The following is a 55,279-nucleotide window of genomic DNA, read 5'->3' on the forward strand; positions in this document are numbered from 1 at the left end:
TAGCGCGATCAGAACGCCGCCATTTAGCGCGAGCGTTTACAGGAGATGCCGAGAATCTCGGCGGTTTCGGCTTCCGATTTCTCATCGATCGTCCGCAAGACGAGCGTGTCCTTGAGCGATGCGGGCAGGGCGGCGATCGCTTTCATGGCCTCTGCCAGCTGCTGCTCGGCGCCGATCGCCTGGTCGGGTAGTGGCGCCTCGTCGACGACATGTTCGGCTTCCCCCAGCGCCAGCGCGTGGGAGAAGAAGTTGCGGACCGCGCGGCGGCGGCGCCAGTCATGGCATTTGTTGATGACGATCCGCGACATCGAGACCGGAAAAGGTCGCGCAGCGTCATAGCGGTTGAGTGCGGCGAAGGCGGCGACGAAGCTCGCCTGGGTCACGTCGAGCGCTTCGTCGCGGTTCCCGACATGGCTGCGCACGAGGCGGTGCACCCAGCCCTGATGCCGGCGGACCAGCTCGCCATAGGCCGCTTGCCGGCCTCCAAGCGCCAGAGCCGCGAGCTCCCCGTCCGAGCAGTCGGGGAGGCACGCGGTCATTTGGACTTGGCCGTCAGCGCTTTCACCACGGCGTCGTCGAACTTGTCCGTCTGATCCGGGCGCAGCACGGCCCGCATCGCGAAGATATGCTCGAGTGTTTCCTTCTGCAGCGCGCCCATCGCCTGGTGCGAGCGATCCACCGCCCCTGCAACCCGAGGACCATAGCCATGCTCCGCCTCGATCGCCTCGGCGAGCCGCGCGTTATCGGCGCGCAGTTCGGCCTCCAGTGCCTGACGCCGGATCGCATAGTTCTTCTCGATCGTCTCGAGACGGCTATGTTGCGCGGTGTCCAGCTTCAGATCGCGATGGAGCAGGTCGTGCAACTCATTTTCGACCGGGCGCACCGGAACCACATAGACGCGGCCGATGACCACACCGGCGATCGCCGCGGCAAAGGTCAGCAGGACGAGGAGCAGGAGCCGGCGGTCGCGCATCATTGTGAACTCAGCAGCGTCGAAGGAGCGAGCGCGAGCCGCGCGTCAAAGGGCGATATCGGCCCGGCTTCGGTCGACCGCACAGGCACGGCCGAGCCGGCAATTCCCAGGAACAAGGCTGCTGCCGCGGCGATACCGAATGTCGTGGCGCTCAGGCGGGGCATGGCCTGGAGCCGGGCGATCTCGGCCATGACGCGGCTGTCCAGCCCGGCAAGCCGGGGATCGAGCGGCGCTTCCCGCAACCGGCTGAGCATGTCGTCGAGGTGGTCCATGATGTTTCTCCGTCTTCACTTCTCAATAAGCAGGATGGTCCGGCAACCCTTGTCCGGGAACAAAAAGAAAAGTGCGAGGGGTGCAGGTCGCGGCTGCGTATTCTCTCATGTCACTGACAGGAGAATGTCCAAATGCGCTTCTTTTCGCCGCTCGCAGCCATCGCCGCCGTCGGCCTGAGTGTTTCGGCTCCGGCCTACGCCCATCCCAAGCTCGTGTCCTCGACGCCCGCCGCCAACGCCAGCGTCCCGGCGCCGTCGCGTATAACGCTCACCTTCAGTGAAGGTCTGATGCCGAAGCTGTCGGGCGCCGAGATCGTGATGACCGGCATGCCCGGCATGCCCAACCACCGCATGGCGGTAACCGGCTTCAAGACGTCCGTCGAAGGCGACAAGACGCTCGTGCTGACGCTCGCCAAGCCGCTCATGGCGGGCAGCTATCAGGTCGCCTGGCACGTCGTCTCGACCGACACGCACCGCATCCAGGGCAATCTCGCCTTTACCGTCAAGTGACGCCATGAACGACGTGGCACTCGTCGCCGTCCGCTGGGCGCTCTACGTCGATCTCGGCCTGTTGTTCGGCCTGCCGCTGTTCGCGCTCTATGCGCCCGGCGGCGGCCGGATGGTACAGCGGCATCTGCCGATGGTAGCAATGGTGGCCGGTCTCGCCTGTCTCGCCCTCCTGCTGTCGGCGCTGGGGTTCGCGTTGCAGGCAGCGGCCATGACCGGGCTGCCGCTCACCCAGCCTGATCTTTCCATGGTCGCAGAGCTGTTCAACGGCACGTCCATGGGAACGGCGCTGAAGGCGCGCCTCGTCGCGCTCCTCGTTCTTCTGCTCTCCATCCCCTTCTATCGCCGGCAATCCCGTCCTGCCTTCATCGCCTCCACTCTGGCAGGCGCGGTCGCACTCGCGACCCTCGCCTGGAGTGGGCATGGCGCGGCTGGCGAAGGCGAGGCGGGCTGGCTGCAACTGGGGGCCGATCTCATCCATCTGCTCGCCGCCGGCGCCTGGGTCGGCGCGCTTGCCGCATTCCTCGCGCTGGTACTTCCCAGGCTCGCAACCGACGATCTCGCCGCTCAAGACATGGACCGGGTCACGCTCGCCGAGGAAGCGTTGCGGGGCTTCTCCCTCGTCGGCACGATCATCGTCGCCCTGCTGATCCTGACCGGGACGGTGAACGGCTGGTTCCTCGTCGGTCCGGGCAACATCGCCTCGCTCGGGCAGTCGACCTACGGCCTGCTGCTCATCGCCAAGCTGCTGCTGTTCGCCGGCATGCTGGGCCTGGCCGCGCTCAACCGTTATCGCCTGACCCCGGCACTTGCGCAGGCGATCGAGGAAGAGGACGCGCCACGGGCGCAGGCGCTGCTGCGCGCGAGCCTCGTCGTCGAAGGCGGTCTTGCGATCGTCATTCTCGGGCTCGTCGCCTGGCTGGGGACACTATCGCCGCCCATGTCGATGTAGCTTATCGTTTCGGACGCCTCGCGTTGGGAGAAGCCAATGCAATCCTACACCCCGCCGCTCGGGACCGGATCGACGAAAGACTATGATCGCGCGATCCGCCTGTGGACGCGGGAGAAGCGGTGGCGTGCCGCCATGCTCGCCGCCCTGGCGCCCAAAGCCGGTGAGACGGTCGTCGACGTCGGCTGTGGCACCGGCAGCTTCGCGCTGATGCTCAAGCAAGCCGAGCCCAGGACGCAGGTGATCGGTCTCGATCCCGATGCCGAGGCGCTCGACATCGCGCGGCACAAGGCCGCTGTGCGGCGGGCCGATATCGACTGGCGTCAGGGATTTGCCAGGGACGTGGCCCCGGGTACCGCCGACGCTGTCGTGTCGAGTCTCGTGCTGCATCAGATGCCGGTCAGGGAGAAGGCGGCAACCCTGCGCGCCATGTTCGCCATGCTGCGCCCGGGTGGGCGCCTGGTGATCGCCGATTATGGCCGCCAGCAGGGTTTCATGCGGCTTGCCTTCCGCCTGACCGTGCAGCGGCTCGATGGCATCGATGATACCCGGCCCAATGCCGACGGCGTGCTCCCCGGCCTGATCGCGGCGGCCGGCTTCAGGCATGTGGCCGAGACGTTTCGGCTTTTGACCATCACCGGCGCGATCGACTTGTTTACGGCGCATCGACCGGCGCAGGACCACGGCCTTACGGTTGCCAATGACCTTGGCTGATGGCGGCCAGGCGAACGGGCCCGCCGATTTGTCCGCTTAGGCGATTACGTATTGACCCTGACACGGTGTCAGACCCTAGATCGTCAGGCGTCGAAAGGAGCAAGGCGATGAACGAGACACATGGAGCGGCGCATGGCGGCGGTTGCTGCGGCGGCCACAGCGCCGCGAAAGCGGCGACCGGCGTCAAGGACCCGGTCTGCGGCATGACCGTCGACCCGGCGACCACGGCGCATCAAGCCGAGCATGGCGGTGAACGCTATCATTTCTGTAGCGCGGGCTGCCGGACCAAATTCATCGCCGATCCCGAGCGCTATCTCGGCCCGCCAGCGCCGCCGGTCGCGGCGCCCGAAGGCACGATCTGGACCTGCCCGATGCATCCAGAGATCCGGCAGGACCATCCCGGATCCTGTCCGATCTGCGGCATGGCGCTCGAGCCCGCGACCGTGACTGCCGACAGCGGCCCCAGCCATGAGCTGGTCGATTTCACACGGCGCTTCCGGGTCGGCCTGATGCTGGCCCTCCCGGTGCTGATCCTCGAGATGGGCGCGCATCTCTTTCCCGCGATCCATCGCCTCGTGCCGATGTCGATCTCGGTATGGATCCAGTTCGTGCTGGCGACACCCGTCGTGCTCTGGGCGGGCTGGCCCTTCTTCGAGCGTGGCTGGGCCTCGCTCAAGACCCGCAACCTCAACATGTTCACCCTGATCGCGATGGGGACCGGGGTCGCCTGGATCTACAGCGTCGTCGCGACGCTCGCGCCCCAGCTGTTCCCGCCCGCCTTCCGCGGAGAGGACGGCATGGTTGCCGTCTATTTCGAGGCGGCCGCGGTGATCACTGTCCTCGTGCTGCTCGGCCAGATGCTCGAACTGCGCGCGCGCGAGCGGACCTCGGGCGCGATCAAGGCGCTGCTTAACCTTGCGCCAAAGACCGCGCGCCGGATCGGCTCCGATGGCAGTGAAGAGGAAATCAGCCTCGATCTCGTTGTGGTCGGCGACCGCCTGCGTGTGCGTCCCGGCGAGAAGGTGCCGGTCGATGGCGTGGTCGAGGACGGCCGTTCCTCGCTCGACGAGTCGATGGTCACCGGTGAGTCCATGCCCGTCACCAAGGCCAAGGCCGACACGGTGATCGGCGGCACGCTCAACCAGACCGGCGCGCTCGTTATCGTCGCCGACAAGGTTGGCCGAGACACCATGCTGGCGCGCATCGTCCAGATGGTCGCCGAGGCGCAGCGCTCGCGCGCGCCGATCCAGCGCATGGCCGATCAGGTGTCGGGCTGGTTCGTGCCCGTGGTCATCGCGGTCGCGGTGGTCGCGTTCATCGCCTGGGGCATCTGGGGCCCCGAGCCGCGCTTCGCCTACGGGCTGGTTGCGGCGGTCGCCGTGCTGATCATCGCCTGTCCCTGCGCACTGGGTCTCGCCACGCCGATGTCGATCATGGTCGGGGTTGGCCGCGGCGCCGGGCTCGGCGTCCTCATCAAGAATGCCGAAGCGCTCGAGCATATGGAAAAAGTCGACACGCTCGTCGTCGACAAGACCGGCACGCTGACCGAAGGCCGGCCTGCCGTCACCCAGATCGTGCCGGCGCCCGGCTTCGACGAAGCCGAACTGCTGCGGCTTGCCGCCTCGGTCGAGCGGGCCTCCGAGCATCCGCTCGCGCTGGCGATCGTCGAGGCCGCCAAGGATCGCGGCATCCCCACGAGCGACGTCACCGACTTCGATTCCCCCACCGGACGCGGCGCGCTCGGCACCGTCGACGGCCGCCGGATCGTGCTCGGTAATGCGCGGTTCCTCTCGGAAGAGGGCATAGCAACCGACGCGCTGGCGGAGCAGGCCGACGCCCTGCGCCGGGATGGCGCCACCGCGATCTTCATCGGCGTCGACGGCACCGTCGGCGGCGCCTTTGCAATCGCCGATCCCGTGAAGCAGACGACGCCGGAGGCCCTGGCCGCACTCAAGGCCGAAGGCATTCGCGTGGTGATGTTGACCGGCGACAACCGCACCACAGCAGAGGCGGTGGCAAGGCGGCTCGGCATTGACGATGTCGAAGCCGAGGTACTGCCCGACCAGAAGAGTGCCGTCGTCGCGCGGTTGAAAAGCGAGGGGCGCGTGGTGGCGATGGCCGGCGACGGGGTCAACGACGCCCCCGCACTGGCTGCCGCCGATGTCGGTATTGCCATGGGCTCGGGCACCGACGTCGCGATCGAGAGCGCGGGCGTGACGCTGCTCAAGGGCGATCTCATGGGCATCGTGCGGGCACGGCGGCTGAGCCAGGCGACCATGTCCAACATCCGCCAGAACCTGGTCTTCGCCTTCATCTACAATGTCGCCGGGGTGCCGGTGGCGGCGGGCGCGCTCTATCCGCTGTTCGGCATCCTGCTCTCGCCGATCATCGCGGCCGCCGCCATGGCGCTCTCCTCGGTCAGCGTGGTCACCAACGCGCTGCGCCTCAACCGGAAAGCGCTGTGAACATCGGGGAGGCGTCGAAGCAAAGCGGGGTCTCGGAGCGGATGATCCGCCATTATGAGAAGATCGGCCTCATCCCGGCGCCGCCGCGCCGGGGAGCGGGTTATCGCGACTATGGCGAGAGTGACCTCCATCGCCTGCGGTTCATCGCCAATGCCCGCGATCTCGGTTTTCCGATCGAGGAGATCCGGACCCTGCTCGGCCTGTGGGCCGACACGGGCCGCAGCAGCGCCGATGTAAAGCGGGTCGCGTTGGCGCGGGCGGAGGAATTGCAGCGCAAGGCCGAAGCGCTGACGACCCTGCGCGAGACCCTCGTCGATCTCGCCGAGCGCTGTCATGGCGACGAGCGGCCAGATTGTCCCATCATCGCCGAACTGAGTCTCGACAGAAAATGTTAGCGCCGGCCGCCTCTCGGACCAGACCCGCTCTGGCGGCCGGGGTGCTGATCGCACTTGGCATTCTCACGACGGGCCTCGCGATATATTTCCTCGCAGTCCGCCCGCCACTGCTGGCGGAGGATCTTCGCCATATCGGCGGCAACCCGCAGACCCTTTCGCCGGTATTGCGGGACTGGTTCGGCGGGATAGCTGGCTCGCCCGTGCGACCGCACTGAGCCTCCTGATCGTATTTGGCCGCTTTTCATACAGCAATGTCGTGCTGAGCTCTGACTTCTGGGGCTGGCATATGCGAGGCAATCCCTCCGTAGGACTACGGAGTGCGCAGAGGCTTCCTGCGCTTCAGGGCTTGTTGCACCGCAGCAGGAGCGAAAATGTGCAGAGTCGAAGCAATATCCCTGACCCGTTGGACGGTCTGGCCACGACGCTGGATCGGTCGAGCTTCGCCGCCATCGCGCAGCTGACTTCAGGCCAGTCGCCCGCCACTTTGGCGCAGTCTTTTTCCGACTGGTGGACGCACATTCTCTGCTCGCCAGGCAGGCAGCTGCAGCTCGCCGCCAAGGGCGGGCGCAAGCTGATGCGGCTCGCCGACTATGCCATGCGCAGCGCATCCGGCAGCGATCACGAGCCGGCGATCGATCCGCTGCCCCAGGATCGGCGCTTCGCCGACGCAGCCTGGAAGCGCCATCCGTTCGACCTGATCGAGCAGGCCTTCCTGCTCCAGCAGCAATGGTGGCATGCCGCGACGACCGGCGTGAGCGGCGTCACCGGGCACCACGAAGCGATCGTCGAGTTCGCGACCCGCCAGATGCTCGACATGGTGTCCCCGACCAATTTCATCCCGACCAACCCCGTGCTCCAGCAGCGCATCCTCGAAACCGGAGGACAATGCCTTGTCGAGGGTGCGCGATTTTTTTGCGACGACCTGGAACGCCTGGTACGCGGGGAGCCCGCAGCGGGCACGGAGGCCTATCGGGTCGGCGAGAAGGTCGCAGCCACGGCTGGCAAGGTCGTGTTTCGCAACAGGGTCATGGAACTGATCCAATATGCGCCCGCAACCGAGACGGTGCGTCCGGAGCCGATACTGATCGTGCCGGCATGGATCATGAAATATTACATCCTCGACCTCTCCCCGGAAAATTCGCTCATCCGCTGGCTGGTAGGGCAGGGCTACACCGTGTTCTGCATCTCCTGGCACAATCCCGACAGCGCCGACCGCGATCTCGACATGGAGGATTATCGCCTGCTTGGGCCGATGGCCGCCGTGGATGTCATCCAGGCGATTACCGGCACCGAGAAGATCCACGCGGCCGGCTATTGTATCGGCGGCACGCTGCTCGCCATCACCGCGGCCGCGATGGCGCGCGATGAAGATAAGCGTCTGGCGAGCGTCACGCTGTTCGCCGCCCAGACCGAGTTTAGCGAGCCGGGCGAACTTGGCCTGTTCATCGACGAGGCGGAAATCAACCTGATCGATGCGATGATGTGGGCGCGCGGCTTTCTCGACAGCAGTCAGATGGGCGGCGCCTTCCAGATGCTGCGATCCAACGATCTGGTCTGGTCGCGCATCCTCTCGACTTATCTCATGGGCGAGCGCGAGCCGATGACCGACCTCATTGCATGGAATGCCGACGGCACCCGCATGCCCTATGCCATGCACGCGCAATATCTGCGGCGCTTGTTCCTCGACAATGACTTGGCCGAAGGGCGCTACGAGGCCGGCGGCCACCCGGTCTCGCTCTCGGGGCTGCGCATGCCGATCTTCATGGTGGGCACGGAAACCGACCACGTCGCGCCGTGGCGCTCGACCCACAAGCTCCACATGCTGACGGGCGCGGAGATCCGCTTCGTGCTGACGAGCGGTGGCCACAATGCCGGGATCGTCTCCGAGCCCGGGCATCCTCATCGCCACTTTCGCGTCGCGACACGGATGCAGGATGGCCCGGCGCCAGGTCCCGATACCTGGCTGGAGCGGGCCGAGCTGCGCGAAGGGTCGTGGTGGCCGGAATGGAGTTCATGGCTTGGATCGCACTCGGGCAAGGCGGCCGCCCCACCGTCGATGGGCGCGCCCGAACGGAACTATCCGCCGCTCGGTGATGCCCCCGGGCGCTACGTGCTGGAGCGCTGAGCCATGGCCACCGCCAACCTCATCGAGAACCGCACGTTCGACGAGATCGCCGTCGGCGACACGGCCAGCCTCACCCGCACGCTGACCGCCGACGACATCCAGCTCTTCGCGGCGGTGTCAGGCGACGTGAATCCGGCGCATCTCGACCCTGTCTATGCCGAAACGGACATGTTCCACAGGGTCATCGCTCATGGCATGTGGGGCGCGGGGCTCATCTCGGCGATCCTGGGAACCGAGCTGCCAGGGCCCGGTGCGATCTATCTCGGCCAATCGCTTCGCTTCACCCGCCCGGTGGGCGTCGGCGACACCATCACGGCCTGCGTCACCGTCGCGCAGAAGCGCGCCGAGCATCATGTCATCGTTCTCGACTGCGCCTGCGTGAACCAAAAGGGCGAGACCGCCATCAGCGGCCAGGCCGAGGTCAAGGCGCCCACCGAGAAAGTCAGCCGGCCCCGCATGCCGCTTCCCGACGTGCGGATCGCCAGCCACGACCGCTTCCGCCAGTTGATGGAGCGCGCCAAGGACGGATCCGCGTGCGTCACGGCCGTGGTCCATCCGTGCAGCGCCGACGCCATGCGCGCGGTGGCTGAGGCCGCCGACGCCGGCATCGTCGTTCCAATTCTCATCGGACCTGCGGCGCGTATGACGAATGCGGCGAAGGACGCCGGTGTCGATATTGCCGCCTTCCGGGTGATCGGGGTCCCGCACAGCCACGCCGCCGCCGCCGAAGCCGTCGCGCGCGTACGGGCCGGCGAAGCCGCGCTGCTGATGAAGGGTTCGCTTCATACCGACGAGCTCATGGGCGCGGTCGTATCGTCCGACATGGGCCTTCGGACCGAACGCAGGATCAGCCACGCCTATGTGATGGATGTGCCCGGCTATCCGCGCCCGCTCATCATCACCGACGCCGCGATTAACATCGAGCCGACGCTTGAGGACAAGGCCGACATCGCGCGCAACGCGATCGACCTTGCCCATGTGATCGGGATCGAACAACCCAGGGTCGCGATCCTCGCCGCCGTCGAGACGGTCAATCCAAGGATGCGCACCACATTGGATGCCGCGGCGCTCTGCAAGATGGCGGACCGGGGCCAGATCGAAGGCGCGCTGCTCGATGGACCGCTCGCCCTCGATAATGCGATCAGCGAGGCGGCCGTGCGCGACAAAAGTATCGTCTCGCCGGTCGCCGGCCGGGCGGACATCCTGCTGGTGCCCAATCTGGAGGCCGGCAACATGCTCGCAAAGCAGCTGACCTTCCTGGGCGGCGCCGATGCCGCAGGCGTGGTGCTCGGCGGGCGCGTTCCGATTATCCTCACCAGCCGGGCAGACAGCGTGCGCACGCGCCTCGCCTCCTGCGCGCTCGCGGTGCTGCTGGCGCGGGCTGCAACCAAGGCGTCTCCCGGCGTTGCGGGACAGCGCCGCGATGGCTGAAATCCTGTGCCTCAACGCCGGTTCGTCGAGCCTTAAGTTCGCGCTCTACGCCGAGCCGGGCACTGATGAGCCCTCTTTGCTGGCGAGCGGCAAGATCGAGAATATCGGCCTTGAGCCGCACCTGATCGCGCGCGATGCGAAGGGGGATGTCCTTGCCGACCGGCGCTGGACGAAAGACGTCACGATCACGCATGAGACGCTGCTCAAGGATTTGCTGCGGGAGATCGAAGCTTCGGTCGGCGAGGATCTGATCGCGGTAGGACATCGGATCGTTCATGGGGGCGCCGACTATTCAGCGCCGGCGCGGGTCGACGCGCCACTCCTCGCCGCACTCGAGGCGCTTTGCCCACTGGCGCCATTGCATCAGCCCCATAATCTCGCCGCGGTCCGCGCCGTCTCCAGGCTGCGCCCCGCTCTGCTGCAAGTCGCCTGCTTCGACACCGGCTTCCATCATGGCCAGCCCCCGGTTGCGACGCGCCTCGCGCTGCCGCGCGCGCTTGGCGAAGAGGGCATGCGGCGCTACGGCTTTCACGGCATCTCCTACGAATATATCGCGCGGCAGCTGCGTTTGATCGATCCCGATACAGGCGGTGGCCGCACGATCGCCGCGCATCTCGGCAACGGGGCCAGCCTCTGTGCGATGGACGGGGGGCGCAGCATCGACACGACGATGGGGTTCACCGCACTCGACGGATTGGTGATGGGCACGCGGTGCGGAGCGCTCGACCCGGGCGCGGTGCTCTATCTTCTCCAGCAGAGGGGCATGACGGCGCGCGAAGTCGAGCATCTCCTCTACAGTGAGTCCGGCCTTTTGGGCGTGTCCGGCACATCGAGCGACATGCGCGCGCTTCTCGGCAGCGAAACGCCCGCCGCTGGGGAAGCGATCGACCTCTTCGTCTGGCAGATCGCGCGCCAGGCTGGCGCCCTCGCATCCTCGCTCGGGGGGCTCGATAGCTTCGTGTTTACCGCCGGGATCGGCGAGAATGCGCCTGAAATCCGCGCCCGCGTCGCCGATCGGCTCCGCTGGCTCGGCGTGGCGCTCGACACGGACGCGAATCTCCGCGGAGCGTCGGTCATCAGCGCGCCGTTCAGCCGTGTCACGGTGCGCATCATCCCGACCGACGAGGAGTGGATGATCGCCATCCACACCGCCGATCTTCTGCGTGAGGAGCCGAAACCATGAAACCTCTCGTCGATCTTACTGGCAAGCGCGGCCTGGTGATCGGCATCGCCAACGCGCAGAGCATCGCGGCGGGCTGCGCCCAGGCCTTCCACGACTGTGGCGCGAGACTGGCGGCGACCTATCTCAACGGAAAGGCCGAGCCGCTCGTGGCGCCCGTCGCGGAGACCCTGGGAGTCGAATGGCTCGCCGCGTGCGATGTCCGGGTGCCGGGCGAACTGGAGGCCCTGTTCGAGCGGGTGAAGTCCGAATAAGGCGGCCTCGATTTCCTGCTTCATTCGATCGCTTTCGCGCCGAACGAGGATTTGCACGGCCGCGTCGTCGACAGCTCGGCCGAAGGCCTCGCGCTGGCGATGGACGTCTCGTGCCACAGCTTCCTGCGCATGGCGCGTCTCGCCGAGCCGCTGATGTCGGATGGCGGCTGCCTGCTGTGCGTCACCTTCTACGGGTCGGAGCGGGTGGTCGAGCACTACAACCTGATGGGGCCGGTCAAAGCGGCCCTCGAAAGCGCGACCCGCTATGTCGCGGCTGAGCTTGGCCCCAAGGGCATTCGCGCCCATGCGATCTCGCCAGGCCCGATCGCGACCCGCGCTGCCAGCGGCATCGACCGCTTCGACGAGCTGCTCGAACGGGCCGCGGCGACGGTCCCGCAGCACCAGCTCGTGACCATCGAGGATGTCGGAGGGCTCGCCGCCTTCCTGGTGAGCGATGCCGGCCGCCATATCACCGGTACGATCATTCCGGTCGATGGCGGTCAGCACCTGCTCGGCTAGGGCGGCTCGCCGCGATCGGGGGCTATCCTATTTGTCGCTGGTGGCCTGCTTCTCGCCGTCGCCCGGGCTTTTCTGCCCGAACCATGGTCCGACAATGGCAGCAAAGGCATCCAGCGCCCCGGGAGCCGTCGGAGCGCTCGCGACGGCCTGCCAGGCCTGCTGCCATTCCTCGAACGCCGATCTTGTGCCGGCAATCATATGCTCGCGGACCGTGGCCATGTCCTCGAACAGTGCCCGCGGTCCGGCCGGGCTGACCGCGCCGGCGTCCGACGTCTTGTCCGTCGCGCCCGCAATCGAGGCACGCGCCTCTTCGGCGAAGCGGCCGGCGGCGCGGTTGCCGACCTCGAGCGACTCTTCGCCACCTTTCCGGGCGACTTCGGCGAGCTTCAGCATCAGGCCGACATTCGCTTTGGCGAGCGCGGCAAGTTGATCGACCGGATAGGGCATGGGACGATGAACCTTTCTCTTCGCGTCTAAGCTCCAGCGTATCGGGCATGCAGCCCTGGCCTGAGGCTCATCGCGTCGCGCCGCCGATATTCGGCGAGGCTGAATCAGAGAGAATCGGTAACTCTACGTATGCCGAATCTGCGGCTTGCCTGCGACGCTCAGCCAATGCACTTTTGGCTTGTCGTCCATGTCGTGCCCGCGGGCAGCGACTTCTACCCGTCCCGTCATGATCGCGGCACGGTCGGGCATGATTATGGTCTGACCCGGCAACCGGCATGGGCGTGATACCGTCCATAGCCAGGCTCGGCCGGATTGCGGCGCTCCGCGGTCCCGTCCTCGATGTCGAGTTCGACGAAGGGCCGCTGCCCGCAGTCAATGAAGCACTGCGCATCGATGCGGCGTCAGGCCCGCTGGTCGCGGAAGTGCAGAGCCATATTGATGATCGGACCGTCCGCGCCGTCGCGCTTCAGCCGACCTCCGGTCTGGCGCGCAATGTCGGCGTGGTGGCCTTGGGCGCACCCATCGCGGTTCCGGTCGGAGACAAGGTTCTTGGGCGGCTCCTTACGCCGACCGGGCAGGTGGGGGACGGCGGCGCGCCGCTCGGACCGGATGTGCCATTGAGGCCGATCCATCGCGCACCCCCACCGCTCGACGAGCAGAGCGCGGCGACGGCGATGTTCGAGACCGGCATCAAGGTCATCGATCTGCTCGCACCGCTTGCCCAGGGCGGCAAGGCCGCCATGTTCGGGGGCGCGGGGGTGGGCAAGACCGTGCTGGTGATGGAACTCATCAACGCGATGGTCGCCCGCTACGAGGGTGTCTCAGTGTTCGCGGGCATCGGCGAGCGATCGCGCGAGGGCCATGAGCTGCTCACCGACATGCGCGGCTCGGGTGTGATCGACAAGACCGTGCTCGTTTTCGGGCAGATGAACGAGCCGCCGGGCGCGCGCTGGCGGGTCGGGCTGACCGCGCTCACCATCGCCGAACATTTCCGCGACGAGCAGAAGCGCAACGTCCTGCTGCTCATGGATAATGTGTTCCGCTTCGTCCAGGCCGGCAGCGAGGTGTCGGGCCTGCTTGGACGCATGCCTTCGCGCGTCGGCTATCAACCGACGCTGGCCAGCGAGGTGGCCGCGCTGCAGGAGCGCATCGCCTCTGTGCATGGGGCTGCGGTGACCGCGATCGAGGCGGTCTATGTGCCCGCCGACGATTTCACCGACCCGGCAGTCACCGCCATCTCCGCCCATCTCGACAGTTCCATTCTGCTCTCGCGCGCCATGGCGGCCGAAGGCATCTATCCCGCGGTGGATCCCTTGGGGTCCTCGTCGATCCTGCTCGATCCGCAGGTCGTGGGCGATCATCATTACGCGCTCGCCCAGCAGGCCCGCGAGACGATCGCGCATTATCGCGAGCTCCAGGACATCATCTCGCTGCTCGGCATCGAGGAACTGGGCCGCGAAGACCGGCTGATCGTCGGCAGGGCGCGGCGGCTCCAGCGCTTCCTGACCCAGCCTTTCATGGTGACCCAGGCCTTCACCGGACAGGCCGGCCGCTCGGTGGCGCTGGCTGATACCCTGAAGGGCGTCGCGGCCATCCTGTCGGGCGAGACCGACGACTGGCCCGAAAGCGCCTTCTACATGGTGGGCGATATTGAAGAGGCACGCTCTCGCGTGGGGCAGGGCGCATGAAGCTGCGCATCACCGATCCGACCGCGATCCTCGTCGACGCCGATGTCGCGTCGGTTCGCGCCGAGGATGCCAGCGGCAGTTTCGGCATCCTGTCGGGCCATGCCGATTTCCTGACCGCGCTTGGCGTCTCGATCGTCTCCTGGCGCGGCCCCGATGGCGCTCCCGGCTATTGCGCGGTGCGCAACGGCATTCTGACCGTGAGCCACGGCACGGAGGTCGCGGTCGCGACGCGCGAAGGCCATGTCGGCGATGACCTTGGAACGCTCGAGCATGACGTGCTCGCGCGCTACCGCGAGCGCGACGAGGGCGAACGATCCGAACGGACCGCGTCGGCGAAGCTCAGGATGCAGGCGATCCGCCATATGGTCGAGGCCCTGCAGGGTGGTGGCCAGGAGATCGGCCTGTGAGCACGGACAAGCCCGAGCAGCCGATCGTCGAAGCCATCCGGACCCGCGCGGAACGGCGGCGGCTTGCGCAGCGGCTTCCTTCCGTCGCCCGCAATCTCGGCCAGATCGGCGTGCTCGGCTGGCAGATCGTCCTGCCCGCGCTGGTCGGTCTCGCGATCGGCCGCTGGCTCGACCACCGGCTGGATAGCGGCATCTTCTGGACCGCGCCGCTCCTGCTCGTCGGGCTCGCCCTCGGCTGCTGGTCGGGCTGGCGCTGGATGCACCGGCAATGAGCCAGCTCTCCCCCATCCTGTTCCTGGCCCTCGGATTTGCGGTCGGCCTCGCCCATTTCGCGGCCATCGCCAGAGAAGCCGACCTCGTCACCCATGGCGGCCCGGCATCGCGCGCGATCCTGTTCAGGCTCGGGCGCCTCGCCGTCACTATTCTGGTTCTTGTCATCGCCAGCCGGCAAGGGTGGCCGGCGCTTCTTGCCGCAACAACCGGCTTCATGGGCGGGCGCCAGATCATGCTCCACCGGCTCGGAGGCGCCCGATGATATTCGCGTCACCACTTGAAAGCCATGTGCTGTTCGCGATCGGTCCGGTGCCGATCAGCCAGCCGGTCGCCACGACCTGGGGCATCATGGCCGTCCTTACAATCGGAAGCTGGCTGCTGACCCGCCGCCTTGCGTTACGCCCAACCCGAGCCCAAGCGGCGCTCGAGCTGGTCGTCGAGACCGTCGCCGGCCAGATCCGCGAGACGATGGAGGCGGAGCCGCGGCGTTATTTGCCGCTGATCGGCACGCTGTTCCTGTTCCTGCTGGTCGCCAACTGGTCGTCGCTGATCCCCGGCGTCGAGCCGCCGACCGCGACCCTCGAAACCGACGCGGCGCTGGCGCTGATCGTCTTCGGCGCGACGCTCTGGTTCGGCGTCCGCGCGCTCGGGCCCAGGGCCTATCTCGCGACCTTCGCGCGCCCCTCGATCCTGCTCGCCCCGCTCAATATCGTCGAGCTCTTCACCCGCAGCTTCTCGCTGATGGTGCGCCTGTTCGGCAACGTCATGAGCGGTGTCTTCATGATCGGCGTCGTGCTGAGCCTGGCCGGGCTGCTCGTCCCGATCCCGCTGATGGCGCTCGAAATGCTGACCGGCGCGGTCCAGGCCTACATTTTCGGCGCGCTCGCCATGGTCTTTATCGGCAGCGCTATCAGCGAGAACGGCGCCCGCCCGCCATCCAAACAGGAGTCCCCCGCATGAACTGGATCCATCTCGCCAGCATCCTCGGCGCCGCTTTCGCGATCTCGATCGGCGCAATCGCCCCGGCGCTCGGGCAGGGCAGGGCCGTCGCCGCCGCGATGGACGCGATCGCGCGCCAGCCCGAAGCCGCCAACACCATCTCGCGCACGCTGTTCGTGGGCCTCGCGATGATCGAGACGATGGCGATCTACTGCCTCGTGATCGCGCTGCTGCTGCTCTTCGCCAACCCGTTCGCCTGACATGCGGATCGACTGGTGGACGCTCGCGCTGCAGGCGGTCAATGTCCTCATCCTCGTGTGGCTGCTCGGACGCTTCCTGTTCCGTCCGGTGATGGATGCCATCGCTGCCCGCCAGGCATCGGCCCAGGCGCTGCTCGACGAAGCGCGGGAGGCAAAGGACCGGGCACAGGCCGAAGCGCAGGCGCTCAAGACGCAGAATGACGGCTTCGTCGCGGATGCGGCGGCTCGCCGCGCCGAGATCCGGACCGAGGCCGAAGCGGAGCGCCAGCGCCTCCTCGCGCAGGCCAGGCTCGAGGCGGACGCCGTCGTCGAGCAAGGCCATGCGGCGATCGATGCCGAACGCGGGCGGGTGGCGGCGCAGTGGCGGGAAAAGGCAGCGAGCCTCGCCGCCTCGATGGCAGGCACGTTGCTCGCTCGTCTCCCGCCCGAGCAGACGGTGCAGGCCATGGTCGACGCGCTCAAGGCGCGGCTCGGGGACCTTTCCGAGGCGGATCGCCTCAGCCTGGCGGCCGCCGGGCCCGTCACCGTCGCGACGCCCGCGCCGCTGACGGCCGATCTGCAGACGCAGGTAGCGCGCGCGCTTGGCGAAATCCTGCCGGATACCGCGACCCCGATCTTCGCGGTCGATCCAGATCTCATCGCCGGCGCGGAGCTTCGCACGCCCCACGCCGTCGTGCGCAACAGCTGGCGCGCCGATCTCGACGCCATGGTGGAGAGCCTCAATGAGGACAATCATGCCCGGATCGCCTGAAGACTGGCTGACGCAGGCCCAGAGCTGCATCGCGCGCGCCAATCTCGGGCCGCGTGTCGATGCAATTGGCCGGGTGGAATCGATCGGCGACGGCGTTGCCATGGTCTCGGGCCTTCCGGACTCGCGCCTCGACGAATTGCTCTATCTCGCCCGGGGCCAGACCGGATTCGTCCACACGCTCGACCGGGACCGGATTGGCTGCGTGCTGCTCGACGATGCCGCACAGGTGGAGGCAGGAGACACCGTAACCGGCTCGGGCGAGGTGGTGCGCGTGCCGGTTGGCGAGGCATTGCTTGGCCGAGTCGTCGATCCGCTCGGCCGTCCGCTCGATGGGGGCGCGCCGATCCGGGCCAGGCGCTTCGATCCTGTCGAACGGCCGGCGCCGGCGATCATCGAACGCGACCTCGTCGTCCAGCCGGTGCAGACCGGCACGCTCGCAATCGATGCGATGTTCGCCATCGGCCGGGGGCAGCGCGAACTCATTCTCGGTGACCGCGCCACCGGCAAGACGGCGCTCGCGGTCGACACGATCATCAACCAGCGCACCAGCGACATGATCTGCGTCTATGTCGCGATCGGCCAGAAAAGCTCGGCGGTCGCGCGCGTGGTCGATCAGGTGCGGCGGCATGGCGCGCCGGATCGCACCATCTTCGTCGTGGCGAGCCCCGCCGCGGCGCCGGGGCTGCAATGGATCGCGCCGTTCGCGGGCTTCACGATGGCCGAGTATTTTCGGGATGGTGGCGGCCATGCGGTGGTGGTGCTCGACGATCTCACCAAGCATGCCGCGACCCATCGCGAGATCGCCCTGCTGATCGGACAGCCGCCCGGGCGCGAGGCCTATCCAGGCGACGTCTTCTTCCTCCATTCCCGCCTGCTCGAACGTGCGGCGCGTCTCTCGACGGAGAAGGGGGGCGGTTCGCTCACAGCTCTGCCGATCGCGGAGACCGATGCCGGCAACGTCAGCGCCTATATTCCGACAAATCTGATCTCGATCACCGACGGTCAGATCATTCTCGACGCGAAGCTGTTCGCGCAGGGGCACAAGCCCGCCATCGACGTGGGCACGAGCGTGAGCCGGGTCGGCGGCAAGACGCAGCTTCGCGTCCTGCGCGACGCGAGCGGGACCATGCGCCTCGACTATGCGCAGTTCCTCGAGCTCGAGATGTTCACCCGCTTCGGCGAGCAGCCCGAGCCGCGTGTCCGCGCCCAGATCGAACGGGGCAAGCGCTTGCGCGCCTTGCTCGTGCAACCGCTGTCGAGTCCCCTACGGGTCGTCGACCAGGTGGCGCTGGCCGTGGCGCTCGGCGAAGGGTTGCTCGATGGCATGGTGGTCTCGGAGATACCGTCGCTCCGCGCGCGGCTGCCCGCCTGGATCGACGATCACGTCCCCGATCTATGCGCGCAGATCGAGCGGACTGGACAGATCGACACCGCGCAGCGGTCCGCTCTGATAACGACGGTGAAAGCGCTGATCGAAAGCCAGCCGGCCGGTTCTGCATCATGAGCGATCGCCTCGCCGAGATCGGCCACCGGATCGAGACCGTCCGCCAGCTCGGTGCGGTGGTCAACGCCATGCAGGGCATCGCCGCGCAGCGGGCGCAGCAGGCGCGCGCGCTGCTGCCCGCGGTGCGACGTTATGCGGAGACCGCCCGCACCGCCATTGGCCAGGCGCGCCGCCTTGACGAGCCACTGGCGCGTTTTCCGGCGCGGGCGGTCGGTGGTGCGAGAGGCGGCCTTATCCTGTTCGGTGCGGAGCAAGGCTTTGCCGGGGCCTTTCCGGAGCAGCTGCTCGACGGCGCCGCGGCCGACATGCAGGACAGGCATATTCTTCTGATTGGCGCGCGCACGGCCACGCTTGCGACCGAGCGCGGTCTGCGCATCGCATGGAGCGCGAGCATGCCGAGCAAGGCCGATGCGCTGCCCGCACTCGCGACAAGCATCATCGACGCGCTGTACGACTATCTGGACGAGACCGGCGCGGTGCCCATCACCATGGCTTATCCGGTCTGGAGCAGCGGCAAGGGCGTCTCGATCGTGCGCGCGAGCCTCCTGCCGCTCGACCTCGACACTTTCCCCGCGTCCACGGCGGATTTGCCGCCGCTCGTCAATATCAACGCGGCGGACCTTATCGGCGACCTGACCGCGGAATATGTCTTCGCCCAGATCTGCGCGGCTGCGGTCGAGACGTTCGTCGCCGAGAATGAGGCACGGCTGCGCACCATGGCGACCGCCCGCAGCCACATCGATCGCAAGGGCGAGGCCCTGCGCCTCGAGGAGCGCCTCACGCGTCAGGATCAGATCACCAGTGAAGTCGTCGAACTGAGCGGCGGGCGACATCGGCGAGAATGAATGCAGGGCAGGCACTTCTGCTGTTCAGCAAGAAACCGCAGAACCGCCATTGTCGTCGGGATCGAAGAGGGAGTTCGCCATGCACTATAGTAGCGGAAACTACGAAGCTTTCGTGCGCCCCCGCAAACCTGAGGGCGCTGACAGGAAGACGGCCTGGTTCGTCGGCTCGGGTCTTGCGGGACTAGCGGGCGCGGCGTTCCTGATCCGCGACGGCGGCGTCGCCGGCGAGCGTATTACCATCCTTGAGGAGCTACATGTTCCCGGCGGCGCGCTCGACGGCCTCGACGTCCCCGAAAAGGGGTTCGTCATCCGCGGAGGGCGCGAGATGGAGGAGCATTTCGAATGCCTCTGGGATCTCTATCGCTCGATCCCTTCGCTGGAGATCGAGGATGCGAGTGTGCTCGACGAATTCTACCGGCTCAACAAGGACGATCCGAATTTTTCGCTGCAGCGCGTCACGCAGAACCAGGGCCAGGATGTGCCTGACAAGGCTTTGCTGACACTCAGCGATCGCGCGCGAAGAGATCTGATCTCCGTCTTCCTCGCGACGCGGGAGGAGATGGAGAACAAGCGGATCAACGAAGTCTTCGGCGATGATTTCCTCAGGAGCAACTTCTGGCTCTACTGGCGCACCATGTTCGCCTTCGAGGAGTGGCATTCCGCGCTTGAGATGAAGCTCTATCTCCATCGCTTCATCCACCATATCGGCAGTCTGGCGGATTTCTCCTCACTCAAGTTCAACCGCTACAATCAATATGAATCGATGGTCCTGCCGCTGGTCAACTGGCTGCAGGATCGCGGCGTCAGGTTTCGCTACGGCGTCGAGGTCACCGACGTCGATTTCGACATCCGGCCCGGCCGCAAACAGGCGACCCGGATTGCCTGGATCGAAAACGGGGTCGAAGGCGGCGTCGATCTCGGCGCCGACGACCTCGTCTTCATCACCATCGGATCGCTGACCGAGAATTCCGACAATGGCGATCATCATACACCGGCCAGGCTGAATGAGGGGCCGGCGCCGGCCTGGGACCTGTGGCGCCGGATCGCGGCCAAGGACCCGGCCTTTGGTCGTCCCGACGTGTTTGGATCCCATATCCCGGAAACCAAATGGGCGTCGGCGACCATCACCACGCTCGACGCGCGCATTCCGGCGTACATTCGCAAGATCGCCAGGCGCGATCCGTTCAGCGGCACGGTGGTGACCGGCGGCATCATCACGGTCAAGGACTCGAGCTGGCTGCTGAGCTGGACGGTGAGCCGGCAACCCCACTTCAGGAAGCAGCCGAAGGACCAGATCGTCGCCTGGTTCTATGCCTTGTTCGTCGACCGACCCGGCGACTATGTGAAGAAGCCGATGCAGGACTGTACGGGCGAGGAGATCACGCAAGAATGGCTCTATCATCTCGGCGTGCCGGTCGAGGATATTCCTGGGCTCGCCGCGACGGGGGCGACGACCGTGCCGGTGATGATGCCCTACATCACCGCCTTCTTCATGCCGCGCCAGGCCGGCGACCGGCCGGACGTGGTGCCCGAGGGCGCGGTCAACTTCGCCTTTGTCGGCCAGTTTGCCGAGTCGAAGCAGCGTGATTGTATCTTCACGACGGAATATTCGGTGCGCACGCCGATGGAGGCCGTCTACACGCTGATGAAGGTCGAACGCGGCGTGCCGGAAGTGTTCAACTCAACCTATGATATCCGCACGCTTCTGGCCACAATCGGGCCGCTCAGGGATGGCAAAGGGATCGACATTCCCGGCCCGTCCTTCCTGCGCAAGCTGTTGATGAAGAAGCTTGAAGGCACAGAGATCGCCCAGCTGTTGGAAGAGTTTCATCTCCTTTCGCGATAGCAATCAAGCGCGACCCTTCGCCTGGGCTCACGAAAATTCCGCCAAAAGCTGATGAACAACGTCGATGCATCCCGGCAGGCACTATGTCCGCGCCATCAGGTGACACGCAGAGATTCAACCGCAGCAGCCCTGGCCGCCTTTACCTACAGCGGCCTTCCCATTCCAGCCGCAAAGGCGATCCGCAAGGTTTCGGAAAGGGTACGGACTCCAAGCTTGGACATGATGCTCGCGCGATGGACTTCGACCGTCCGTGAAGAAATGCCCAGATCATAGGCGATGGTCTTGTTCGGAAGGCCTTGCGCAAGGCCTTCGAGAACATCCCGTTCGCGCGGTGTCAGTAGATCGACCTGTCGGCATGCCTCGGCTTCTTCGAGAGCGCGCCCCTCCGCCGTGTCGATGCGCGCGAACGCTCGGTCTGTCGCATCGAGCAGCAGCGCCCGTTCGATAGGTTTGGCCAGGAAATCGACAGCACCCGCCTTCATCGCTTGGACAGCAAGCGCAATGTCTCCGTTGCCGGTCAGCATCACGACTGGCATGCTTATATCCATCTGCGTCAGCGCTGCCTGAACCTGTAGACCGTTCATGTCCGGCATGTGCATGTCGAGAACGATGCTACCTCTTTCAGCTTCATCTGCAATTTTCAGAAAGTCGACTCCCGAGCCATAGGTCTCGACGGCAAATCCCGCTGTCCTTAATGTGAATCCTACAGCTTTCCTGATTGTTTCTTCGTCATCAATGACATGAACGACGCGCTTGCTCTCCATGGCCCCCCGGACGTGTTGGCATTGCTGCGCACCCCAGCGGGCACAGCTTCAAAGGGGAGACCTTCTACGGGTAGGACCATGGTCCAAGGTCAAGGCCGAAATACCGCCGCATCACAACAGGCAAGGCAGGTGCTCGGCGAGAGGGGGGTAAGCGACCCGGCATCATGTGCCGAACTTTGCGAGATGACCGCTCTTGCGAACGGGGCGGCGCTCCCTCTGGTCTCCCGGCGGCAAGGCGCCGCAAGACGCTGCCGCCGGGAGTGGGCACGCCTCTTGGGGGATGAGCGCGCTGGTTGCTCCTAAGCTCGACGCGTCATGTTGTCATGGCAAGAAGCTGATAATCGCTATTCTGTGTCAGCAGCGCGCCGTAACGCCGATGTCCGGGGCGGATCGCAGCTCCGCTCGCGCGCCGCTACGGCACGGCGAATCCGATTCAGCACGAACCGGTGATCATAGGGTTTTGAGATCGAAGGCTGATCATCGCAGAGATCGCCCGCCTTCCGTGTCGCAGTTTCGATATTCCCGGCGAGGATGGCACCGATACCGGGTTGTTCCTGACGAACCAAGGATGCCAGGCCCGCGCCGCGCTCAGCGCGATCGAGCCAGCGCAGCGCTGCCATCACATCGTCGACCGGCACCGGGATGCTGGCGGGCGACGGAGGGCCGGTTGGCCCTCGACGGCGGAGCGATCGGACGCCCAGGATGCAAGGATGGCGGGCTTCACTTCGGGCTCAAGCTGCGGGTCCGAGCAACGATGAAGGGATCAAGGAAAGAGCGTGTGTGCGACATGACATATCCTCCTTTCCTGCCGCGACTTTCTCCGAAAGCGAAGTTCCCGGAAGATTGGTTCGGGCTCGTGTAGGGTCAATGGATGGGAATGCGCCCGGCGTTTGCCGGGCGTTCGTTTTCATCGTGCATTGAGCATTGAGTACTGAAGAACTGACGCGCAGCGCACCGTTCAAATTCCGTGACGAACGGCCTCCGCAATCGCCGGCATCACGTCGATATCATTAGAGGTATGCGCAACAGCGTTCGTGCTCACGATCCTCTCGACGAGCCCACCCAGGACTTGCGCTGCATCGCCGGCGAAAAGCGGATGCACGACCACGCAATCCGGTCGCGCGAACCCCATGCCGACCAGCTGGCGCGCCGCCTCGGCGAGGGTCCGGCCGGATGAGGCGATATCGTCGACCAGCACCGGCTGGCGATCGAGAAACGCTGGGGCATTCGGAATCGAGATGGTGACGTCACGGTCGCCGGACCGGATTTTCTCGCACACGAGAAACGGAGCATCGGCATCGGCCGCCACCTGCGAGACCCACTGTTCGCTTTCCAGGTCCGGACCGATGATCAGCGGACGAGCGACATTGCGCTTGATCCACGAGGCCAGAAGCCGCGCAGCATGAACAACCTGGGTCGGGATGCGGTAGATTTCCGACAACGCATGATAGCGGTGGAGATGCGGATCGACCGTCACCAGCCAGTCGAGATGGCGGGACAGGATCGCGGCAAAGGTTCGCGACGTCACCGCCTCGCCGGCATGGAAGCGAATGTCCTGGCGCATGTAAGCGAGGTAGGGGGCGACGAGCCCGATCCTGCGAGCGCCCAGATCGCGCGCGGTGTCGGCTGCGAACAGCAGCGGCAACAGCTTGGCGTCCGGATGATCGAGACTGCACAGCAGGATGACGTCGCGGTCGCTGATGTCGCTTACGACCCTGAGATAGGTTTCCCCGTCGGGAAACTGACGATGCTCGATCGTGCCGACCTCTGCATCGAGTGCGGCGGATAGCGGCTGTGCCAGGGCCTCGCTGCCAGACAGCGCGAACAGCACGGGACGGTTCATAGCGCTTCAATCCCGAAGATCGGCCCGTCGCTCACCGCATAGGCCGCCGCATAATCGAGCTCGCCCGGGCTCTCGGCATGAATGGTGCTCAAGGGAGCCCCGGCATCCACCATCTGGTTCAGCCGACACTGCAGCGCGACGCCGGCGGCCTTGGCCATCGGCGCGCCGGCAAGCTTCGCGACCGTCGCGAGCTTGCGATTGTCGATACTCACCAGGCGGCCGCTATAGGGAGCGATCATATCCTGTTGGAACCGGGCGACCGGTGGAGCCCGCATGCCGCCCTGCGCTTCGCAGATACGTTGGAACTTGGCCCAGGCCCGGCCGCTTTCGAGGCACGCCCGCGCACGCGCATAGCCTTCGCCGGCCGGGGCCGCGTCCGCGAGCTCAAGCAGTCCTCCCGCCAGCTCGCAGGCCCGGTGGGCGAGATCCTCGGCGCCAGGCTGCCCCTGGAGCACGGCAAGGATATCCTGCGCCTCGAGCGCCGGACCGATGCCCCGTCCGATCGGCTCCGCGCCGGGGCCGCGCATCACGCGCGTGCGAAGCCCGAAGGCTTGGGCGACCGAGCTCAGCGCGCGCTCGAGGGTGTCGGCGGCAGCGGCTCCGCGGACCTTGGCGGTCGGCCCGACCGGGATGTCGATGACCAGATGGGTCGCACCGGCCGCGACTTTCTTGGACAGCACCGAGGCGACCATCTGCCCGACGGCATCGATATCGAGCACGCGCTCCACGCCGATGATCACGTCGTCGGCAGGGCTGAGATTGACGGCGCCGCCCCAGGCGATGCAGCCGCCTTCGCGCTCGACCACCTTGCGGATTGCGGAAACGTCGAGGTCGACAGGTGCCAGCACCTCCATCGTGTCCGCCGTGCCGGCCGGCGAGGTGATCGCCCGCGACGATGTCTTGGGCATGATCAGGCCCTCCGCGGCCATGATCGAGACGATGATCGGCGTGGTGCGATTGCCCGGCAATCCACCGACGCTATGCTTGTCGACGATGACCGTTCCGGGCCACTGCAATCGCTCGCCGACATCGACCATCGCCCTGGTCAGGCTGATCGTTTCGTCCGTATCGAGCGGGACCGCCGAGCAGGCCGTGACGAATGCCGAGAGATGGACATCGCTATAGCGTCGCTCGGCGATGTCGGTGATGATCGCTGAAAAAGCCCCGTCACTGAGACGATTGCCATAGATACGCCGACGCACTTCGGCGAGCGAGGCGAGAGGCTGGGCGTGCGCGATCTCGACCGGATCGCCCTCGCTGACGCCGAGCCGCTGCCATGCGGATTCCGAGAGGCCGATCTCGCCGGGCGCTGGAGCCTCCGCGGAACTGTGCAGCAGCGAGACGACGATTTCCCGCCCGCCGGCGCGCAGCGCGACCTGCGCGCGGGACGCAAGACCTTCCGAGCGGCAGACGGGACAGTCGTGGCGCATGACCGCAATCAGATCGCTACCGGCACCCGACAGGCCGATGCGGCGTGCCCGCAGCGTCGTCGCGACAGACTCTGCTTCGGCGTTCTCGATGATCCCGGGCTTCACGCGAGCATGCCCCAGCTACCCAGCGCCGGTACGCTGCATGCCCAGCCCAGTTCCTCCGAGACACGCTTCGCCAGGACGTGGGCGCCGGTCGGCTCGCCATGGGTGACATAGACGTGGCGCGGGGCCTCGTGCAGCGAGCCGAGCCAGCGCATGAGCTCGTCGCTGTCGGCATGCGCCGAGAGCATCGTCAGGTTGGCGACCTCGGCTTCGACCGGGATATACTCGCCGTGGATCTTGATCGTCCGGGCGCCGCCGATCATGGCGGCGCCGCGGGTGCCCGCCGCCTGGAAGCCCGAGAAGAGGATGAGGTTCTTCCCATCCGGCGCGAAGCGCTTGAGATGGTGGAGCACGCGGCCGCCCGTTGCCATTCCGCTGGCCGAGATGATGACCTTTGGGGCGGGGTTGGCGGTGAGTTCCTTGGATTCCTCCACTTCGCGCACATAGTGCGCGACGCTGCACGCCGCTTCGCACTCGGCGCGGGCCAGGCGATGCTCGTCCATGAAATCGCACATCAGCCCGCTCGCGTTGATCGCCATCGGGCTGTCGAGGAAGATCGGGATGTCGCGGAGGCGTCCCTGCGCGCGCAGACGCGAGAAATGATAGAGAAGCGACTGGACCCGTCCCACGGCGAAGGCCGGGATCACCACCGTCCCTCCTCTCTCGACGCATCGTTCGACATGATCTCCAAGCGTCTTTGTCGGATCGACCTGCTCGTGGCGCCGATCGCCATAGGTCGATTCCACCAGGACATAGTCGGCGCGCGCGGGCGGCTCGGGATCTTTCATCACCGAATCGCCGTAACGGCCGATGTCGCCTGAGAAGAGGATTGTCCGCCCCTTCCAGTCGATCTCGATCGACGCCGCGCCGAGGATGTGGCCGGCGCGATGATAGCGCACCCTGATGCCGTCCGTGACTGCATGCCACGCTCCGAACTCGATCGGCCGGAAGAGCTGCAATGCCAGACGCGCGTCAGCCTGGGTGTAGAGCGGCAGCGCCGGCTGGTGCCTGGAGAAGCCGTGCCGGTTGGCGAACTCCGCATCCTTTTCCTGCAGATGACCGCTGTCGGGAAGAAGGAGCTCGCACAGGGCCGCGGTCGCCCGGGTGGCAAGGACGGTACCGTCCCAGCCCAGGCGCGCCATGCGCGGTAGCGCGCCCGAGTGATCGAGATGAGCGTGGGTCAGCAGGACTTGGCCGACATCGGCGACTTCGGGTGGAATTGGCGCCCAATTAAGGCGGCGCAGATCCCTGGGTCCTTGAAACAGGCCGGAATCGACAACGATCTGAGTTTCACCATCGTCCACCAGATAACGCGACCCTGTGACCGTTCCCGATGCGCCGAGAAAGGCGACGCCGAAACCATCGGCCGGGCGCTTAGCCAGATCGATCCTTGCTTCGCGCTCGAGGACGGTCACGCCGGACTGGTTGCGGGAATGGTGCCGTTTCTTTCTCTTGTGCATGGACGCGGGCCTGCCTCTCACGATTATGTTCGTGAGCGCAGCTTTGATTCGCGGACGCCGCACGCCTATACGCAAAAGCCGCAGCACGACTGCTGCTCCCGACAGTTGCGTCGCGCGAACACCGGTGGCCGATCCGATCGATCACCTTACCCATGCTTGCGCGATGCCCTTCGGACTTCGCTCTCTACTTATACCTTGCTCCTTGGACTCGAGCCTATGCAGGCTGGACGTTGACTAGAAGAGAACGGCATATGGGCGAACATGACCATCGCATGCGCAAGCGCGGCAAGATCGTTCTGATCGGCTTCCTGCTCGTCGCCAGCTTCTTCCTCATTACCGAGCATACCGCGCACTTCCTGGGTGTGCTGCCCTATCTCATCCTGCTCGCCTGCCCGCTCATGCACCTGTTCATGCACCACGGCCAAGGTGGGCATCAGCATGGCCATGAGCCCGGCCAGGCACCCGCCGGCTTGCCGGCCAATCCCAACGGCCGCATCGAAGGAGAGTCGCGATGACGCACGCCGACTATGGCTATGGTCTGTGGGGGCTCGCGCTGGTCAATGCCGCCGTTTTCATCCTCTTTGCGTTCAGCTTCTTCAAGCCGGCAACGCGGCGCGACTGGCGCAGCTTCGGCGCGTTCAGTGCGTTCATCGTCGCGCTCTTCGCCGAAATGTATGGCTTCCCGCTCACCATCTTCCTGCTGTCGGGGTGGCTCCAGTCGCATTTCCCCGGCGTCGACTGGTGGAGCCACGATGCTGGCCACATCCTGGAAATGATGTTCGGCTGGCGCATCAATCCGCATTTCGGCCCGTTCCACATCGCCAGCTTTGTGCTGATTGGTGTAGGCTTTTGGCTAATCTCGATCGCGTGGACGGCGCTTCACACGAGTCAGCGCAAACACGAATTGGCAATGACGGGGGTCTACGCCCGGGTGCGGCACCCTCAATACGTAGGGTTCATCCTCGTCATGCTCGGTTTCTTGCTACAATGGCCGACGCTTCTGACGCTTGCCATGTTTCCGGTGCTGGTGGTGATGTACATTCGTTTGGCTAAGCATGAGGAGAGATACGCGCTCGCGACCTACGGCGATAGCTACCGCCAGTACATGGCCCATGTTCCCGCCTTCTTCCCCAGCTTGCGTTGGAAGCGGGAGATTGCAGGACTGGCCTTCACAGGAAATGCTCGAATGGCAGGCCATCAGACGGACGGGCCGGTTAGCGAGGGTTCTCGAGAACACGACAACATGCTGCCAGGAGGTTAGACGTTGTCCTCCTCCGCAAGATCATCACGAACATGACGAAATCGAGGGGGCGTATGTGACCATGCAGGTGACGATCCTTGCGATTGTAGTAAACGGCGTTCCCGTCCTGAGCCTCCATCAGACCCGATCCGCGGCCTGGAAGCGGCTCATGAGATTCATAGACGCGAAATGGCCGGAGCGCCTGGGAGCGATGCTTCCCCCTGCCGAAGACGAAGCGAAGGCGCGCATGTTCTTTCGCGAGGAAGATAAAGACCTGTACGCGATCATCGACGCCGACATATCAGAGCTGCATGATGCCTTGGGGTGGGTCAAAGATCCCGTCGTTGGTTAGCCCGTCACGCGATCGCCCTCGAAAAGCTGGGCCGCCCACCGATCGAGATCGCAGCCACGTCCTGAACGTCACCGAAGTTCAGGACGTGGCCGAGCCCGGGCAGTGCGATCGGGCGCTATCTGTAAGCCGGACAAGCAACTGACCTGTTCGACCGCCGTGCCAGCGGGCTGATTGCCAAGGGCGCGGCCGGATTTTGCGTCGGCGCAACGGGTGTCAGTCGGTGTCGGCCTCTACGGAGAGATGTGCAGCGGCTGTCATCTATCGCCCCGGCGCGGAGGAATCGGAGGTGAGCCAAGGCCCTTAACGGCAAGCCCCGAACTGGCGAGGGGTGGCGCAACGCCTCACGCCCGCTCAGCAGCCCTGGATTATCAAGCATGGTGTAAGCTGACGGCCGAGCCGGCGGGGGGCAAGACGCACCGGATCCCCTGTCTGGGACACGGTGGCGTTCGTGCGCTAACTCTCGGGGATGACGGCTGAGCCGTACAAGCGCTGGTCGCGGGCGCACCTGTCGGCCACGCGGGATGATGAAGAATCTGGCAGGCACGAAATGAGACACGCAAGGATGGAGATTCGACCCTGAGAAGCACCAAACTTCGGCTGCACCTTCTCGCGAGCCGCACTCACAAGTGGCTCGCGATCATTGTCGGCGCGCAGCTTCTTTTGTGGTTCGCGAGCGGCGCGTTGATGAGCTTCTTGCCCATCGATCGAGTGCATGGCGATCACCTTGTGGACCGCAAAGCCGTGGCGCCCTTGCCTCGCGGCGTGGCGCTCGTCCCACCATCAGTGATCGTCGCGGCGACCGGGACGCGGATCGAGACCGTGAGCTATCGCATGTGGCTTGGCCGCCCGGTCGCTGAGGCGACAACGGCCCGAGGGACGCGGCTGTTCGACGCGAGAACGGGCGCACTGTTGCCCGCCCCAACTGCGGCGCAAGCCCAAGCGGTAGCGAGGGCCGCCTGGCGGAGCAACGATCACCCAAGTGTGAACGTGGAACTGATCGATCGCGCCAGTCCCGAATATCGCGGCACGCTTCCCGCCTGGCGTGTGACGTTCGCCGATCCGGACTCCACTCGGATCTTCGTGGCGGCCGATACCGGCCGGATTGCGGCGGTGAGGACAGGCACGTGGCGGCTTTATGACTTCTTCTGGAGCCTTCACATCATGGATTGGAAGAATCACGAGGACTTCAACACGCCATGGCTTCTAGGGTTTGCGCTCGGCGGCCTCGGACTTTGGCTTGGCGGGGCCGTGCTTCTTTGCATGCGTTGGCCGAAGCGGCGTCGGTCAAGCGCGTCAGGCTAGCGGACCGGCAGAAACCGGAGAAGCATGATGATAAAGAAAAGTGATAAGTCGCGCGGCGGGTTGGAACGCAGTTGAACAGGCGAGACTTCGTTTGGCAGCGATGGGGTAGACCATGGCGCATCTGAGCGATGCTGAAATGATCAACTGGATGGCGCTTTATACTGCGACCGCTCTGTGCTGCGCGATCGCAATGGCCTTGGCGATCCTTGTTCTCGCCTGTCGCCTCTGGCGCGAGAAGGCCTGGGCGCAGCTTCGCAGCGCCAAGGATGTGGCGCTGTTCCTCCCCAAATCCTGGTGGCGGTGGCAGAAGCTTTATCTGCTTTCGACGCCCGTGACGCTCGCGATCGTCAGTTCGTTCGGATTCACGTTGAGGTGGAGCTGATCGTTTAAAGGGCGAAGGCGTCTGAGAGTCGGGCTACCAGGTGCGCCGCGTTGCGGTCGGCCGGGGTGACAGTCAACAGTGGCGCTACTCGCCGAAGCCTTTCGCGTTGGTGGACCTCGGGCTCGCCGAACTCCAGCACCTCCAAGATCAATTGCCTGATCTCGCCGGTCGTGCCTGAACGCGCTTCGATCAGGAAGTCGGGGCGGCAGGGGCCGGCGGGAGTGAGGTGATCAAAGACGGGCTTCTCGACAAAGATATCAAGGCCCTCCTCGGCTAGCTCGCGCCTCGCTTCCAGAAGCGCGCGCAGAACGTCTCGCTCGAACTCGGAATTGACCGGGATGAAGCGACGGCCCGAATAAATCGGTTGGGCAAATGCGCGCAATGGTGCGTAGCCGTGCGCTTCCGGATACTCGCCTGCGACGATCATTACCAGGAACGGCCCTTTCACCGGTTTTCCGGCGAAAGAGAATGACTGCACCCTGTTTGCGACCCGCAATTCCTGAGCACCCGCGACCTCGATGACGTGGCCGCGGATGGCCGGCGAAAAGACGGCGAGGAAGCCTTGTGGTGCATGGCCTCGCGGCCATCGCCTCGCGAGCTGGCGAAGTGCAGCATACGCACGGCGGCTGTGCAGCGCATCGGCATGGGTCCAGAAAGCGCGGCTTAGCTCTATACTGGGTGCGATCTCGATCTTGGCGGCAGCGCGGGTCAGCGCGTCGAACTCAGCCTTAATTGACGCCGGCTCGACCTCATCGGCGAGCGGCGGGATGCGGTTCGTGCCGGCGATGTCGATCAGCCGCCACAGGAGGCGGGCGAGGCGCGGCACCGACGCATGGCGGGTTCGATCATCAGTCGCATCATCCTCCGGCCGTTGAGCGAGCTTCTCCGGGGCGGGCCTCAGCACTTCGAAGTAGCCCTCGGGCGGGTTTGCCGGAGTCTCGCGCGTGCGAATCTCGGAGAGCCTGTGGGTGATCTGATCGCGGAAGAATGGGCAATCCTCGCGATGCTCAGGCCGCTTGGCGCTCGTCAGCCGGCGCAGATAATAGGTTTCGGCCTCCGACAGAAATGCCGGCGTCAGGATCGGTGGAGGCTCTCCGGCGGCAAGGCAGTCGCAAGCGATCCATTTTGCGCCGATACGCGCGTTCTGGACAAGGGTGATGCCCGCATCCTCATCGGCGCGGCTGCCGCTCCCTGTGTACCAGCGGACCAGCGCTTCGCGCAGTGGGTGTGGAAGAGGGATTCGGCGTCCACCCACGCCGTTCGTTTCGCGATCGATGAGCCACATCAAATGGGTTCCACGGCGTCGAAGATCACAGTCTTTGGCACCTCGGGCGGATTGACAACTCTAAACTACTCGATCTCACTTTCATTATTCGGAGTGGGAGCAGCTGATGCGAGCTTTGACGTTGATCGGTTCGGCCATGGGCCTGGTGGCAGCCAGCGGGGCCGTCGCGCAGCCGTCGAAGCCAATCAGGGCCGCCCTGGTGATCTCCATGTCGGACGCCGCGCGCGGCACCGGGAACCCGATAGGCCCTGTCGATGGGAAGCCGACTCCGTCGACGTCGGAGGCCTCACCGCCGACGGCCGGCTTTCGCGTCCACGATCTCAGCCGGCGTTGGGTCGAGTACCAGATGGCCAGCGCATTCACCCATCTACCGGGCGTAGCAGCCGGCGCTTCTGAGGATTCGTTCGCTCCGGTGGGGGCGGCCCAGCCTCAGGTTCCATTCTCTGGCGCGTCGGTGGCGCCCGTCTCAGCGATTCCGATACCCACATGGATGAGAGGCGGCAGCGTCTTCGCCGCAGCGTCCGCTACCTATGTGCCGGGGTGCGCTCCCACCGAGTATCGGCCGAGCGGGCTTCTTACGGGCCACGCCGAGTACCGGCGCCGAGGCTATTATAGGCTGATGGCGAACATCGCTTGCCAATACGGCATTCCGGTGGGCCTCTTCGACGCCATGATCATTCGGGAAAGTCGCTATAACGCGGCGATCTACTCCCCGAAGAATGCGTTCGGCTTGACCCAGCTGATGCCGGACACAGCGGCCGGTCTAGGCGTCAACCGCTATGATGTGGAGCAGAATCTGCGCGGTGGCGCTCGCTACCTGCGCGAGCAGCTCGACCGGTTCGGCCAGTATCACCTCGCGCTGGCGGCCTATAACGCGGGTCCCGGTCGCGTGCGCAACGGCAAGATTCCGCCCTTCGCAGAGACGCAGGCGTACGTCTCCAACATCCTCCTGAATTGGTCGGGGCTCAGCTTGCCCCAATCGGCCCAGGGTGAGGTGACCGCATCGGGTGATCGGCTCGCAGCTTCTAGGTCAACGGTCGTGACGTCGTTTTGAGATGCCGCCGTCAAGGGATCAGAGAGCGAAGTCGTTGCCTTCTTCGAGCACAGCGCGACGCTGCAGTATCCTGCTGATCTCGGCGACCATTTTCTTGATGACCGCCGACTGGAAGTAAGTCCCCCATTCCTTCCGAATCTCGCTTCCGTCCATTCCCTCGAGCTCCCGAAGCGCCTCTATAAGACGATGAGGGAGACCATTGAAAAGGGTGCTGAGCATCGCGACCAGGGTGGCGAAGCGCTCGTCGCCCATCAGTTCCAGATCGCGTGCCATTTCCACACTGATAATCGCCTGCATGAGGTCGATGTTGAGCGAGCGGAGAATCGATTGGAATTCGGGCAGCGTCATCGGGGCACGCTTGGCCGAATCGCGATGAAGAATAACCCCGAGCCGGCTCTTCTTGATGTTCGTCCTCAGGGCCATTTGCCGGATGCCCATATCCTGAGCCTCCATGGCCCGCACGATCAGCGGGATGTAGTCGGGATCGTCCCCAGGCGGTGGCGCGCTAGGCGAATCCAGCTCGATTGTGGCCAGCGATGACACAGCTAAAGCCCCCCGAACGACTCTTCGGACCGGGGCAGGAAATCACTCGGTCAGGAACTTGGCAACCCTTTTTGTATCGAGTGCGGTGGGGTTGGCTCCAGCTAACTACTTGAGAGGGACGACATTCCCGCTGTCACCCGGCTGATTCTCAACGGCAACCGACGATTCGCCAGCTCCCTCGATCCCCATTTTCGAGAGCAGCTTGGATGCGCTCTGTTCGACTACATAATCGAAGAGAAGCATTGATATGGCATCGGCGACGGTGAGGTCCGAGCAGAGCTCCTCGCTGAGCCTTTGCTTCGCTTCCAGCAGATTGTCGGCGCTTGTCTTGGTGATCTTAAGGTGGATGCGGATCGACCCGTTCGTCGGAATTTTGCTGAGGTGTTCGCGAAGGGTCTCGAGATCGTGTTGAGCGAGCGCATGCGAAACGCGGGATTCAGCCAGCTTGTCCACCATGCTGGCGAGGCTCTGGTAGCATTTCGTCTCGTTAGAGAGCAGGCGAAGGCTCTCCGTGGTCAGGCGGAACAGATACTCCGATATGTCGAGCGAATAATCGCGGCTATCGCCACTCATCTTTGCACGTCCCCCGACCTCGATCCGACGGCCCTGGCGACGCCGAGCCTAGCAGGATTGGTTGAGCACGCCCAATACGACTCGTCGGTCAATAGGTCGATTCTACTCTTCGTTCTGGATGTCCGCAAACCGGGACACGTGTCCGCGTCTGCGGGCGGCGCGTCCGTAAGGGCGGACACAGGTCCGCGAGTCGGGACGTGTGTCCGAGCACCCGGACAGATTCGCGTCTTGAAATGGCGAGGTTAGCAAAAAGCTACACAAGGCGCCTGGTTCCATCTCGGAGTCGTTGTTCCCCAAGTCCATTCGGTCTCACCCTTCAATTGGGCGCGGAGGAGCCGCGTCTCCATCGAAGGGAAACTCACTATGCAGTCTGTGCTGAAGCGGAGCGGCCGTATGGAGATGGCGATCCTCGCCCTCGCCGTGCTGGCATTCGCGCTCCTCTACTTTGCCGATCCGGCCTTTGCCGGAGCGGACACCACGTTCGACACCGCCCTCACGAAGTTCACCGACTTTCTCGAGGGCTCGGGCGGCAAGATCATTACGGTCCTCTCGCTCGCGGGCGGCATCGTGGCGCTCGCCTCGGGCCGCTTCTCCATGGGTCAGATCGCGATCCCGGTGGGCGTCGGCGTCGGCGCTGGGACCGGCATTCCGATCGTCACCTCGACCGTGACGGCGACGATCTGAAGCATCCGCACGGCTCGGTGGGGGTAGCAGCCCCGGTCATGCTCGCGGGGAGGGTGGTGCAATGGCCGCAGACAAGTACGCGATCCCATCTCATCTGGATGATCCCGAGCTGATCGGGCTGTGGACCCTGGATGAGTTCCTGGCGATGGTAATTCCCTTCGTCTGGGGGATCATGACCCAGCACATCCTTATTGGCATGGCGGCAGCGTTCGCCGGCTGGTGGGGACTTAAGAAAGCGAAGGCGGGTCGTGCAGCGTCTTGGCTGCTTCACTTGGCCTATTGGCATCTTCCGGCCGGCTTCACCGGTCTGAGAGCCACGCCACCCTCGTACCTCCGATTGATGGCGGGGTAAGATGGACCTTTCGTACAGCCATGCGCACAACCAGCGCGTTCTGAAGCAGCGCAACCTGTTGGTGGTTGTCGCAGCCGGGCTCGCCGGGCTGACGGCGCTCCTCCTCCTGTTCGGCATCTCCCGCGACCGCGAAATCGTGCTGCAGCCCGTGCTTCGCTCCCCGGTGACGGTGAGCAGCGCCGGCGTGTCGCGCGAATATCTCGAGATGATCACGCGAGATGTCGTCTTGCTGACGCTCGACCGGAGCCCGCAGAACCTCGAATATTGGATGAACTCGGTCCTCGCCATCACGGCGCCGCGGGCCCAGGGGAAGATCAAAGGCGACCTTCTCAAAATCGTCAACGAGCAGCGCGGCTCCTCCATTTCCCAGTTTTTCACGATCCAGTCGATGGAGATCGACCCGAAGAATCTCCGCTCCGAAGTGACCGGGGAGCTCCACACTATCGTCGGAAACAAGGTGATCTCGAATGAGCGCCGAACCTTCCGTTACGACTGGGAGTACCAGGGTCTCTCTCTGCGCCTGATCGGCTTCGGCATGGTCCGTACCGGCAAGGAGCAAGACCAATGACGGCCATTTACGCTTTGGGCACCGCCGCAGCCGGCACGATCCTCATGTCGCGGATCACCTGCTTCCTGAGCCGGATGATCGGCGCTTGCCTGGTGACGCTTGCGGTCTTGCTCTTCGCACAGCCCGCTTGGGCCGATCAGACGATCATGGCCGCTGACAGCGCCCAGGTGGATTGCCAGGCTTCCGCCAAGGATCTGACCCGCATCAGCCTGGTCGAGGACGAGTTCGCCAGCGTTTCCAAGATCTCGACTGGCAATCCGCAGGACGACTTCTCGGTCGTGAACGAGCCGGTGCGGGGCGACATCTATCTTAGCGTGCCGGAGGGCTACGGGCGCCCAGCGCTGTCATTCTTTGGCACCACTAAGCGCGGCTACGTTTACAAGTTCGTGTGCCGGATCTCTGGTGACCAGGCTGCCCAGGTGTTCGTGTCGAACCCCGCAATCGCCAAGGAGAAGGCGACCGAAGCTTCGCCCCAGCAGGTCGCTGCCGGCCCCCAGGACGCGGCCGTCGAGCTCGTCCAGGCGATGTATTCGAACAGCGTCGCCGATGGTTATGAGATGCGCCAGCGCGCGCTGAAGCCAGTCTATGTCGGCAAGCTCAAGGTCCAGATGATCGCCGAGTATCGCGGCCAGGACCTCACCGGAAAGGTGCTGCGCATCGAGAACATGGGCGACGCGCCGACCGAGCTGACCGAACGCACGGTCGCGCCGGCCAGCGCGCTCGCAGTCTCCATCGCCGAGCCCAGGCTCGCTCCGGGGAAGGTCACGACGGCCTACCTCGTCTCCCAGAACGTGAGGTAAGCCATGGCCTTTGCGGACATCTTCAATCGTAAGCGCAAACCGCTCGACGAGGGCGAAGGGGAAGGTGTCTCGCCCGTCGGCGGCGAGCTCGCCGGAAACGAAGCGGTCCGTCGCAAGCAGCGCATGCTCTTGGCCGGTGCCGCCGGTGTCGGCCTTCTGGTCTCGTCGATGTGGATCTTCAGCGGCGACGACGTGTCGAAGACCTCGGATGGCGACGAGGCCGAAAAGGTCGAGGTTTCGACCAAGGACCTCGTCAACCGGAACCTGTCTCAACAGGAGTGGATGGCGCTGTCGGAAAACCGCTTCGCTTCGACGGAGAACCAGCTCAAGTCGGTGAACGGTCAGACGGCGCGGGTAGACAACCTCGCCGCGCAAGTCGAGGCGCTAAAGGGCCAGAACCAAGCGATGCAGGCCGACGGGCAGCGGGTGCTCTCTGCCTACCAGGCTGAAAACGAGCAGCTCCGCAAGCAGCTGAACGAGCGCCCTACGGCGCCCGCGCCGGCACCGGGGCCGGCAGCCATGTACGGGCCGAATGGCCCGCAGGCCTATCAGCGACCTGACGCCGGGGCAGGAGCCCCGGGAGCGCTCTCGGTGAGCCGGTCGGCGGAAGTCAAGATGGTCAGCTTCTCGACCACCGACACAGGAACCGCGTCGAGGGTCACCAAGGGAAATACGGTCTATACCGACAGCCCGAACTACCTGCCGCCCAATAGCTTTGCCTCCGCCAAGGTGATCGTCGGAGTCGACGCTGCGGCCGGGGTGAACAGCCAGACCGATCCGCTTCCCGTCGTTCTGCGTGTGACGGGGCCGGCGCGGTCGGTGCTGCAAAACGGCAAGCTTCTTACGACCAAGATTCAGGGCTGCTTGATCAACGGCGCCGCGCGCGGCGAACTGTCGAGCGAAAAGGTCTACGTCAAGCTGCAGAAGATGACCTGTCCGCAACCCGGTGGGCGCTATGCGGTCTCCGAGGTCAAAGGGTTCATTGCCTTCGGCGGCAAGACCGGAGTGCGCGGCCGGGTCGTCTCCCGTGAAGGCGGTCTCGTCAGCCAAGCTTTCATCGCCGGCCTGGTCGGCGGGTTCGGGCGCGGCTTCTCGGCGAACGCCAATTCATTCCTGACGCAGCCCAACGTGACCGTGAACGGTCAGCGACAGAAGCTCGGGCTCGGAGACATCGCTCAAGGCGGGTTCGGGGAAGGCGTCGCTCAGAGCGGGGACATGGTCTCGAAATATCTGATCGAGCGCGCCGAGCAATATCAGCCGGTGATCGAGATGCCGACCGGCATCGATGTCGAAATCGTCTTCCTGGAGGGTGTCTATGTTCGGAATTGATCGTCTGCGCCAGCGCCTTTCGCCAAAAGCGATGATGCTGCTCGCCGTGCCATTCGTGGGGGTCGCCAGCGTTGCCGTCGCCGCGCAGATCGCAAGCCCGGGCAACGTCGAGGTGGCCAGTCTCCTGAAGACCCGGCTGCCCAAAACGCCGCTGACGAAGGTCGATTGCGAGAAGGTGAAGGGGCTGTGCGAGGTCACGGCCGGCTCGAACCTCTTTTATGTCGACACCAAGGCCCGCTACCTGATCATCGGCCGGGTCTATGACATGGAGACGCGGCAGGACCTGACCGCGGCCCGGCTCCTCGAAATCAACCCCGACATGCTGGTGGGAGGCGCCGCGAAGGCCAATGCGGCGTCGGCGGATGGAGACGAAGAGTCGGCTCTCGCGCCGCCGCAGGGCCGGCTGCAGAAGACATCACTTCCGGCCCGGCCCGCCACGCTTTCGCTCGATGGCCTGCCGAAGGATGGCGCAATCGTGTGGGGGAATCCTGCGGGACAGACGGTCACGGTCTTCACCGATTTCCGCTGCGGCTACTGCCGCGCCCTCACCAACGTGCTGCGCAGCATGGATGTGCGCGTCGTGGAGCGTCCGATCTCCGTCCTCGGCAGCCGCGACATCGCCGATCGCGTCTATTGCGCGAAGAACCGGGAGGAAGCTCTCCACGCCGCTTATGCGGGCGAACCGTTCAAGGGCGGCGCGTCGTGCGACACCTCCGGGCTCGATGCCAATGAAGCGTTCGCACACAAGCACGGCCTGACCGGGACGCCGGTGATCGTGCGGAGCGATGGCGCGGTCCTCGAGGGCTACCGGCCGAAGGAGTTCCTGCTGAGCTGGATCAAGGAAGCACGGTCGTGAGCGCCCGCGTCCGCTCGTGCCGCTCCGCCCTGTGCGTCGCCAGCCTGCTGGCGCTTACTGGGTGCGCGACCCTCGGTGGCAACGTCAAGGGCAGCTTCTCGTGCCAGGCACCCGACGGAATCTGCGCTCCCTCCTCGACGATCGACGATCGCGCCATGGCGATGATCTCGGGCGAGGCCGGCGACGTCATGATCCCCGCGGGACCATACCAAGCCGCGCCGCAGCCGCCGCAGCGTTCAACGCGGACCGCGCTCGCGTCGCCTCGCGCCGCGACCGGCGAAACGCCTGCCGCCCGGACGCGCGAAAAGGTGCTCCGGATCGTCTTCCAACCCTATGTCGACGATCGCGGCCGCCTCCACGAGGCCAGCGCTGTTCACACCGTGGTGCAGTCCGAATGGCAGGCGGAGGCCCTCGCCGACGCGAGACCAATCCCCGACCGCAATGCGGCCGCGGCCGCGCCGGCCGAGCTGAGCCTTGTCGAGGCGGTCGATCGTGAGGCGCCGGGAACCGTCGACATCGCTGCGTTCGATCCTAACTTGCCAGATCCCGCCGTCGTGGCCGCGGCGCGCGCGCGGGGTTCCGACCCCGTTGCCGCCATCAAGGCGGACGTTGCGAAGCGTCTGACAGCGAAGCCCGAGCGGCGCACCACGCGCTCGAGCCTGTCCGTCTCCGCTGACGCCCGAGCGTCTTCCGCTACATCGGAGACCGGAGCGGCGGCCTCTGCTTCGCAACCCGCAGTCGCCGACGCCAAGCCTCTCAAGGACCCCGCTCGACCCGCTGCGGTCCCGCCGGCCGTAAAAAACCGCCAGCCAGCGTCGCCGGCGTCATTGGCGAAGCAACCGGCGCTGGAGAGCGAGGGCGGGGCCAGCTCCGGCCCTGAAGCCATGGCGCGCGTGAAGGCGAGCGAGGCCTACCGGGATGCCGAGGCACATGTCCAAGGCGTCGCGCGGCAGGCCGGAGAAGACCCGGCACTTCCGAGCATGAAGCCTCTGACCAGCCCCACCATTCGCGCCGCGAGCTTTCCGGCGGCCGTCCCGGAGGACAAGTGATGAGCGCCAAGGCTGGCCTGTTCGACAACCTGCTGTCGGGCGTCTTCGGTGACAGCAAGCGCCCTGATGCGCAGCGGCCGGATCTTGCGGTGCCTATGCTCGCCCATTGGCTTCCGTACCGGAGCTATGATCCGAAAACTGCCATCTTCTACAACTCGTCTTCCCGAGGCTTCGTGATCGAGGTGTCGCCGCTGGTCGGTGCCGACGAGCGCACCGGCGAGATACTGACACAGTTCCTTTCCGAGGGAATCCCCGCGCCCGGTTGCCTTCAGTTCCACGACTGGATGAGTCCCCGGGTCGGGGAGCGGCTCTCGAAGTGGTATCTGCCACGCTATTCCGCGAGCGGCGTCTATGAGCGGATGGCCAAGCATCGGGTCGACTTCCTGACGGAAGGCGTCTGGAATTCGCTCTCGGCCGACGCACCGTTTTGCCTGCGCAATCATCGGGTCGCCATCTCCTATTCGACCCCGGAGAGCTCGAGCGTCTCCAATGAGGAGATCGTCGCCGTGATGGACGGCCTGGTCTCGGTGCTCGGCTCGATAGGCGTCTCGGCGCGGAAGATGGATCCGGTCGCGCTGATTGGCTGGATCGACGACATCACATCGCCGACCACCGCGGCGGGCGAGGACGTGGTCAGCTACAATCCGCTCGATCCGATCGCCGACCAGGCGGTGCGGCGCGACATCGAGATGCGAGTCGATCCGGATCGCATTCTGCTGCGGACCGAACGGTTTCGGCCAACGGGCAAGGAGGTCGATGGCGCGCCGGAAATCGGCGAGATCTATCCCGACGTCTTCGACGTTCGGTCGTTCTCCGTTCGCAATCTTCCGCAGCGCTGGGCACCCTGGGATTGCGCGCGCCTGATCGGTGACATGTTCGCCGACAAGCTGCGGATGCCCTGTCCGGTGGCCACCAACCTGTGCCTAGACTTCCCCGATCCGCAGGCGTCGAACAACAAGGCCAGCTTCAAGTTCATGCGGACCACGAGCCTCGCGGATTCGAAGTCCGCCCGGTTCTTGCCCCAGCTGCGCGATCAGTCGCAGGAGTGGAAGTTCGTCAACGACGAAATTCGGCAAGGGCGCAAGCTGGTGCGCCTGTTCTACAGCGTCACATCATTCTCGCCGAAGGGCAGGGGAGACGCCAACGAACGTATCCTGAAATCCGTCTACCGGGCGGCGGGCTGGGATCTGCTCGACGATCGATACCTCCAGGTCATGGGCCTGCTCTGCGCGATGCCCATGACGATGGCGAACGGGCTGTCGAGGGATCTCGATCGCATGAAGCGCATGCGCACGATGCTGAGTACCACCGCGGCGAACCTTGCTCCCATCCAGGGCGAATATCTCGGCGGCCATACGCCGCACCTCCTGCTGATCGGTCGACGGGGCCAGCCATTCTTCTGGAGCCCGTTCGAAAATGCGGCCGGCAACCACAATGTCGCGGTGTTCGGCAAGAGCGGCAGCGGCAAGTCCGTGGCGCTGCAGGAGCTGTGCGCCTCGCTGTGTGGCGCGGGATCCAAGGTGGTGGTCATCGATGATGGCCGGTCGTTCGAGCACTCGGCGAAATTGCAGGGCGGCGCTTTCGTCGAGTTCACCATGTCCAGCGGCTTCTGCCTGAACCCGTTCTCGATGATCGATGAAAAGCAGGCAGCCGAAGACGAGGACTATCTCCTCGACTGCATGGCGATGCTCAAGGCGATCGTGAACCAGATGTCGCGGCACATCGACCGTCTGACCGACACGGAACGTGGCCTGATCGACGGGGCGGTCAACCGGGTCTGGGAAGCGCAGGGCCGTAACGGCTCGATCGACGATGTTATCGCCGCGCTCAACGATACCGGCCACGAACTGGCCTCGCACCTGGCAATCGCCATGATGCCGTTCTCGAGCGCAGGCACCTACGGCAAGTTCTTCAAGGGCGAGGTCTCGTTCGAACTGCAGGCTCAGCTTACCGTCTTCGAGCTCTCCGATCTCTCGTCGCGCGAGGAACTGCGCAGCGTCGTCCTGACGGCGATCATGTTCATGTCGCAGCAGATGATGCGGAAGGTCGACCGGTCCATACCCAAGGCGCTGCTGCTCGATGAGGCCTGGCAGATGCTGCGCGGCGGCGCGATGGCAGACTTCATCGAAACCTATGCCCGCACCTGCCGCAAATATGGCGCGTCGCTGGTCACGGCCACGCAATCGCTCAACGACTACTACAAATCCGCTGGCTCGATCGCGGCGCTCGAGAATAGCGACTGGTTTGTCATCCTTCAGCAGAAGCCCGAGACCATCGCGGATTTCAAGAAGCACGATCGCTTCGAGATGGACGACTACACCGACGCCTTGCTCCGCTCCCTGAAGAGGAACGGCTTCGAATATTCGGACATCATGATCAAGGGGCCCGACACCCTGGCCGTCGGCCGACTGGTCCTCGACCCCTTCTCCGCGGCGCTCTTCTCGTCGAGCCCACGGACCTTCGCCGCCATCGAGGCGATGGTCGCTGACGGGCTCAGCATGGACGAGGCGATCGAGCGGATCGCCTTCCCCAACAACCCCGAGAAATGGGCGACGCCCGCCGAAGATCCGGCGGCGATCGCGGCGGAGTGAACCGATGGCGACCCTGGCTCCTGCCGACGCCGACAGCACCCGGCAGCGGCGCAAGATCGACCTCGGCTTCCTGCTCTATTTCTACCTCCACATTGCGGGGTTCCTCGCCTCGACCCTGCTGATCACATGGGGGCTGTTCGTCCTGTTCTTCCTCACGATCGGCGGTCTCTCCGTCGACGGAATGATGCACCAGCTCAACAACCTGGCGGGCCGCTACGTCTCGGCGGACGCGGCGCGCGTGGCGTCATTCAAGCATGTCCTGTTCGTCGCGCACATGCCTCTGGCCGCGGCGATCATCTTCTTCCGCCGCCACAGCATCCTGCCCTCGCGCGACCCCAAGCGGAGCAACGACAATGGCTGATCAGCCCGAACTCGATCTTCCCCCTCCCGCGAGTCACTCGTCGCCCGCGAGATTGTCCCGCGCGCAGCGGGGCTTCGCAGGGCTCACCCGCACGCAGCTGCTCCTGGGCGTTGCCCTTGTGCTGGGGCTCGTCTGGTCGATGTGGGTCACCAAGGCACTGCTCGCACCGCGAGAGGAGCACATCGTCAAGGCAAGTCTGTCCAACATCGTCGGCGAGTATGTGAACGCGCAGGCGCGCTCGGCATCGCCGCCGGCCCAGGTCGAAGCCGAGATGCGCGCGTTCATGTCCTCGCTCGACCATGAGCTGCAACGACGGAGCGCTAGCGGCCAAGTGGTCCTCGTCGGGGAGGCGGTGCTCACGAAGAACGTGCCCGACATCACCGACAGTCTCAGGAAAGCTGTCTACGCAAGCGGCGTCCGACAGCCCAGGCAGGCGAGCGCTCAGGAGTTGCAGCAGCTCCAGCAACAACTGCCGCCGGCGCCGATCCCGCAAGCATTTGCCGGCCCGGCGGCCACGATCGATCCCATGGCTGCCGCGCCGCAGAACATGGTGCCGCAGCAGGCGATGCCGGGCGGCATGCCTGCGGCGCCGACCGCGCCCGGCGCCTCGATCTCGACCTTCGGAGGCCAAGATGGCGGCAACGGCCAATAGGGCGCCGGCGACCGTATGGCGACCGCGCAAGCGGCTATGGGGGCTGTTCGCCGCTTTCGTTGCCGGCAGCGTCGTGCTCGGGGCGATCAGCGATTGGCGCGAAGACCATGCGCTGCTGATCAACACGACGGAATCGCTGCCGAACTGGGCCTTCCTCATCCATCGCAACAAGCTACCGGCCCGGGGCGATTACGTTTTCTTCGATCCTCCGGCGAGCGAGCTGGTCCGGGCGCACTTCGGCCCCAAGCCGCAGATGTTCGGGAAGATCGTCTATGGCATGCCCGGCGACATAGTGCGGCACTGGCACCTCGCGGTGACCGTGAATGGTCGCATCGTGGCCTACACCAAGCCCAGGACGAAGTCAGGCGAACCGCTGGCGATCGGCCCGAGCGGCGTGATTCCTGCTGGCTGCTATTATGTCGGCACACCTCACAAGGACGGCTTCGATTCCCGCTACGCTGCGATCGGCTTCGCCTGTCAGCGACAGATCGTGGGCACCGGGGAGGCGATCCTGTGATCCGCTGGCTGGCTCCGCTCGCCGGCATCGCCAGCCTCGGGGCGGCGGTCCTGCTCACCGGATCCGAGCGGGGGGAGGCCCGTGATTTCGGCCAGATGGGGCAGACGTTTCCTGTCGCCGAGGCGGACCTACTCTCGACCATCGAGGCACGCCTCAAGCGCGCCCAGGCGACCGGTGAGATGGATCGCGTGAACGCTGCCTTCGCCAAGCGAGCGGAAGCGAAGGTCCGACGGCCCGTGCCAGTCGCGGGGATGTCTCCGGCCGAACAAGCGCGGACCTGGAACTATGATCCGACGATCACGCTCGAGCGGGAGATCCGGGACCATAAGGGACAGGTGATCGCCGCCGCAGGCCAGAGGATCAATCCGCTCGACTTCGTGTCGATGCGCCAGAGCCTGGTGTTCGTCGACGGCGATGACGCCGCGCAGGTCGATTGGGCGACCAAGCGGTTCACCGAACTCAACGCGAAGATCATCTTCGTCAACGGCTCGCCGATCGAATCCATGACGACGCGCAAGCGCCGGTTCTTCTTCGATCAGGAGGGCCGCCTCACCGGCAAGTTCGGCATCCGGCACACGCCGGCTGTCGTCTCACAGGCGGGCAAGCTGCTGCAGGTGTCGGAGACCGTCCTGAAACCGGGAGGGCGGAGCTGATGCCACTATGGCTCGACTTCCTGCGCACGCCGATGGCGGCACCGGAAACGCGATCACTGCGCCGCATGCGCCTTATATGGCAGGGCCTCTGCCTCTCGGTGGCACTGGTCGTGGGCTTCTTCCAGCCGATCCACTCTGTGCTTGGGCGTGCCGTACCTTGCCTGGTATTGGCGCTGCTGGTCGCAGCCGGTCTATACACCTGGCTCTATCTCCACCGGAAGAACGCCGCCGACAACGCCTTCCTCGAGCGGACCGGGGAGGCGAAATGATGCGGTGGCTGCGCGCCTTCGTCGGCGTCCTTGGCCTGCTGCTCGTGATGGTGGCGTTGACGCCACGCGCGGAGGCGGCCCCGACCTGCACCGGCAAGTTCGTGAACCCCATCACCGACGTCTGCTGGTCATGCTTGTTCCCGCTCTCGATCGGAGGAGCAAAAATCTGGCCGGGAAGCCGGCCGGATACGAACAATCCCGCCTCTCCGATCTGTGCCTGCGCCGACCCGCTGCCGCGCATCGGCATCTCGGTCGGATTCTGGGAGCCCGTCCGGCTCGCCGACGTGACGATGAAGCCATGGTGCTTTCCCAACCTCGGCGGCACCCGCATCGCGCCCGGTTTCGATATCGGCCAGGGCTACCTCGCGGGTCCATCGATGGTGGGCGGTCGGTCGCAGAGCACGGCCAAGTGGCACGTCCACTGGTACGTCTATCCGCTCCTCTACTGGATGGAGATCCTGACCGATTTCCTCTGCTTCGAGCAGGCCTCCTTCGACATTGCGTACATGACGGAGATCGACCCGCTCTGGCAAGATGACTCGCTCACCGCGATCATCAATCCCGAGGCCATCGTCTTCGCCAACCCGATCGCCCAGGCGGCCTGCGCGGGCGATTGCATCGCCGGGACTGCGGCCTTGCCCCTCGATGCGCTGTTCTGGTGCGCGGGCTGCCAGGGCAGCATGTATCCCCTCAACGGCAATATCCCGGCGTCGATCGGGCACGTCCAGTCGTCCCGCCTCGCGCTGTCCCGTTTCGCCTACAAGATGCACCGAGAGGGGCTCGCATGGGGCACGATGGGCTCCGAGGGTCTCTGCAAGAAGTACCTCATGCCGATCATGCGGAAGCAGCAATATCGCTTCCAGATGGTGAACCCGATCCCGACGGTCAGCGGGCGGTTTGCCTGCTCGGCGATCGGCGCGTCGACCATGCCGCCGGATGCCGGCCGAGCCTTCCCCGCCGGCGGCGAGGACATGGGCTACCTGGTTTGGCGCAAACGCAACTGCTGCGTGTTCTGAGGAGGGAAGCATGCGCCTTCTGACATTGGGCATCACGGCTCTTCTCACCACTGCCGGCCTCTCGGCGCTCCTTGCCCAAACCGTTGACGGGGTCGACGTCCAGGCCGTGAAGAAGCGTGCCGCGGACCTTGCTGCGGAGGCACAGGCTTTCGTCGACCAGGTGAAGGACCGCGGCGATGAGTTCCGCGAGCAGGCAACCGTCGTGCGCAAGTCGGGCATGGACAACATGCAGCGCGTCGCGGCAACCGAATTGCCAAAGGGACCGGACGGCAAGATCGACTTCGATGAGCTCGTCCAGGGGGCAGCGACGAACGCGAACATTCCCGGCGGCGACGCGCCACAGTTCATCGTCTTCGCCAGCCTGTCGATGCCGACGGCCTCGCTCAAGCAGCTGATCGCCGACACCGCGAGGGCAGGGGGCGTCGTCGTCTTCCGCGGTTTCCCCAACAACTCGGCCAAGGAATTCGCCGGTCGGCTCGGGCAGATCGTGCAGAAGGACGACATGCCGAACATCGGCATCGATCCTCGCCTCTTCCGCGCCTTCGGCGTGCAAGCGGTACCGACCTACGTCGCCGTCTCCTCGACCTTCGACCTGTGCGCGGGCTTCTCCTGCGAAACCAGGGTACCACCCCATGATCGCATGGAGGGCAACGTCACGGTCGACTATGCCCTCAACACCTTCGCCCAGGCCAACGGTCCCGGCGCGCGGATTGCCTCGGTCGCGCTCGAAAACCTCGCGCGGAGCCGGCGCCAGTGAAGCTCAGGTCTCTTGCTGCCGCGCTTATGAGCGTCTGCCTGGTCATCAGCTCCGCCGGCGCTCAGCAGATGACCGTCGAGCAGGCGCGCGAAGAGGGCAAGGCTCTCGGCAACGCCAAGCGGCAGGATGAAAGCCTCGTGCCGACATCTGACGCTCAGGCTGCGGCGGTGCCCGGCTATACCGGCACCACCCAGCCCCAGAGCACCTATTTCGACGACCCGGACGCGCTGGTCGCGGCGGGAACGGCGCAGCGCACGACCAACGACTCCTATCGCACCGTCACCGACCCGGATCACACGCGGCCGACTTTCAGCAATGCCGAGATCCTCGCGACCACCAACCGCGCGACGACGGTGGAAAACGATCCCGAGGCCTACCTGCAGGGCGAGAATATCGGCTCGGAGAGCGGGCAATGCCAGCCGCTCCCGCCCGGATCGGGAGAGGGAGGCTACTACGAGGCGACATGCAATACCGGCACCAAGGTCGACGAGACGGCGCCTGTGTGCCGCGTGCCGCTCGTGGTCGACGTCACCCCCGGCGTGAACAAGTATGTCTACACCTGCGAGAATTGGTCGCGCTCTGCCGCGCAGGGTGGCGACAACCGGAGCCGCCGCTGCGTGCCGGCGTTCAACGCCCCCGTCGCCGACGGGGTCTGCCGCGAGCGGTCGCGCGAGACCGTCATGTACGATGTCTGCCTGCAGGGGAATCCGCGATTCTGCACCGAACCGGACATTCGCGAGGGCGAGATCATCACCTACGAGTGCGACAGCGCGGCGGTCACGGGTCGGCCATACACGATCGAAACGGTCGGCCAGGTCATCAATGAGCACAGGGACGAGGGCGCCTGCAATGGTGCGACGGCCGGCCAGACATGCGAGCTCGCCTCCGAGACTTGCGTCGATACGGAGCCGACGACCCGCACGATCAATGGCGTCGCCGTCACACGCGCCTGCTGGCAGTGGGAGCGGCAGTATTCGTGTCATCGCCTTTCGCAGGGCAACGACTGCGGCGATCTCGAGGGAAATCGCCAGTGCACGTTCCTGCGCGAGGAATGCCTCGACGACCCGCAGCAAGGCGAATGCAAGGTAAAGGAGAAGGTCTACCGCTGTCCCACACCGGACGCGCCAACCTCGGATGCGCCCCAATATATTTGCGGCAGTGATGTCTATTGCATCAATGGCGACTGCGAGCCGATCACGCGCGAGGCCTCGACCGAGTTCAAGGATGCCCTGGTCGCGCTTCATGCGATCGATGACGCATCGAAGGGGTTCGATCCGAACAACCTGACCGTGTTCTCCGGGACGCGCGATACGTGCCATAAGCCCGTGTTCGGTCTCATCAACTGCTGCGCGGGCAAGGTCTCGGGTGCGCTGACCCTCGCAGCCGGCGGTGCGGCGCTCGCGGGAGGGCCGGCGGCGATCGCCGCGCTCGCGACACCCTTCCTCGCCTTGTTCGCCTGTTCTCAGGACGAGATGAAGCTCGACATCAAGGACCGCATGGGACTCTGCCACAAGGTGGGGACCTGGTGCTCGTCCAGCTTCCTCGGCATCTGCAAGACGAAGAAGACCGCTTATTGTTGCTTCGAGAGCAAGCTCAGCCGCGTGCTTCAGGAGCAGGGGCGCGTCCAGATCAACAAGCCTTGGGGCAGCCCGAAGTCCGAGCAGTGCAAAGGCTTCACCATCGCCGAGTTCCAGCTGCTCGATCTGTCCAGGATGGATTTCACAGAGGTCTACGCTGACTTTCTCGACGCGGCAAAGCTGCCGGACGAGGTCCAGACGATGACCGAAATCCAGGCGAAGATTCAGAACTATTACGACCTGCATGGAGGCACTCCATGAACACCAGAGGGATCGGTGATCGACATGACGGCCGTGGCGAATGACCTGCCGACCGCAGGCTCTCCGGGATGCGACTGGAAGATGACGGTGTTCGAGCTGGCGATCTTTCTGTGCGTGTTCCGCGCGAGGCGAGCGGCTCGGGTGGAAGAGATCTGTCAGGTAATCGGCGACTGGTTCGAGTGCGCAGTGGAACCATCGTCGGCTGCTGCGCCGATCGAACACATGATCGCCAATCGCTGGGTCGCGGAGGAAAACCACGGCTTGCGGGCCACCGAAGAGGGCCGGACCGCGGCGCGGCCGCTGATGAACGGGATCATCCGGATGCTCGACCAAGGGACGAGGCTCATCGACGTCGCCCTGATGATGTCCGTGCTCCGTTTGACGAAAGGAGAACTGGACAATGGGCTTCGTCATATTTGATCCTGCCATTCTCGCGTCCCTGCTCGCCGGCGCATTGGCGCCCGGCTCTGTAGCACCGGGCCTGCCGGCGCCCGCTCGACCAACCTCCGCCTGCAGCGCCGCCGCGCTCTCCACGGCCGGGATCGACTGCTGCCTTCACATCGCGGCCTGGGACACGCCGACCACCCCATCCAACCACCACCCCGCGCAATCTCAGGATGGTGCGGCCGACCAGCAGGGAGGACGATGATCATGTCGAAGATGGCGAAGCTGGCGATGATCCTGCTGACCGCGGCGCCGATGGCCGTGCCGGTGCGTGCGCAGGATGCGGGGAGCGCGGCCGATGGCGTCGAGGCGGCCGCTGGCGGTGATGATTTCTACTGCGGCGAGCGCAAACTGGGGCAATGGTTCTATTGTTCGAAGCCGAGGCCTCCGGAGACGGCAAAGGCTCAACCGCAGGTGCCCGAGCAGACCGCGGCGGAGCGCCTGGCCGCGATCACGCACCAGCTTGATGAGCTCAAGGCCCGAGCGATCCTTGATCCTTCCGAGGCGAATGTCATCGCCTATGTGCGCTTCCAGCGCGAGCAACTGGATCGTGCCTCGACGTTCTCGGATACGTGGCAGCGCGCCCTGTGGCAGAATCCGGATATCGACTACACGCTGCAGCGGCCCGTCAACACAGTCGCGAAGCGAACATGGCTCGATAACCGCAAGGCCGATCGCGACCAGGTCCTCATCAACCTGAGCCAGCGTTACGGCTTGTTCTACTTCTATGCGCAGAGCTGCGGGGCCTGTGAGGTGTTCGCGCCGATCCTGCGCTCGGTCGCGGATAGCCATCGGATGGCGGTCATGGCCGTCTCGATGGATGGTGGCCCGAGCCGGGACTTCCCCAACTATGTCGTGGATTCCGGCCAACGTGCCCGGATGGGGCTTTCGGGCAATGAAACGCCGGCGCTCGTGCTTTTCGACACGGCTACGAAGCGGACCATCCCCGTCGGCTACGGCATCCTGAGCGCCGACGAGATCATGGATCGCATCTTCATGCTCACCAACACCAAGGTCGGGAGCGATTACTGATGTCTAATCCTCGGCAGAATGGTCGGCTCAGGAGGCTGGCACATCGTGCCGGCGCCGCGTTGATGATGGCGGCCGCCTCGCACTTCGCTCTGATCGGCGTCGCGCGCGCCGACGTCGCGTCCGAGATGAACGGCTTCTTCAATGATGCCGGCGGTGCCGCGAACGTGACCGGGCCGACGGCGTTCCAGGGACAGTCGGCAGGCTATTACTCGCTCGGCAACGTCTGGACCCGCTTTCCGCAGAAGAGCGTGTCGCCGTTCAACCTTCAGCTCCCCAGCGCGCGCGCGGGATGCGGCGGCATCGACCTGTTCTCGGGCTCGTTCAGCTTCATCAATGCCAGCGAGATCGTGGCGATGCTGAAGGCGACCGCGAACAACGCCTTGGGCTTTGCTTTCAAGCTGGCTATCGACAGCGTCTCGCCCGAAATCGGCAAGGTCATGGACGAGTTCAGCCAAAAGGCTCAGCTCCTCAACCAGATGAACATCTCCAGCTGCGAGACGGCGCAGGCCCTCGTCGGGGGAATCTGGCCGCAGATGGAGACCACGCGATCGACGATTTGCGAGGCGGTCGGCAACAGCCAGGGCGTGTTCTCCGACTGGGCCGCGTCCCGGCAGGGCTGCAACAACGGCGGTCAACGAGATGGGACGCTCGCCGGCAATACCGATCCTCACATGAAGGAGCAGATCGTCGGCGACCCGCACAACTACACCTGGGAGGCGCTGAAAAAGTCCTCGAAATTCGGCGCGTTCGACCAGGCCTTCTCCGAATATGTGATGACCTTGGTGGGAACGATCGTGACCACGCCTCCGACCGGCAGCGATCAGGGGCCGAAGGTCGTGATCTACGGTCCTGCCGAAGAGGCGGTCGTGACGGCGCTGTTGGACGGCACCGCCAGTGCGCCGCAGGTCAAGATCCTCAAGTGCAACAACGAACTTTGCACGGACGTGTCCGACCAGACGCTGAGCGTGCCCGAGGCGAGTGCTCTTCGGCCAAGGATCGCGACGATGATCAAGAGCATGAGCTCGAAGATCCGCAGCGACACGGCGCTCGACGCGGCCGAAAAGCAGCTCCTGAACATGGCCACCGTGCCGATCTACAAGATTCTCGCGGTGCAGGCCTATGCCCACTATGCGTTGACCGACGGCGAGATCCAGACGCTGTCCGAGATCGTCGCGGTCGACCTTCTTAACGCCATGCTCGATAATATGCTCGACCGCGTCGAGCAGGCGAAGGTCTTCTATCAGACCGCAGACCAGGAGACGGCCGGGCAGTGGCGCCAGCAAATCGCCGCCACCCGCGCCAAATTCGCGCAGCGCGACGTCAAGCTTAGCAACAAGCTCCAGGTGACGATGCAGATCATCAACCGGAGCATCATGCTCGAATCGACCCTGCAGAACAGCATGACGCCGGGCATGTCCTCGGCGCTCAACTTTTCGCGGGGCTTGAACGCGCAGGGCCTGCTCTAGGCGCGGAAGGGGAGGGTTGCGACGTGCTCGAGGTCTTCACCGTCGGCGGGGGCGAGTATCTCGTCAACACCTTCAATGCCGTGGCAGCGTGGGCCGGGGGAGGGGGTTACAAGTCGCTCATCCGGGTCGTGATGGTGATGGGCCTGATCTACTCGCTGCTTGTCGTCGCCTTCACTCTCAACTTCCGCGCCTGGATGAACTGGTTTCTGCAGGCGACCGGGATCTATCTGTGCCTCATGGTGCCGACGATCGACGTGAAGGTCACGGATCGCATCAATCCGAGCCTCGCCCCGGCGACTGTGGCAAACGTCCCTCTGGGGCTGGGCGTCCTCGCGAGCTTCACCACGCAAATCGGCGACTGGCTCACGCGTACCGCCGAGACCGTCTTTGTGATGCCCGGGGAGCTCAACTACACCACCAACGGAATGGTCTATGGGGCTCGGCTGTTCGACGCGACCCGCAACTTCGTGATTCGAGATGCCGAATTCTCGACCAACCTCGAGAGCCACTTCAAGAACTGCCTTTTCGGCGACGTGATGCTCTACCAGAAGTCCCTCACCAATCTGGCGAAGGCGACCGACCTATGGGCGGCTATCGGACCCGGCTCGGAGGCTCGGTCGCAGGAATGGCTGGAGCGCCAGGGTGATGGGACGGTCCAGAACTTCATCGTCACCTGCCGGCAGGCTTATGACAGCCTCAACGGCCAGTGGGCCGGGATGATCGAAGCCAATGCTGAGCCTTGGGCCAAGGAGGTCTATCCCAAGCTCAGCAACGCGGTCGCCGCCGCCAAGCTCAAGCACGACCTGCCGATCGTCAACTCGGCCTTCACGGGCTCAGGTGACGACTTCACCGGCGTCATGCGCCAGAACACGGCGATCAACGCCTTCATGCAGGCGCGCAACTCGATGGCTGGCGGAAGCGGGGCTGCATCGATCGACACCTTCGCACAGACGCGAGCCGACATTCAGGCGCGAAACACCTACAATTCGATCGCGCAGCAGGCGATGGCATGGGTTCCGATCCTGAACATCGTGCTCACTGTCGTCTTCTTCGCAATGTTCCCCGTCATCTTTCCCCTGTTCCTGTTGCCCCAGACGGGGCTGGGAACGCTGAAGGGCTACGCGATGGGGTTCTTCTACCTGGCGTCTTGGGGTCCGCTCTACGTTATCCTTCACATGATCTGCATGACCCGGGCGGAGAGCGCGGCGAACGGCGTGGCCGCCGGCGGAATGTCGCTGGGGAGCTATGCCGGGATTGGTGCGGTGAACGGCGAGACCGCGACGATCGCCGGCTTCATGCTGATGAGCATTCCCTTCCTCGCGGCGGGCTTGGCTCGTGGTGCAATGTCGATCGCCGGGCAGGCGACGTCGATGCTCGCCCCGGCGCAGAACGCCGCGGAGGCGGCCGCGCTGGAGCAGACGACGGGCAATTATTCCTATGGGAATGTCAGCTGGGCGAACTCGACGTCGAACATGCGGCAGGCCGATCAATGGTCGACCGCCCCGAGCTTCATGGGGGGCGCGGCGAGCGTGGGGTGGCGCCAGGACAATGGCGCGCTCATCAACAGCTTCGGCAACGGCCAAGAGGTGTTTGATACAGGCGGCGCCATCTCGCGGCTTTCGTTCGCCCCAACTGTTACCACCGGCGCCATCGCCGAATGGCGGCAGATGGCGAGCGAGGCACACCGCCAATCGCAGGCCTACGACAACGCCGCGCAGGAAGTGCTCAGCTGGACCAAGACCGACCGGAGTGCCTACGGCACGTCCAGCGAGCGGTCGTCGGGATGGGATTCGAGCAGCGGCCGCGCTGCCAACACATCGATTGAGCAGTTCGATCGCACGACAGGCAGCAGCTCGCAGGGTCTGGAGGATCGGTCGTCGACGGGCCAGAGCCAGCGAGTGTCTGACGGCCACGATCGTAGCGCCGGCACGGTTGATCAGATTGGCGGGCGTCTCGATGCGGGAGTTGGCGGCAACCGCGGTGGCGGCGGAGGTGGCGGCGTCGGTGGTCGGGGCAGCGCTCTCGGCCGAGTTCTTAGAGCGCTCCCCGGCGCTGGCGCAACTGTAAGCAAAACGGGCAGCCAGCAGGATACGCTCCGTCATGGGACGGAGGACACGCGCTCATCGGATAGTTCAAGCACGGCGAGTAGTGGGGTTCGCGACGAGCACTCCAATGGGACGGGGGCGACATCCTCTGATGGCACTTATGATCGCTCGGGAGTGTTCAGCCGGGCTTCGACGTCGTCTAGCTCGTCCTTGACCCACGAGCAGGCCCTGGCGCGTGCGAAATCGTATACGGAGACCGCGCGCAAGCTGGAGGAGCTGTCGCAACAGCTGTCGCGCGACGCCAGCTACGCCGAAACACATGGCATGCAGCTAAGCGAGAACATGAGCCAGGATCTCGCGCAATGGTATCGCGCGCAGCAGGCCTCCAACCCAGGCCTTGACGCTCCCGAGCTTTGGGCGACCGATCTCAGCGACCATCAGCGTGCCGTCCGCCAGGAGATGGTGACGCGCTGGATGCGCGAGAAGCAGGATGACATCCGCGAGGAGATTGCTGGCAAGTTGCAGGAGCCCGATCTCGTTCAGGTTAATAGGCTAGGCGTCGACAGCGCAGCGGATGTTGTCGGCTCTTACCGTCCGCATGGCGTATCGGACATTCCCTCTGGCCCGACCGGAGGCGATCCTCGTGCGGCCCAAGCGGTCATCGAGGAAGGTGCCGCGCGCCTAAATGAAGACCGCACAGCGGCGCAGAATGCACGCGCGAACAACGTGCAAGGCTCTGTTGAAGTTCAGCTAGAAGTGAATCGCGATCACAATCGCGGCTTCTTTACTGATCCGAAGCTGCGGGAGTGATCGCCGTGTCAGATGGCCAATGTCATGTATACGCCGAGCCCGATCACGACAGCGACGCCAAGAATCTGGCCGATGACCGTGCCGAACGAGAGAGGCGCATCGCTGTTGTCGGTGACCGGGACGTCCTCGATCAGCAGCAGCGGCCCCGACGGGCGGTCCTCTGTGACCAGCAGCGTGTGCGTGTCCAGCATGTGACGAACCTCCAAACGTCTTAAACATACAAGGTTCGAGGTTTCGCCACAAGGATTGAGGACACGGCTTAATGACAAGAATCGAGACCGGGCCAGAAGAAAGGCAGTGTGCTGTCCCTGAGCTAGATATGGCCAACTGGGCTGTGTTCGGCTTTTCGTGGGTGCTTGTGATGGCCGTAGGCTTGATGCCGGTCGTGGAGGCGAGCCTCAGGCGATCGCCTTCAATTTCAGTGCCGGTTGTGATCGCGTTCTTCGCAGCGGTCGCAAGCGGCCTTGCCCTCCGGCGGCGTTATAGCTGGCTCGGCTTCGTGCTTCACATCATCGGTCAGATAGCAATCTGGCTGTCGATCTTCTGCATGTCGTTAGCGGTCGTGCTGTACGTGTCCGGCTGAAACAGGCTCTCGCCCCCAACAGGTTTTCACGGGGAAAGATCGCTAATCGGCACGAACACCTCGCCGGTCTCGGCCGCGCGGCGGACCTTGAGCGCGAGCAGCCGGTCGATCCCGATGCCGCGATCCAGTGCATCATAAAGGTCCTTGCCCTCGACGCCGATCACGCGCTTGCCGCGGCCGAACGCGCGCAGCCCCTCGTCGGTGAAGCCGCCGAAGCTGATGAAGACGCCGCGGGCCCACGAAGCTTTTTGCTCGACCTTGCCGTGGAAGGTGTGAAGCTCAGCGACGCCGATCTTGCGATTGAGCCACTTGGCCTCGACCAGGTAGGTTTCGTCCGCAAGCTCGAAGCTGCCGTCGATCTGCTCGCCATCGAGCCGGAACGGCTCTCGGGCCTTCAGCCGGAAGGCGTCAAACAGGTCGGTCAGGAAGCGCTCGAAATCATAGCCTCGGCGATGCGGCTCGAGGTCGCGGATCGCGATCAGCCGATCTCGCATCCGGGCGAAATCGATCGCATCGAGCATCGGCGCGGGAACGACGTTCGCCGGTGCCGGGGTCGCGGAGCCTTCCAGTTTGGCGATCAACCCGGCAATCTGAGCGGCCGCCCGGGGCATCGGATCCGGCGCGCCGCTTCCCCGGAGCGCCTCACGCTGCTCCCAAAGAACGCGCAGCGTCCGGGCCGCGGTGCCGTCGTCCACCTGCGCCAGAAAGCAGCGCAACCGCTTCGCCTTCGACGTCCCGTCGACGGCATATTGTGGCGCGTCGATGTCGATCTCGAGCTCGCGGACGAAGAACTCGGCGAAGGTCCGGTTCGAAAAGTCGAGCACGTAGCCCTTCTCACCGCCGCGGAAGACCTCGTCGATCAGGCCCAGCTCGATCGAGCGCAGACTGCTCACCGCCGCTTCGCCTTCGAGGGGCGGGCGCGGTCAGCCGCGCGGATAACGCTGAGCACCGCCGGGTGTACGTCGCCGGCTTCCTCGTCGGTCGGCTCGGATGCCCATTTCTCGTTGAAGCGCAGCAGCTGATTGTTGCGCCACGCAGACATCTGGTAGCCTTCCGCCTTCAGCCTTGTCTCGACCGATGCCGGCACCGAGAGGTGCTCGGGCAGGACATAGGCGAAGAGCAGCTTGGGCAAGCCGTCGAGGTGCTTGATGGCATAGCCGGTCGAGCGCGGCGACAGCACGCACTTCTTCTCACCCCATCCGGACCGGTAGCTTCGCAGGAGCGAGTCATAGGTCAGGATCTTGATCTTCTGGTCGTCCTCGATGCTCGCGATCCGGTCGCGCTGCGCCTGGTTGAAATCCTTGCCGGTCGAGCGGCCGATGATCAGCACCCGGCGCAGCTCGATGCGATTGCGCGCCATAGGCGAAGGAACGAGCAGCGGCAGAAGACGCTCGCGCACCTCGGACTGGTGCTGCTCCCAATAGTCGCGCCAGACCGCTGTCTGAGCAAGCGCTTCATTGAACGCCGAGGAGCCGCCGACGTGCTTGCTGCTGGTGGTGAACAGCGGCTTGTTTGGGCGCTCGATCTCGATCA

59 protein-coding genes and 2 pseudogenes (1 of these 61 cut by a window edge) are annotated in these 55,279 nt (G+C 64.9%); 46 read left to right on the forward strand and 15 right to left on the reverse strand.

Going from position 1 to position 55,279, the window contains the following annotated elements; all coding sequences use genetic code 11:
• Window positions 1–23: 23 nt before the first annotated feature.
• From L8F96_RS12940 to L8F96_RS12950, 3 genes are read right to left on the reverse strand one after another with little or no spacing between them, the layout of a single operon-like run.
• The gene (locus L8F96_RS12940; protein WP_334656244.1) at window positions 24–539 is read right to left on the reverse strand and encodes an RNA polymerase sigma factor; all 516 of its coding nucleotides are present in this window, start codon (window positions 537–539) and stop codon (window positions 24–26) included.
• Window positions 536–973 (reverse strand): periplasmic heavy metal sensor, encoded by a 438-nt coding sequence (locus tag L8F96_RS12945; protein WP_025550099.1) that lies wholly within the window; start codon window positions 971–973, stop codon window positions 536–538. Before L8F96_RS12945 ends, L8F96_RS12940 begins: the two co-directional genes overlap by 4 nt.
• Window positions 973–1,245: a hypothetical protein gene (locus tag L8F96_RS12950; protein ID WP_007406394.1), complete on the reverse strand. Its 273-nt coding sequence runs from the start codon at window positions 1,243–1,245 to the stop codon at window positions 973–975. The genes L8F96_RS12945 and L8F96_RS12950 overlap by 1 nt, the downstream gene beginning before the upstream one ends.
• 132 nt (window positions 1,246–1,377) lie before the next feature.
• On the opposite strand from L8F96_RS12950, the gene copC reads away from it, so the two are divergent.
• The 9 genes and pseudogenes from copC (at window position 1,378) to fabI (ending at window position 11,784) form a co-directional block, all read left to right on the forward strand.
• The gene (gene copC, locus L8F96_RS12955; protein ID WP_007406420.1) at window positions 1,378–1,755 is read left to right on the forward strand and encodes a copper homeostasis periplasmic binding protein CopC; all 378 of its coding nucleotides are present in this window, start codon (window positions 1,378–1,380) and stop codon (window positions 1,753–1,755) included.
• Between the two features lie 4 nt (window positions 1,756–1,759).
• Window positions 1,760–2,704: a copper homeostasis membrane protein CopD gene (gene copD / locus L8F96_RS12960; protein WP_007406374.1), complete on the forward strand. Its 945-nt coding sequence runs from the start codon at window positions 1,760–1,762 to the stop codon at window positions 2,702–2,704.
• A 36-nt stretch (window positions 2,705–2,740) separates the two neighbouring features.
• Window positions 2,741–3,415: a class I SAM-dependent methyltransferase gene (locus tag L8F96_RS12965; RefSeq protein ID WP_017501308.1), complete on the forward strand. Its 675-nt coding sequence runs from the start codon at window positions 2,741–2,743 to the stop codon at window positions 3,413–3,415.
• A 107-nt stretch (window positions 3,416–3,522) separates the two neighbouring features.
• Window positions 3,523–5,880, forward strand: a complete 2,358-nt coding sequence (locus L8F96_RS12970) for a heavy metal translocating P-type ATPase (protein WP_046408691.1) — start codon at window positions 3,523–3,525, stop codon at window positions 5,878–5,880.
• On the forward strand, window positions 5,877–6,275 hold the full coding sequence (gene cueR / locus L8F96_RS12975; RefSeq protein ID WP_007406402.1) for a Cu(I)-responsive transcriptional regulator: 399 nt from the start codon (window positions 5,877–5,879) through the stop codon (window positions 6,273–6,275). The genes L8F96_RS12970 and cueR overlap by 4 nt, the downstream gene beginning before the upstream one ends.
• 403 nt (window positions 6,276–6,678) lie before the next feature.
• Entirely contained in the window at window positions 6,679–8,400 is a 1,722-nt protein-coding gene (locus L8F96_RS12980) for a PHA/PHB synthase family protein (protein ID WP_046408692.1), read from the forward strand.
• Window positions 8,401–8,403: 3 nt separating this feature from the next.
• Window positions 8,404–9,831, forward strand: a complete 1,428-nt coding sequence (locus L8F96_RS12985; RefSeq protein WP_046408694.1) for a bifunctional enoyl-CoA hydratase/phosphate acetyltransferase — start codon at window positions 8,404–8,406, stop codon at window positions 9,829–9,831.
• Window positions 9,824–11,014, forward strand: coding sequence for an acetate/propionate family kinase (locus L8F96_RS12990; RefSeq protein ID WP_007406370.1), 1,191 nt, complete (start codon window positions 9,824–9,826; stop codon window positions 11,012–11,014). The genes L8F96_RS12985 and L8F96_RS12990 overlap by 8 nt, the downstream gene beginning before the upstream one ends.
• A pseudogene (fabI, locus tag L8F96_RS12995) lies at window positions 11,011–11,784 on the forward strand (enoyl-ACP reductase FabI). Before L8F96_RS12990 ends, fabI begins: the two are co-directional and overlap by 4 nt.
• 27 nt (window positions 11,785–11,811) lie before the next feature.
• Here the strand turns inward: fabI and L8F96_RS13000 are convergent.
• Window positions 11,812–12,177: a hypothetical protein gene (locus tag L8F96_RS13000; RefSeq protein WP_125964309.1), complete on the reverse strand. Its 366-nt coding sequence runs from the start codon at window positions 12,175–12,177 to the stop codon at window positions 11,812–11,814.
• 329 nt (window positions 12,178–12,506) lie between these two features.
• Here L8F96_RS13000 and atpD point away from each other — a divergent pair, with 329 nt between their 5' ends.
• The 10 genes from atpD (at window position 12,507) to L8F96_RS13050 (ending at window position 20,744) form a co-directional block, all read left to right on the forward strand.
• The gene (gene atpD, locus L8F96_RS13005) at window positions 12,507–13,919 is read left to right on the forward strand and encodes a F0F1 ATP synthase subunit beta (protein WP_046408695.1); all 1,413 of its coding nucleotides are present in this window, start codon (window positions 12,507–12,509) and stop codon (window positions 13,917–13,919) included.
• On the forward strand, window positions 13,916–14,326 hold the full coding sequence (locus tag L8F96_RS13010; protein WP_334656255.1) for a F0F1 ATP synthase subunit epsilon: 411 nt from the start codon (window positions 13,916–13,918) through the stop codon (window positions 14,324–14,326). Before atpD ends, L8F96_RS13010 begins: the two co-directional genes overlap by 4 nt.
• Window positions 14,323–14,598: an AtpZ/AtpI family protein gene (locus tag L8F96_RS13015; RefSeq protein ID WP_030541619.1), complete on the forward strand. Its 276-nt coding sequence runs from the start codon at window positions 14,323–14,325 to the stop codon at window positions 14,596–14,598. Before L8F96_RS13010 ends, L8F96_RS13015 begins: the two co-directional genes overlap by 4 nt.
• A complete protein-coding gene (locus tag L8F96_RS13020) occupies window positions 14,595–14,861 on the forward strand; it encodes an ATP synthase subunit I (protein WP_334656257.1) in 267 nt (88 codons plus the stop codon). Before L8F96_RS13015 ends, L8F96_RS13020 begins: the two co-directional genes overlap by 4 nt.
• A gap of 26 nt (window positions 14,862–14,887) precedes the next feature.
• Window positions 14,888–15,559, forward strand: coding sequence for a F0F1 ATP synthase subunit A (locus tag L8F96_RS13025; protein WP_231621894.1), 672 nt, complete (start codon window positions 14,888–14,890; stop codon window positions 15,557–15,559).
• Window positions 15,556–15,798 (forward strand): F0F1 ATP synthase subunit C, encoded by a 243-nt coding sequence (locus L8F96_RS13030; protein ID WP_046408697.1) that lies wholly within the window; start codon window positions 15,556–15,558, stop codon window positions 15,796–15,798. Before L8F96_RS13025 ends, L8F96_RS13030 begins: the two co-directional genes overlap by 4 nt.
• A gap of 1 nt (window position 15,799) precedes the next feature.
• Window positions 15,800–16,549: a F0F1 ATP synthase subunit B family protein gene (locus L8F96_RS13035; RefSeq protein WP_030541616.1), complete on the forward strand. Its 750-nt coding sequence runs from the start codon at window positions 15,800–15,802 to the stop codon at window positions 16,547–16,549.
• Window positions 16,521–18,053 (forward strand): F0F1 ATP synthase subunit alpha, encoded by a 1,533-nt coding sequence (locus L8F96_RS13040; RefSeq protein ID WP_338124157.1) that lies wholly within the window; start codon window positions 16,521–16,523, stop codon window positions 18,051–18,053. The genes L8F96_RS13035 and L8F96_RS13040 overlap by 29 nt, the downstream gene beginning before the upstream one ends.
• A complete protein-coding gene (locus L8F96_RS13045; RefSeq protein WP_046408699.1) occupies window positions 18,050–18,898 on the forward strand; it encodes a F0F1 ATP synthase subunit gamma in 849 nt (282 codons plus the stop codon). Before L8F96_RS13040 ends, L8F96_RS13045 begins: the two co-directional genes overlap by 4 nt.
• Before the next feature lie 79 nt (window positions 18,899–18,977).
• On the forward strand, window positions 18,978–20,744 hold the full coding sequence (locus tag L8F96_RS13050; RefSeq protein ID WP_030541613.1) for an oleate hydratase: 1,767 nt from the start codon (window positions 18,978–18,980) through the stop codon (window positions 20,742–20,744).
• A gap of 143 nt (window positions 20,745–20,887) precedes the next feature.
• Here the strand turns inward: L8F96_RS13050 and L8F96_RS13055 are convergent, their stop codons facing one another.
• From L8F96_RS13055 to L8F96_RS13075, 5 genes and pseudogenes are all read right to left on the reverse strand, one after another.
• The gene (locus L8F96_RS13055; protein WP_046408700.1) at window positions 20,888–21,508 is read right to left on the reverse strand and encodes a response regulator transcription factor; all 621 of its coding nucleotides are present in this window, start codon (window positions 21,506–21,508) and stop codon (window positions 20,888–20,890) included.
• 593 nt (window positions 21,509–22,101) lie between these two features.
• Window positions 22,102–22,297: pseudogene (locus L8F96_RS18605) on the reverse strand (hypothetical protein); the annotation flags it as partial.
• A 169-nt stretch (window positions 22,298–22,466) separates the two neighbouring features.
• On the reverse strand, window positions 22,467–23,339 hold the full coding sequence (locus L8F96_RS13065; RefSeq protein WP_231621895.1) for a ribose-phosphate pyrophosphokinase: 873 nt from the start codon (window positions 23,337–23,339) through the stop codon (window positions 22,467–22,469).
• Window positions 23,340–23,347: 8 nt separating this feature from the next.
• The gene (locus tag L8F96_RS13070) at window positions 23,348–24,886 is read right to left on the reverse strand and encodes a thymidine phosphorylase family protein (protein WP_030541610.1); all 1,539 of its coding nucleotides are present in this window, start codon (window positions 24,884–24,886) and stop codon (window positions 23,348–23,350) included.
• On the reverse strand, window positions 24,883–26,343 hold the full coding sequence (locus L8F96_RS13075) for an MBL fold metallo-hydrolase RNA specificity domain-containing protein (RefSeq protein ID WP_177179228.1): 1,461 nt from the start codon (window positions 26,341–26,343) through the stop codon (window positions 24,883–24,885). The genes L8F96_RS13070 and L8F96_RS13075 overlap by 4 nt, the downstream gene beginning before the upstream one ends.
• A 251-nt stretch (window positions 26,344–26,594) precedes the next feature.
• Between L8F96_RS13075 and L8F96_RS13080 the strand changes: the two genes are divergently transcribed.
• From L8F96_RS13080 to L8F96_RS13100, 5 genes are all read left to right on the forward strand, one after another.
• Entirely contained in the window at window positions 26,595–26,858 is a 264-nt protein-coding gene (locus L8F96_RS13080; RefSeq protein WP_013039078.1) for a DUF2933 domain-containing protein, read from the forward strand.
• Complete coding sequence (locus L8F96_RS13085) at window positions 26,855–27,604, forward strand: methyltransferase family protein (RefSeq protein ID WP_021245240.1); 750 nt, start codon at window positions 26,855–26,857, stop codon at window positions 27,602–27,604. Before L8F96_RS13080 ends, L8F96_RS13085 begins: the two co-directional genes overlap by 4 nt.
• A gap of 55 nt (window positions 27,605–27,659) precedes the next feature.
• Window positions 27,660–27,935, forward strand: a complete 276-nt coding sequence (locus L8F96_RS13090; protein ID WP_030541607.1) for a hypothetical protein — start codon at window positions 27,660–27,662, stop codon at window positions 27,933–27,935.
• A 597-nt stretch (window positions 27,936–28,532) separates the two neighbouring features.
• Complete coding sequence (locus tag L8F96_RS13095) at window positions 28,533–29,237, forward strand: PepSY domain-containing protein (RefSeq protein WP_331386562.1); 705 nt, start codon at window positions 28,533–28,535, stop codon at window positions 29,235–29,237.
• 112 nt (window positions 29,238–29,349) lie between these two features.
• Window positions 29,350–29,619: a hypothetical protein gene (locus L8F96_RS13100; RefSeq protein WP_037448046.1), complete on the forward strand. Its 270-nt coding sequence runs from the start codon at window positions 29,350–29,352 to the stop codon at window positions 29,617–29,619.
• Window positions 29,620–29,623: 4 nt separating this feature from the next.
• Here the strand turns inward: L8F96_RS13100 and L8F96_RS13105 are convergent, their stop codons facing one another.
• Window positions 29,624–30,904 (reverse strand): hypothetical protein, encoded by a 1,281-nt coding sequence (locus L8F96_RS13105; RefSeq protein WP_037448048.1) that lies wholly within the window; start codon window positions 30,902–30,904, stop codon window positions 29,624–29,626.
• 106 nt (window positions 30,905–31,010) lie between these two features.
• On the opposite strand from L8F96_RS13105, the gene L8F96_RS13110 reads away from it, so the two are divergent.
• Window positions 31,011–31,958, forward strand: a complete 948-nt coding sequence (locus L8F96_RS13110; protein ID WP_334656261.1) for a lytic transglycosylase domain-containing protein — start codon at window positions 31,011–31,013, stop codon at window positions 31,956–31,958.
• A gap of 18 nt (window positions 31,959–31,976) precedes the next feature.
• Here the strand turns inward: L8F96_RS13110 and L8F96_RS13115 are convergent, their stop codons facing one another.
• The gene (locus L8F96_RS13115) at window positions 31,977–32,501 is read right to left on the reverse strand and encodes an XRE family transcriptional regulator (protein ID WP_231621896.1); all 525 of its coding nucleotides are present in this window, start codon (window positions 32,499–32,501) and stop codon (window positions 31,977–31,979) included.
• 105 nt (window positions 32,502–32,606) lie between these two features.
• Window positions 32,607–33,074 (reverse strand): hypothetical protein, encoded by a 468-nt coding sequence (locus tag L8F96_RS13120; RefSeq protein ID WP_046408704.1) that lies wholly within the window; start codon window positions 33,072–33,074, stop codon window positions 32,607–32,609.
• Window positions 33,075–33,437: 363 nt separating this feature from the next.
• Between L8F96_RS13120 and L8F96_RS13125 the strand changes: the two genes are divergently transcribed.
• From L8F96_RS13125 to L8F96_RS13220, 20 genes are all read left to right on the forward strand, one after another.
• Window positions 33,438–33,758, forward strand: coding sequence for a TrbC/VirB2 family protein (locus L8F96_RS13125; protein WP_037448057.1), 321 nt, complete (start codon window positions 33,438–33,440; stop codon window positions 33,756–33,758).
• A 61-nt stretch (window positions 33,759–33,819) separates the two neighbouring features.
• On the forward strand, window positions 33,820–34,110 hold the full coding sequence (gene traL / locus L8F96_RS13130) for a type IV conjugative transfer system protein TraL (protein ID WP_010339788.1): 291 nt from the start codon (window positions 33,820–33,822) through the stop codon (window positions 34,108–34,110).
• A 1-nt stretch (window position 34,111) separates the two neighbouring features.
• Window positions 34,112–34,678 carry a type IV conjugative transfer system protein TraE gene (locus L8F96_RS13135; protein ID WP_046408705.1) on the forward strand — a complete coding sequence of 189 codons (567 nt, stop codon included), beginning with the start codon at window positions 34,112–34,114 and terminating at the stop codon, window positions 34,676–34,678.
• A complete protein-coding gene (locus L8F96_RS13140) occupies window positions 34,675–35,478 on the forward strand; it encodes a type-F conjugative transfer system secretin TraK (protein ID WP_037448063.1) in 804 nt (267 codons plus the stop codon). Before L8F96_RS13135 ends, L8F96_RS13140 begins: the two co-directional genes overlap by 4 nt.
• Window positions 35,479–35,481: 3 nt before the next feature.
• The gene (locus tag L8F96_RS13145) at window positions 35,482–36,807 is read left to right on the forward strand and encodes a TraB/VirB10 family protein (protein WP_046408706.1); all 1,326 of its coding nucleotides are present in this window, start codon (window positions 35,482–35,484) and stop codon (window positions 36,805–36,807) included.
• The gene (locus tag L8F96_RS13150) at window positions 36,794–37,663 is read left to right on the forward strand and encodes a DsbC family protein (protein ID WP_046408707.1); all 870 of its coding nucleotides are present in this window, start codon (window positions 36,794–36,796) and stop codon (window positions 37,661–37,663) included. Before L8F96_RS13145 ends, L8F96_RS13150 begins: the two co-directional genes overlap by 14 nt.
• Window positions 37,660–38,712: a TraV family lipoprotein gene (locus L8F96_RS13155; RefSeq protein ID WP_046408708.1), complete on the forward strand. Its 1,053-nt coding sequence runs from the start codon at window positions 37,660–37,662 to the stop codon at window positions 38,710–38,712. Before L8F96_RS13150 ends, L8F96_RS13155 begins: the two co-directional genes overlap by 4 nt.
• The gene (gene traC / locus L8F96_RS13160) at window positions 38,712–41,303 is read left to right on the forward strand and encodes a type IV secretion system protein TraC (RefSeq protein WP_037448072.1); all 2,592 of its coding nucleotides are present in this window, start codon (window positions 38,712–38,714) and stop codon (window positions 41,301–41,303) included. The genes L8F96_RS13155 and traC overlap by 1 nt, the downstream gene beginning before the upstream one ends.
• A 4-nt stretch (window positions 41,304–41,307) precedes the next feature.
• Window positions 41,308–41,664: a hypothetical protein gene (locus L8F96_RS13165; protein WP_046408709.1), complete on the forward strand. Its 357-nt coding sequence runs from the start codon at window positions 41,308–41,310 to the stop codon at window positions 41,662–41,664.
• Entirely contained in the window at window positions 41,657–42,316 is a 660-nt protein-coding gene (locus tag L8F96_RS13170; protein WP_046408710.1) for a type-F conjugative transfer system protein TrbI, read from the forward strand. The genes L8F96_RS13165 and L8F96_RS13170 overlap by 8 nt, the downstream gene beginning before the upstream one ends.
• The gene (locus L8F96_RS13175) at window positions 42,297–42,833 is read left to right on the forward strand and encodes a S26 family signal peptidase (protein ID WP_046408712.1); all 537 of its coding nucleotides are present in this window, start codon (window positions 42,297–42,299) and stop codon (window positions 42,831–42,833) included. The genes L8F96_RS13170 and L8F96_RS13175 overlap by 20 nt, the downstream gene beginning before the upstream one ends.
• Window positions 42,830–43,486 carry a type-F conjugative transfer system protein TraW gene (traW, locus tag L8F96_RS13180; protein ID WP_082102862.1) on the forward strand — a complete coding sequence of 219 codons (657 nt, stop codon included), beginning with the start codon at window positions 42,830–42,832 and terminating at the stop codon, window positions 43,484–43,486. Before L8F96_RS13175 ends, traW begins: the two co-directional genes overlap by 4 nt.
• Window positions 43,486–43,755, forward strand: a complete 270-nt coding sequence (locus L8F96_RS13185; RefSeq protein ID WP_046408713.1) for a hypothetical protein — start codon at window positions 43,486–43,488, stop codon at window positions 43,753–43,755. The genes traW and L8F96_RS13185 overlap by 1 nt, the downstream gene beginning before the upstream one ends.
• A complete protein-coding gene (gene traU, locus L8F96_RS13190; RefSeq protein ID WP_170172173.1) occupies window positions 43,755–44,771 on the forward strand; it encodes a conjugal transfer pilus assembly protein TraU in 1,017 nt (338 codons plus the stop codon). The genes L8F96_RS13185 and traU overlap by 1 nt, the downstream gene beginning before the upstream one ends.
• A 10-nt stretch (window positions 44,772–44,781) precedes the next feature.
• Window positions 44,782–45,528, forward strand: a complete 747-nt coding sequence (gene trbC / locus L8F96_RS13195; RefSeq protein WP_046408716.1) for a type-F conjugative transfer system pilin assembly protein TrbC — start codon at window positions 44,782–44,784, stop codon at window positions 45,526–45,528.
• 68 nt (window positions 45,529–45,596) lie between these two features.
• Window positions 45,597–47,366 carry a conjugal transfer protein TraN gene (locus L8F96_RS13200; RefSeq protein ID WP_417158987.1) on the forward strand — a complete coding sequence of 590 codons (1,770 nt, stop codon included), beginning with the start codon at window positions 45,597–45,599 and terminating at the stop codon, window positions 47,364–47,366.
• A gap of 24 nt (window positions 47,367–47,390) precedes the next feature.
• Window positions 47,391–47,786 carry a hypothetical protein gene (locus L8F96_RS13205; protein ID WP_231621902.1) on the forward strand — a complete coding sequence of 132 codons (396 nt, stop codon included), beginning with the start codon at window positions 47,391–47,393 and terminating at the stop codon, window positions 47,784–47,786.
• Between the two features lie 231 nt (window positions 47,787–48,017).
• Window positions 48,018–48,842 carry a conjugal transfer protein TraF gene (locus L8F96_RS13210; protein ID WP_046408794.1) on the forward strand — a complete coding sequence of 275 codons (825 nt, stop codon included), beginning with the start codon at window positions 48,018–48,020 and terminating at the stop codon, window positions 48,840–48,842.
• Window positions 48,843–48,907: 65 nt separating this feature from the next.
• On the forward strand, window positions 48,908–50,308 hold the full coding sequence (locus L8F96_RS13215; protein WP_046408795.1) for a conjugal transfer protein TraH: 1,401 nt from the start codon (window positions 48,908–48,910) through the stop codon (window positions 50,306–50,308).
• A gap of 23 nt (window positions 50,309–50,331) precedes the next feature.
• Window positions 50,332–53,163 carry a conjugal transfer protein TraG N-terminal domain-containing protein gene (locus L8F96_RS13220; protein ID WP_334656264.1) on the forward strand — a complete coding sequence of 944 codons (2,832 nt, stop codon included), beginning with the start codon at window positions 50,332–50,334 and terminating at the stop codon, window positions 53,161–53,163.
• A gap of 8 nt (window positions 53,164–53,171) precedes the next feature.
• Here the strand turns inward: L8F96_RS13220 and L8F96_RS13225 are convergent, their stop codons facing one another.
• The gene (locus tag L8F96_RS13225; protein ID WP_046408719.1) at window positions 53,172–53,354 is read right to left on the reverse strand and encodes a hypothetical protein; all 183 of its coding nucleotides are present in this window, start codon (window positions 53,352–53,354) and stop codon (window positions 53,172–53,174) included.
• Between the two features lie 128 nt (window positions 53,355–53,482).
• Between L8F96_RS13225 and L8F96_RS13230 the strand changes: the two genes are divergently transcribed.
• The gene (locus L8F96_RS13230) at window positions 53,483–53,746 is read left to right on the forward strand and encodes a hypothetical protein (protein ID WP_231621897.1); all 264 of its coding nucleotides are present in this window, start codon (window positions 53,483–53,485) and stop codon (window positions 53,744–53,746) included.
• Window positions 53,747–53,772: 26 nt separating this feature from the next.
• On the opposite strand, the gene L8F96_RS13235 is transcribed toward L8F96_RS13230, so the two are convergent.
• Both L8F96_RS13235 and L8F96_RS13240 read right to left on the reverse strand, forming a co-directional pair.
• Complete coding sequence (locus tag L8F96_RS13235; RefSeq protein WP_046408722.1) at window positions 53,773–54,639, reverse strand: restriction endonuclease; 867 nt, start codon at window positions 54,637–54,639, stop codon at window positions 53,773–53,775.
• A protein-coding gene (locus tag L8F96_RS13240) for a Shedu immune nuclease family protein (protein ID WP_046408723.1) crosses the window boundary here: on the reverse strand, window positions 54,636–55,279 show its 3' portion. Its footprint extends 241 nt past the window's final position; 644 of the gene's 885 nt are visible here — the last part of the coding sequence; its start codon lies off the right edge, out of view; its stop codon occupies window positions 54,636–54,638. Before L8F96_RS13240 ends, L8F96_RS13235 begins: the two co-directional genes overlap by 4 nt.

Origin of the sequence: Sphingomonas panaciterrae (assembly GCF_036890205.1) — a bacterium.
In the GTDB taxonomy this organism is placed as follows: Bacteria; Pseudomonadota; Alphaproteobacteria; order Sphingomonadales; family Sphingomonadaceae; genus Sphingomonas; species Sphingomonas panaciterrae.

Excerpts from the sequence above, each read along its gene's own strand:
- L8F96_RS12940 (WP_334656244.1), bottom strand. The coding sequence starts at position 539 with ATGACCGCGTGCCTCCCCGACTGCTCGGACGGGGAGCTCGCGGCTCTG.
- L8F96_RS12945 (WP_025550099.1), bottom strand. The coding sequence starts at position 973 with ATGCGCGACCGCCGGCTCCTGCTCCTCGTCCTGCTGACCTTTGCCGCG.
- L8F96_RS12950 (WP_007406394.1), bottom strand. The coding sequence starts at position 1,245 with ATGGACCACCTCGACGACATGCTCAGCCGGTTGCGGGAAGCGCCGCTC.
- copC (WP_007406420.1), top strand. The coding sequence starts at position 1,378 with ATGCGCTTCTTTTCGCCGCTCGCAGCCATCGCCGCCGTCGGCCTGAGT.
- copD (WP_007406374.1), top strand. The coding sequence starts at position 1,760 with ATGAACGACGTGGCACTCGTCGCCGTCCGCTGGGCGCTCTACGTCGAT.
- L8F96_RS12965 (WP_017501308.1), top strand. The coding sequence starts at position 2,741 with ATGCAATCCTACACCCCGCCGCTCGGGACCGGATCGACGAAAGACTAT.
- L8F96_RS12970 (WP_046408691.1), top strand. The coding sequence starts at position 3,523 with ATGAACGAGACACATGGAGCGGCGCATGGCGGCGGTTGCTGCGGCGGC.
- L8F96_RS12985 (WP_046408694.1), top strand. The coding sequence starts at position 8,404 with ATGGCCACCGCCAACCTCATCGAGAACCGCACGTTCGACGAGATCGCC.
- L8F96_RS12990 (WP_007406370.1), top strand. The coding sequence starts at position 9,824 with ATGGCTGAAATCCTGTGCCTCAACGCCGGTTCGTCGAGCCTTAAGTTC.
- L8F96_RS13000 (WP_125964309.1), bottom strand. The coding sequence starts at position 12,177 with ATGCTGAAGCTCGCCGAAGTCGCCCGGAAAGGTGGCGAAGAGTCGCTC.
- atpD (WP_046408695.1), top strand. The coding sequence starts at position 12,507 with ATGGGCGTGATACCGTCCATAGCCAGGCTCGGCCGGATTGCGGCGCTC.
- L8F96_RS13010 (WP_334656255.1), top strand. The coding sequence starts at position 13,916 with ATGAAGCTGCGCATCACCGATCCGACCGCGATCCTCGTCGACGCCGAT.
- L8F96_RS13020 (WP_334656257.1), top strand. The coding sequence starts at position 14,595 with ATGAGCCAGCTCTCCCCCATCCTGTTCCTGGCCCTCGGATTTGCGGTC.
- L8F96_RS13030 (WP_046408697.1), top strand. The coding sequence starts at position 15,556 with ATGAACTGGATCCATCTCGCCAGCATCCTCGGCGCCGCTTTCGCGATC.
- L8F96_RS13035 (WP_030541616.1), top strand. The coding sequence starts at position 15,800 with ATGCGGATCGACTGGTGGACGCTCGCGCTGCAGGCGGTCAATGTCCTC.
- L8F96_RS13040 (WP_338124157.1), top strand. The coding sequence starts at position 16,521 with ATGAGGACAATCATGCCCGGATCGCCTGAAGACTGGCTGACGCAGGCC.
- L8F96_RS13045 (WP_046408699.1), top strand. The coding sequence starts at position 18,050 with ATGAGCGATCGCCTCGCCGAGATCGGCCACCGGATCGAGACCGTCCGC.
- L8F96_RS13050 (WP_030541613.1), top strand. The coding sequence starts at position 18,978 with ATGCACTATAGTAGCGGAAACTACGAAGCTTTCGTGCGCCCCCGCAAA.
- L8F96_RS13055 (WP_046408700.1), bottom strand. The coding sequence starts at position 21,508 with ATGGAGAGCAAGCGCGTCGTTCATGTCATTGATGACGAAGAAACAATC.
- L8F96_RS13075 (WP_177179228.1), bottom strand. The coding sequence starts at position 26,343 with ATGCACAAGAGAAAGAAACGGCACCATTCCCGCAACCAGTCCGGCGTG.
- L8F96_RS13080 (WP_013039078.1), top strand. The coding sequence starts at position 26,595 with ATGGGCGAACATGACCATCGCATGCGCAAGCGCGGCAAGATCGTTCTG.
- L8F96_RS13085 (WP_021245240.1), top strand. The coding sequence starts at position 26,855 with ATGACGCACGCCGACTATGGCTATGGTCTGTGGGGGCTCGCGCTGGTC.
- L8F96_RS13100 (WP_037448046.1), top strand. The coding sequence starts at position 29,350 with ATGGCGCATCTGAGCGATGCTGAAATGATCAACTGGATGGCGCTTTAT.
- L8F96_RS13105 (WP_037448048.1), bottom strand. The coding sequence starts at position 30,904 with ATGTGGCTCATCGATCGCGAAACGAACGGCGTGGGTGGACGCCGAATC.
- L8F96_RS13110 (WP_334656261.1), top strand. The coding sequence starts at position 31,011 with ATGCGAGCTTTGACGTTGATCGGTTCGGCCATGGGCCTGGTGGCAGCC.
- L8F96_RS13120 (WP_046408704.1), bottom strand. The coding sequence starts at position 33,074 with ATGAGTGGCGATAGCCGCGATTATTCGCTCGACATATCGGAGTATCTG.
- L8F96_RS13125 (WP_037448057.1), top strand. The coding sequence starts at position 33,438 with ATGCAGTCTGTGCTGAAGCGGAGCGGCCGTATGGAGATGGCGATCCTC.
- traL (WP_010339788.1), top strand. The coding sequence starts at position 33,820 with ATGGCCGCAGACAAGTACGCGATCCCATCTCATCTGGATGATCCCGAG.
- L8F96_RS13135 (WP_046408705.1), top strand. The coding sequence starts at position 34,112 with ATGGACCTTTCGTACAGCCATGCGCACAACCAGCGCGTTCTGAAGCAG.
- L8F96_RS13140 (WP_037448063.1), top strand. The coding sequence starts at position 34,675 with ATGACGGCCATTTACGCTTTGGGCACCGCCGCAGCCGGCACGATCCTC.
- L8F96_RS13145 (WP_046408706.1), top strand. The coding sequence starts at position 35,482 with ATGGCCTTTGCGGACATCTTCAATCGTAAGCGCAAACCGCTCGACGAG.
- L8F96_RS13150 (WP_046408707.1), top strand. The coding sequence starts at position 36,794 with ATGTTCGGAATTGATCGTCTGCGCCAGCGCCTTTCGCCAAAAGCGATG.
- traC (WP_037448072.1), top strand. The coding sequence starts at position 38,712 with ATGAGCGCCAAGGCTGGCCTGTTCGACAACCTGCTGTCGGGCGTCTTC.
- L8F96_RS13165 (WP_046408709.1), top strand. The coding sequence starts at position 41,308 with ATGGCGACCCTGGCTCCTGCCGACGCCGACAGCACCCGGCAGCGGCGC.
- L8F96_RS13170 (WP_046408710.1), top strand. The coding sequence starts at position 41,657 with ATGGCTGATCAGCCCGAACTCGATCTTCCCCCTCCCGCGAGTCACTCG.
- L8F96_RS13175 (WP_046408712.1), top strand. The coding sequence starts at position 42,297 with ATGGCGGCAACGGCCAATAGGGCGCCGGCGACCGTATGGCGACCGCGC.
- L8F96_RS13185 (WP_046408713.1), top strand. The coding sequence starts at position 43,486 with ATGCCACTATGGCTCGACTTCCTGCGCACGCCGATGGCGGCACCGGAA.
- traU (WP_170172173.1), top strand. The coding sequence starts at position 43,755 with ATGCGGTGGCTGCGCGCCTTCGTCGGCGTCCTTGGCCTGCTGCTCGTG.
- trbC (WP_046408716.1), top strand. The coding sequence starts at position 44,782 with ATGCGCCTTCTGACATTGGGCATCACGGCTCTTCTCACCACTGCCGGC.
- L8F96_RS13200 (WP_417158987.1), top strand. The coding sequence starts at position 45,597 with ATGACCGTCGAGCAGGCGCGCGAAGAGGGCAAGGCTCTCGGCAACGCC.
- L8F96_RS13205 (WP_231621902.1), top strand. The coding sequence starts at position 47,391 with ATGACGGCCGTGGCGAATGACCTGCCGACCGCAGGCTCTCCGGGATGC.
- L8F96_RS13210 (WP_046408794.1), top strand. The coding sequence starts at position 48,018 with ATGTCGAAGATGGCGAAGCTGGCGATGATCCTGCTGACCGCGGCGCCG.
- L8F96_RS13215 (WP_046408795.1), top strand. The coding sequence starts at position 48,908 with ATGGCGGCCGCCTCGCACTTCGCTCTGATCGGCGTCGCGCGCGCCGAC.
- L8F96_RS13225 (WP_046408719.1), bottom strand. The coding sequence starts at position 53,354 with ATGCTGGACACGCACACGCTGCTGGTCACAGAGGACCGCCCGTCGGGG.
- L8F96_RS13230 (WP_231621897.1), top strand. The coding sequence starts at position 53,483 with ATGGCCAACTGGGCTGTGTTCGGCTTTTCGTGGGTGCTTGTGATGGCC.